Origin of the sequence: Massilia sp. LC238 (assembly GCF_000735635.1) — a bacterium.
Lineage (GTDB): Bacteria > Pseudomonadota > Gammaproteobacteria > Burkholderiales > Burkholderiaceae_D > Telluria > Telluria varians.
On sequence record NZ_JNNN01000051.1, the window covers coordinates 56,781 to 112,573 of the forward strand.

The 55,793-nt window shown below is 67.1% G+C and carries 53 protein-coding genes and 2 pseudogenes (1 of these 55 only partly in view); 25 read left to right on the top strand and 30 right to left on the bottom strand.

What is annotated here, in order from left to right; all coding sequences use genetic code 11:
* Positions 1–48: 48 nt before the first annotated feature.
* Together FG94_RS13850 and FG94_RS13855 are read right to left on the bottom strand one after the other, a co-directional pair.
* Entirely contained in the window at positions 49–1,353 is a 1,305-nt protein-coding gene (locus FG94_RS13850) for an MFS transporter (RefSeq protein ID WP_036212591.1), read from the bottom strand.
* Positions 1,350–1,673: a thioredoxin family protein gene (locus FG94_RS13855; protein WP_027864045.1), complete on the bottom strand. Its 324-nt coding sequence runs from the start codon at positions 1,671–1,673 to the stop codon at positions 1,350–1,352. Before FG94_RS13855 ends, FG94_RS13850 begins: the two co-directional genes overlap by 4 nt.
* A gap of 182 nt (positions 1,674–1,855) precedes the next feature.
* On the opposite strand from FG94_RS13855, the gene FG94_RS13860 reads away from it, so the two are divergent.
* From FG94_RS13860 to FG94_RS13870, 3 genes are all read left to right on the top strand, one after another.
* On the top strand, positions 1,856–2,035 hold the full coding sequence (locus FG94_RS13860; RefSeq protein ID WP_027864044.1) for a DUF3606 domain-containing protein: 180 nt from the start codon (positions 1,856–1,858) through the stop codon (positions 2,033–2,035).
* A 189-nt stretch (positions 2,036–2,224) separates the two neighbouring features.
* Entirely contained in the window at positions 2,225–3,382 is a 1,158-nt protein-coding gene (locus FG94_RS13865) for a mechanosensitive ion channel family protein (protein WP_051996663.1), read from the top strand.
* Between the two features lie 15 nt (positions 3,383–3,397).
* The gene (locus tag FG94_RS13870) at positions 3,398–4,246 is read left to right on the top strand and encodes an SDR family oxidoreductase (protein WP_036212594.1); all 849 of its coding nucleotides are present in this window, start codon (positions 3,398–3,400) and stop codon (positions 4,244–4,246) included.
* A 3-nt stretch (positions 4,247–4,249) separates the two neighbouring features.
* Here the strand turns inward: FG94_RS13870 and FG94_RS28460 are convergent, their stop codons facing one another.
* Positions 4,250–5,074, bottom strand: a complete 825-nt coding sequence (locus FG94_RS28460; protein WP_036212597.1) for a hypothetical protein — start codon at positions 5,072–5,074, stop codon at positions 4,250–4,252.
* Between the two features lie 184 nt (positions 5,075–5,258).
* On the opposite strand from FG94_RS28460, the gene FG94_RS27315 reads away from it, so the two are divergent.
* On the top strand, positions 5,259–5,423 hold the full coding sequence (locus FG94_RS27315) for a hypothetical protein (protein ID WP_200879977.1): 165 nt from the start codon (positions 5,259–5,261) through the stop codon (positions 5,421–5,423).
* 13 nt (positions 5,424–5,436) lie between these two features.
* Here the strand turns inward: FG94_RS27315 and FG94_RS13880 are convergent, their stop codons facing one another.
* Positions 5,437–6,741, bottom strand: coding sequence for a S8 family serine peptidase (locus tag FG94_RS13880; protein ID WP_081925989.1), 1,305 nt, complete (start codon positions 6,739–6,741; stop codon positions 5,437–5,439).
* Positions 6,742–6,852: 111 nt separating this feature from the next.
* Between FG94_RS13880 and FG94_RS13885 the strand changes: the two genes are divergently transcribed.
* The 4 genes from FG94_RS13885 to FG94_RS13900 all read left to right on the top strand — a co-directional run bounded on the left by FG94_RS13885 (position 6,853) and on the right by FG94_RS13900 (position 10,684).
* A complete protein-coding gene (locus FG94_RS13885; protein WP_036212600.1) occupies positions 6,853–7,341 on the top strand; it encodes an RNA polymerase sigma factor in 489 nt (162 codons plus the stop codon).
* On the top strand, positions 7,338–8,105 hold the full coding sequence (locus tag FG94_RS13890) for a hypothetical protein (protein WP_036212603.1): 768 nt from the start codon (positions 7,338–7,340) through the stop codon (positions 8,103–8,105). The genes FG94_RS13885 and FG94_RS13890 overlap by 4 nt, the downstream gene beginning before the upstream one ends.
* 97 nt (positions 8,106–8,202) lie before the next feature.
* Entirely contained in the window at positions 8,203–10,068 is a 1,866-nt protein-coding gene (locus FG94_RS26050) for a sensor histidine kinase (RefSeq protein ID WP_081925990.1), read from the top strand.
* 64 nt (positions 10,069–10,132) lie between these two features.
* Positions 10,133–10,684, top strand: coding sequence for a M23 family metallopeptidase (locus FG94_RS13900; RefSeq protein WP_051996689.1), 552 nt, complete (start codon positions 10,133–10,135; stop codon positions 10,682–10,684).
* On the opposite strand, the gene FG94_RS13905 is transcribed toward FG94_RS13900, so the two are convergent.
* A complete protein-coding gene (locus FG94_RS13905) occupies positions 10,681–13,203 on the bottom strand; it encodes a penicillin-binding protein 1A (RefSeq protein WP_307188120.1) in 2,523 nt (840 codons plus the stop codon). The genes FG94_RS13900 and FG94_RS13905 overlap by 4 nt on opposite strands.
* A 132-nt stretch (positions 13,204–13,335) precedes the next feature.
* Entirely contained in the window at positions 13,336–16,146 is a 2,811-nt protein-coding gene (locus tag FG94_RS13910) for an EAL domain-containing protein (RefSeq protein WP_051996669.1), read from the bottom strand.
* A 118-nt stretch (positions 16,147–16,264) separates the two neighbouring features.
* Between FG94_RS13910 and FG94_RS13915 the strand changes: the two genes are divergently transcribed.
* On the top strand, positions 16,265–16,753 hold the full coding sequence (locus FG94_RS13915; protein ID WP_036212605.1) for a MarR family winged helix-turn-helix transcriptional regulator: 489 nt from the start codon (positions 16,265–16,267) through the stop codon (positions 16,751–16,753).
* Between the two features lie 15 nt (positions 16,754–16,768).
* On the opposite strand, the gene FG94_RS13920 is transcribed toward FG94_RS13915, so the two are convergent.
* The 4 genes from FG94_RS13920 to FG94_RS13935 all read right to left on the bottom strand — a co-directional run bounded on the left by FG94_RS13920 (position 16,769) and on the right by FG94_RS13935 (position 21,052).
* The gene (locus FG94_RS13920) at positions 16,769–17,980 is read right to left on the bottom strand and encodes a YbdK family carboxylate-amine ligase (RefSeq protein WP_036212608.1); all 1,212 of its coding nucleotides are present in this window, start codon (positions 17,978–17,980) and stop codon (positions 16,769–16,771) included.
* The gene (locus FG94_RS13925; protein WP_036212611.1) at positions 17,977–19,251 is read right to left on the bottom strand and encodes a cation:proton antiporter; all 1,275 of its coding nucleotides are present in this window, start codon (positions 19,249–19,251) and stop codon (positions 17,977–17,979) included. The genes FG94_RS13920 and FG94_RS13925 overlap by 4 nt, the downstream gene beginning before the upstream one ends.
* The gene (locus FG94_RS13930) at positions 19,244–20,338 is read right to left on the bottom strand and encodes a hypothetical protein (RefSeq protein ID WP_152570981.1); all 1,095 of its coding nucleotides are present in this window, start codon (positions 20,336–20,338) and stop codon (positions 19,244–19,246) included. The genes FG94_RS13925 and FG94_RS13930 overlap by 8 nt, the downstream gene beginning before the upstream one ends.
* 279 nt (positions 20,339–20,617) lie before the next feature.
* A complete protein-coding gene (locus tag FG94_RS13935; RefSeq protein ID WP_036212618.1) occupies positions 20,618–21,052 on the bottom strand; it encodes an acetyltransferase in 435 nt (144 codons plus the stop codon).
* Positions 21,053–21,135: 83 nt separating this feature from the next.
* On the opposite strand from FG94_RS13935, the gene FG94_RS13940 reads away from it, so the two are divergent.
* On the top strand, positions 21,136–21,894 hold the full coding sequence (locus FG94_RS13940; RefSeq protein WP_036212621.1) for a ZIP family metal transporter: 759 nt from the start codon (positions 21,136–21,138) through the stop codon (positions 21,892–21,894).
* Here the strand turns inward: FG94_RS13940 and FG94_RS13945 are convergent.
* The 9 genes from FG94_RS13945 to cyoA are packed head-to-tail and all read right to left on the bottom strand — an operon-like array spanning position 21,891 to position 29,801.
* Positions 21,891–22,574, bottom strand: coding sequence for an MOSC domain-containing protein (locus FG94_RS13945; RefSeq protein WP_036212624.1), 684 nt, complete (start codon positions 22,572–22,574; stop codon positions 21,891–21,893). The two genes, FG94_RS13940 and FG94_RS13945, sit on opposite strands and share 4 nt — an antisense overlap.
* 6 nt (positions 22,575–22,580) lie before the next feature.
* Entirely contained in the window at positions 22,581–22,973 is a 393-nt protein-coding gene (locus FG94_RS13950) for a cytochrome c family protein (protein ID WP_051996671.1), read from the bottom strand.
* Between the two features lie 11 nt (positions 22,974–22,984).
* Positions 22,985–23,527, bottom strand: a complete 543-nt coding sequence (locus FG94_RS13955; RefSeq protein WP_036212627.1) for a response regulator transcription factor — start codon at positions 23,525–23,527, stop codon at positions 22,985–22,987.
* Positions 23,524–24,864 (bottom strand): ATP-binding protein, encoded by a 1,341-nt coding sequence (locus tag FG94_RS13960; protein ID WP_081925992.1) that lies wholly within the window; start codon positions 24,862–24,864, stop codon positions 23,524–23,526. The genes FG94_RS13955 and FG94_RS13960 overlap by 4 nt, the downstream gene beginning before the upstream one ends.
* A 15-nt stretch (positions 24,865–24,879) precedes the next feature.
* On the bottom strand, positions 24,880–25,707 hold the full coding sequence (locus FG94_RS13965) for an SURF1 family protein (protein WP_036212630.1): 828 nt from the start codon (positions 25,705–25,707) through the stop codon (positions 24,880–24,882).
* On the bottom strand, positions 25,708–26,109 hold the full coding sequence (cyoD, locus tag FG94_RS13970; RefSeq protein ID WP_036212632.1) for a cytochrome o ubiquinol oxidase subunit IV: 402 nt from the start codon (positions 26,107–26,109) through the stop codon (positions 25,708–25,710).
* Entirely contained in the window at positions 26,106–26,741 is a 636-nt protein-coding gene (cyoC, locus tag FG94_RS13975) for a cytochrome o ubiquinol oxidase subunit III (RefSeq protein WP_051996673.1), read from the bottom strand. Before cyoC ends, cyoD begins: the two co-directional genes overlap by 4 nt.
* Positions 26,742–26,748: 7 nt before the next feature.
* Positions 26,749–28,752, bottom strand: coding sequence for a cytochrome o ubiquinol oxidase subunit I (gene cyoB / locus FG94_RS13980; RefSeq protein ID WP_036212639.1), 2,004 nt, complete (start codon positions 28,750–28,752; stop codon positions 26,749–26,751).
* A 2-nt stretch (positions 28,753–28,754) separates the two neighbouring features.
* Positions 28,755–29,801 carry a ubiquinol oxidase subunit II gene (gene cyoA / locus FG94_RS13985; RefSeq protein ID WP_051996676.1) on the bottom strand — a complete coding sequence of 349 codons (1,047 nt, stop codon included), beginning with the start codon at positions 29,799–29,801 and terminating at the stop codon, positions 28,755–28,757.
* Between the two features lie 195 nt (positions 29,802–29,996).
* Here cyoA and FG94_RS13990 point away from each other — a divergent pair, with 195 nt between their 5' ends.
* Complete coding sequence (locus FG94_RS13990; RefSeq protein ID WP_036212642.1) at positions 29,997–31,340, top strand: MFS transporter; 1,344 nt, start codon at positions 29,997–29,999, stop codon at positions 31,338–31,340.
* Between the two features lie 74 nt (positions 31,341–31,414).
* Here the strand turns inward: FG94_RS13990 and FG94_RS13995 are convergent, their stop codons facing one another.
* Together FG94_RS13995 and FG94_RS14000 are read right to left on the bottom strand one after the other, a co-directional pair.
* Positions 31,415–31,690 (bottom strand): hypothetical protein, encoded by a 276-nt coding sequence (locus tag FG94_RS13995; RefSeq protein WP_152570982.1) that lies wholly within the window; start codon positions 31,688–31,690, stop codon positions 31,415–31,417.
* A 199-nt stretch (positions 31,691–31,889) separates the two neighbouring features.
* Positions 31,890–32,483 (bottom strand): TetR/AcrR family transcriptional regulator, encoded by a 594-nt coding sequence (locus FG94_RS14000; protein WP_036212646.1) that lies wholly within the window; start codon positions 32,481–32,483, stop codon positions 31,890–31,892.
* Positions 32,484–32,613: 130 nt separating this feature from the next.
* On the opposite strand from FG94_RS14000, the pseudogene FG94_RS14005 reads away from it, so the two are divergent.
* Positions 32,614–33,238 (top strand): annotated as a pseudogene (locus FG94_RS14005) (dienelactone hydrolase family protein).
* Between the two features lie 22 nt (positions 33,239–33,260).
* Here FG94_RS14005 and FG94_RS14010 read toward each other — a convergent pair.
* Complete coding sequence (locus tag FG94_RS14010; RefSeq protein ID WP_051996680.1) at positions 33,261–34,184, bottom strand: ZIP family metal transporter; 924 nt, start codon at positions 34,182–34,184, stop codon at positions 33,261–33,263.
* Between the two features lie 55 nt (positions 34,185–34,239).
* Positions 34,240–35,262: a manganese catalase family protein gene (locus FG94_RS14015; protein ID WP_036212647.1), complete on the bottom strand. Its 1,023-nt coding sequence runs from the start codon at positions 35,260–35,262 to the stop codon at positions 34,240–34,242.
* A 352-nt stretch (positions 35,263–35,614) separates the two neighbouring features.
* Between FG94_RS14015 and FG94_RS14020 the strand changes: the two genes are divergently transcribed.
* Positions 35,615–36,211: a hemerythrin domain-containing protein gene (locus FG94_RS14020; protein WP_027864022.1), complete on the top strand. Its 597-nt coding sequence runs from the start codon at positions 35,615–35,617 to the stop codon at positions 36,209–36,211.
* Between the two features lie 58 nt (positions 36,212–36,269).
* Here the strand turns inward: FG94_RS14020 and FG94_RS14025 are convergent, their stop codons facing one another.
* The 5 genes from FG94_RS14025 to FG94_RS14045 all read right to left on the bottom strand — a co-directional run bounded on the left by FG94_RS14025 (position 36,270) and on the right by FG94_RS14045 (position 40,706).
* Entirely contained in the window at positions 36,270–37,292 is a 1,023-nt protein-coding gene (locus tag FG94_RS14025; protein ID WP_036212650.1) for a patatin-like phospholipase family protein, read from the bottom strand.
* A gap of 79 nt (positions 37,293–37,371) precedes the next feature.
* Positions 37,372–38,109, bottom strand: a complete 738-nt coding sequence (locus tag FG94_RS14030; RefSeq protein WP_036212653.1) for an LrgB family protein — start codon at positions 38,107–38,109, stop codon at positions 37,372–37,374.
* The gene (locus tag FG94_RS14035; RefSeq protein ID WP_036212656.1) at positions 38,102–38,449 is read right to left on the bottom strand and encodes a CidA/LrgA family protein; all 348 of its coding nucleotides are present in this window, start codon (positions 38,447–38,449) and stop codon (positions 38,102–38,104) included. The genes FG94_RS14030 and FG94_RS14035 overlap by 8 nt, the downstream gene beginning before the upstream one ends.
* 218 nt (positions 38,450–38,667) lie before the next feature.
* Positions 38,668–39,756 (bottom strand): 4-hydroxyphenylpyruvate dioxygenase, encoded by a 1,089-nt coding sequence (gene hppD, locus FG94_RS14040; RefSeq protein ID WP_036212659.1) that lies wholly within the window; start codon positions 39,754–39,756, stop codon positions 38,668–38,670.
* 44 nt (positions 39,757–39,800) lie between these two features.
* Positions 39,801–40,706, bottom strand: a complete 906-nt coding sequence (locus FG94_RS14045) for a LysR family transcriptional regulator (RefSeq protein WP_036212662.1) — start codon at positions 40,704–40,706, stop codon at positions 39,801–39,803.
* A gap of 149 nt (positions 40,707–40,855) precedes the next feature.
* Here FG94_RS14045 and hmgA point away from each other — a divergent pair, with 149 nt between their 5' ends.
* The 5 genes from hmgA to FG94_RS14070 all read left to right on the top strand — a co-directional run bounded on the left by hmgA (position 40,856) and on the right by FG94_RS14070 (position 47,666).
* Entirely contained in the window at positions 40,856–42,163 is a 1,308-nt protein-coding gene (gene hmgA / locus FG94_RS14050) for a homogentisate 1,2-dioxygenase (protein WP_036212664.1), read from the top strand.
* A gap of 119 nt (positions 42,164–42,282) precedes the next feature.
* Positions 42,283–43,611: a hemolysin family protein gene (locus FG94_RS14055; protein ID WP_036212667.1), complete on the top strand. Its 1,329-nt coding sequence runs from the start codon at positions 42,283–42,285 to the stop codon at positions 43,609–43,611.
* Positions 43,612–43,668: 57 nt separating this feature from the next.
* Positions 43,669–44,475: a TlpA disulfide reductase family protein gene (locus FG94_RS14060; protein WP_036212670.1), complete on the top strand. Its 807-nt coding sequence runs from the start codon at positions 43,669–43,671 to the stop codon at positions 44,473–44,475.
* Positions 44,476–44,532: 57 nt separating this feature from the next.
* Entirely contained in the window at positions 44,533–45,234 is a 702-nt protein-coding gene (locus FG94_RS14065; protein ID WP_036212672.1) for an MBL fold metallo-hydrolase, read from the top strand.
* 125 nt (positions 45,235–45,359) lie between these two features.
* The gene (locus FG94_RS14070; protein WP_036212674.1) at positions 45,360–47,666 is read left to right on the top strand and encodes a bifunctional diguanylate cyclase/phosphodiesterase; all 2,307 of its coding nucleotides are present in this window, start codon (positions 45,360–45,362) and stop codon (positions 47,664–47,666) included.
* 15 nt (positions 47,667–47,681) lie between these two features.
* Here FG94_RS14070 and FG94_RS26650 read toward each other — a convergent pair.
* Positions 47,682–48,411, bottom strand: a pseudogene (locus FG94_RS26650) (IS1595 family transposase).
* A gap of 126 nt (positions 48,412–48,537) precedes the next feature.
* Between FG94_RS26650 and FG94_RS14080 the strand changes: the two are divergent.
* The 3 genes from FG94_RS14080 to FG94_RS14090 all read left to right on the top strand — a co-directional run bounded on the left by FG94_RS14080 (position 48,538) and on the right by FG94_RS14090 (position 51,221).
* Positions 48,538–48,948 carry a secondary thiamine-phosphate synthase enzyme YjbQ gene (locus FG94_RS14080; RefSeq protein WP_036212677.1) on the top strand — a complete coding sequence of 137 codons (411 nt, stop codon included), beginning with the start codon at positions 48,538–48,540 and terminating at the stop codon, positions 48,946–48,948.
* A 194-nt stretch (positions 48,949–49,142) separates the two neighbouring features.
* On the top strand, positions 49,143–50,156 hold the full coding sequence (locus tag FG94_RS14085; protein WP_229445948.1) for an amidohydrolase family protein: 1,014 nt from the start codon (positions 49,143–49,145) through the stop codon (positions 50,154–50,156).
* A gap of 78 nt (positions 50,157–50,234) precedes the next feature.
* Positions 50,235–51,221, top strand: a complete 987-nt coding sequence (locus tag FG94_RS14090; protein WP_051996682.1) for a DMT family transporter — start codon at positions 50,235–50,237, stop codon at positions 51,219–51,221.
* Positions 51,222–51,241: 20 nt separating this feature from the next.
* Here the strand turns inward: FG94_RS14090 and FG94_RS14095 are convergent, their stop codons facing one another.
* Positions 51,242–51,691, bottom strand: a complete 450-nt coding sequence (locus FG94_RS14095; protein WP_036212755.1) for a carboxymuconolactone decarboxylase family protein — start codon at positions 51,689–51,691, stop codon at positions 51,242–51,244.
* Between the two features lie 208 nt (positions 51,692–51,899).
* Between FG94_RS14095 and FG94_RS14100 the strand changes: the two genes are divergently transcribed.
* The 4 genes from FG94_RS14100 to FG94_RS14115 all read left to right on the top strand — a co-directional run.
* Positions 51,900–52,787, top strand: a complete 888-nt coding sequence (locus FG94_RS14100) for an RNA polymerase sigma-70 factor (RefSeq protein ID WP_036212680.1) — start codon at positions 51,900–51,902, stop codon at positions 52,785–52,787.
* 92 nt (positions 52,788–52,879) lie between these two features.
* Positions 52,880–54,040 carry a DUF3616 domain-containing protein gene (locus tag FG94_RS14105; protein WP_036212683.1) on the top strand — a complete coding sequence of 387 codons (1,161 nt, stop codon included), beginning with the start codon at positions 52,880–52,882 and terminating at the stop codon, positions 54,038–54,040.
* Between the two features lie 99 nt (positions 54,041–54,139).
* A complete protein-coding gene (locus tag FG94_RS14110; RefSeq protein ID WP_036212685.1) occupies positions 54,140–54,505 on the top strand; it encodes a hypothetical protein in 366 nt (121 codons plus the stop codon).
* 326 nt (positions 54,506–54,831) lie between these two features.
* Positions 54,832–55,793 carry the 5' portion of an amino acid permease gene (locus FG94_RS14115; RefSeq protein ID WP_036212687.1) on the top strand. Its footprint extends 412 nt past the window's final position, so 962 of the gene's 1,374 nt are visible here — the first part of the coding sequence; its start codon is at positions 54,832–54,834; the stop codon falls past the right edge of the window.

Below are 55,793 nucleotides of genomic sequence, written 5' to 3' on the forward strand. Positions count from 1 at the left end.
GCGGCCGGGACGAACGTCAAAAGGGCCCCGTTCGGGGCCCTTCGTCATTTAGCGGGACGCCGGCTGCGGCGCAGCCCCGGTGTGCCCGTCCCCGACCGCCAGCAAGGCAAACAAGCTCAGCAGTGCCGCGGCCGTCAGGTAGTAGCCGACCCAGGCCAGCCCGTAGTTGGTGGCCAGCCAGGTGGCGATGTAGGGCGCCAGCGAAGCGCCCAGGATGCCGGCGAAATTGAAGGTCAGCGAGGCCCCGGTGTAGCGCACCTCGGCCGGGAACAGCTCGGCCAGCAAGGTGCCGAGCGGCCCGTAGGTAAAGCCGATCAGGCACATGCCGAGCACCATGAAGGCAGCCACCGCGACCAGACTGCCGGAACCGAACAGCGGCCCGAACAGCAGCCCGAACACGGCAATCGCCGCGCTCACCAGGATCATCGCCATGCGCCGTCCGTGGCGGTCGGCCAGCAGCGCCGACGGCGGGATCGTCAGCGCGAAGAACACCACCGCGACCAGCTGCATGGTGAGGAAGGCCTGGCGCGAAAAGCCCAGCCTGGTCGTGCCCCAGCTCAGCGCGAACACCGTCATCAGGTAAAACACCACGAAGGTCACCAGCGCGACGACGGTGCCCAGCACCAGCGCGCGGGTATGGTCCTTGAGCACCGCCAGCGCCGGCACCTTGACCCGCTCGTTACGATCCAGCACCTTCTGGAAATCCGGGGTCTCGGTGATTTTCAAGCGCACGTACAGGCCGACCAGGACCAGCAGCGCGCTGGCCAGGAAGGGAATCCGCCAGCCCCAGCGGAAGAATTCCTCGTCCGCCATCAGGGTGCCCAGCAGCAGGAAGGTGCCGCCCGACAGGAAGAAGCCGATCGGCGCCCCCAGCTGCGGGAACATCCCGTACCAGGCGCGTTTTCCCGGCGGCGCATTCTCGGTCGCCAGCAGCACCGCCCCGCCCCACTCGCCGCCCAGGCCCAGGCCCTGGCCGAAGCGGCACAGGGCTAGCAGCAACGGCGCCAGCGTGCCGATCGAATCATAGGTGGGCAGCAGGCCGATCAGCACGGTGGAGATGCCCATGGTGAGCAGCGCCGCCACCAGGGTCGCCTTGCGGCCGATGCGGTCGCCGAAGTGGCCGAAGACGGCCGAACCCACCGGCCGGGCGAAGAAGGCGATGGCGAAGGTGGCCAGCGACTGCAGGGTCGCCGCGGCCGGGTCGGCGGCCGGGAAGAACAGCCGCGGGAAGACCAGCACCGCCGCGGTGGCGTAGATGTAAAAGTCGTAGAACTCGATGGTGGTGCCGATCAGGCTCGCGAACAGGACCGTGCGCGGCTTGTTGGCAGGGGCGGCGGCGGCGGCCTCGCTCATGCTGCACCGGCCTGGGCCAGTGCGACGCGGACTTCGTCGGCGGACACCGGACGCACCACGCGCGCCACCTCTTGCCCATCCTTGAGCACGACCACGGTCGGCCACAGCTTGATGCGGAACGAGCGCCCCAGCGGGCGACCGGGACCATCCTCCACTTTCACGTGGCGCACACCCTGGCTGCCCGCCAGGGCCTCGTCGATCAGGGGCTCGGCGGCGCGGCAGTAGCCGCACCAGTTGGCGCCGAAGTCGAGCATCACGGTGCCGGGCATGGCGTCGACGGCGCTGCGTTCGGGCTGGGCGGTTTCGTAGGGTGCGGACATGCGGGTCTCCTCCTTGTGGTGCGATTGGTATCGATATGGTAAGCGTACCTCAAAAAGTTGCCATTGGCACGGCCCGCGGGTCGATGCCGGGTCGAGAATGGCGCGCAAGGTGAAACAGCGTACGGAATGCATCGGTTGTGGCTGGCACTCTGGCGGCAAGCAAAGTGAACAAGGAGGCCATCATGTCCGACAACCTGCAGAACCGTGGCGCGCAGGACCGTGCCCGCATCAACGTCAACGAGGAATGGGAAGTGCGCCACTGGACCGAAGCGCTCGGCGTGAGCAAGGAAGAGCTCGAACGCGCGGTGAAACAGGTCGGCCCGAGCGCCGAAGCCGTGCGCGAGCACCTGAAGCGCCACTGATCCCACGGTGCGGGCAAGGGGCCCGCTCCCTGCCCGCGCCGGCTTCACGGCGCCCATCCGGCGCGCCTGCGCCTGGCCCTGGCCGGCCATCGCGCGGCGCGCTGCCAACCGTGCGCCGCTGCCGCATGCCCTTCCCCGCCTATTCCGGCACGCGCGGCCGGCGCCGGCCCTCCCGATAAGGAGTCCGGTTTGAACAATCTTTCCCAATTATTTGCATCTCTTGACATAACTCTGCCGAACGCCCTGTTCGCCGTCGCCGCCACCGTCGCCAGCTACGCGCTAATGCACGGCGCCCTGATCCTGTTCCGCCGCCGGCTCGGCCAGCTGAGCGAGGAGCACCAGCACCGTACCATCGCCCAGGTACTGGGCAAGACCCTGGCCCACACCGGCGTGTTCGCCATCGTCGCCACCTCGATCCTGATCGGCCTGTCGGTGCTGGACCTGCCCGAACCCTGGAACACGCGCCTGGGCCACCTGTGGTTCTTCACGCTCGGCATCCAGATCGCCGCCTTCCTGCACCGCGCCGTCAAGATCGGCGCGCGCCGCTATTTCCTGAGCCACGGACGCGGCGCGGTCGACGACCAGGTCACGGTCGCCCACACGGTCGTGATCTGGCTGCTGCAGACCACGGTCTGGGTGGTGTTCGTGCTGGCCATGCTGTCCAACCTGGGCATCAACGTCACCACCTTCGTCGCCAGCCTCGGTATCGGCGGCGTGGCCATCGCGCTGGCGGTTCAGAACATCCTGGGCGACCTGTTCGCCTCGATGTCGATCGCGGTGGACAAGCCCTTCGAGGTCGGCGACTTCATTACGGTCAACAATTTCAGCGGCACGGTCGAGCATGTGGGATTGAAGACGACACGGGTACGCGCCCTTGGCGGCGAGCAGATCATCGTTGCAAACGCCGAACTGCTGCGCAACACGGTCTACAACTACCGGCGCATGAGCACGCGCAGGATCGTGTTCACGCTGCGCGCCAGCCCGACCACGCCGCGCGAGCTGGCGGCGCGGGTGCCGGAGATGCTGCGCGAGATCGTCGCGAAACACGACAAGCTGCGCTTTGACCGCGCCCACCTCAAGACGCTCGACCAGAACTGGATCGAGTACGAGATTGTCTACACCATGCTCGACGCCAGCTTCGACCTCTACATGGACACCCAGCAGGCCATCAACCTCGACGCCATGCAAATGTTCGAAGAGCTGGGCATCTCGACCGCGCCGCGTCCCCAGCACGTCTTGCTGCAGGAAGCGCCCGAGGCGCGCGACCTGCGCGGCGAGGAAAAGCCGGCCGCCAACGAAGACACGCCGGGCGCAGCTTCCGCGCGCCCGCGCTACCTCAATCACTGACCGAAAGGAAACGCGATGACCCAAACGCAACAGCCAGCACAGCAGCAGGAACCGCCGGGCACCGAGGCGCAGCTCACGCCGAAGGCCGACCACGGCGAGTCGAGCTACCAGGGCTCCGGCAAGCTGAAGGACAAGGCCACCCTCATCACCGGCGGCGACAGCGGCATCGGCCGCGCCGTCGCCCTGGCCTTCGCGCGCGAGGGAGCGGATGTCCTGATTGCTTACCTGAACGAACACGAGGATGCGCAGGAGACCGCGCGCCTGGTCGAGGAAGCCGGCCGCAAGGCGGTGCTGGTGCCGGGCGACCTGGCCGAACCGAGTCACTGCCGCGCGATCGTCGACAAGGCGGTGCAGGAATTCGGGCGCATCGACGTGCTGGTCAACAATGCCGCCTTCCAGATGACTCACGACTCGCTGGAAGAGATCCCTGACGACGAATGGGAGTATACCTTCAAGGTCAACATCACCGCGATGTTCCATATCTGCAAGGCGGCGGTGCGGCACATGCAGCCGGGCTCATCGATCATCAACACCACCTCGATCAATTCCGACAACCCGAAACCGACCCTGCTGGCCTATGCCGCCACCAAGGGCGCCATCGCCAACTTCACTGCCGGCCTGGCCCAGTTGCTGGCCGAGAAAGGCATCCGCGTGAACTCGGTGGCGCCGGGTCCGATCTGGACGCCGCTGATTCCCGCCACCATGCCGCCCGACCAGGTCGAAAGCTTCGGCCAGCAGGTGCCGATGAAGCGGCCCGGCCAGCCGGCCGAGGTGGCGCCGGTCTACGTGCTGCTGGCTTCCAACCAGGCCAGCTACATCTCCGGGGCGCGCATCGCGGTGACGGGCGGGACCCCGATCCTGTAGGAGCTAGTTTGCGCCGTTCGCACGGCCCCGGGCCGAGGCGTTTGCGCTCAGCGAGAGGGAGGCCGCAGCGCCGCCCTTAGCCGAGGTGGACTTCCTGGCGCTGCCGGAATCGGCGTCCGAGCCTGCACGTACCGCACGGCCTGCACTGCCGGCCATGCTCGCTGCGCCGGATGCATCCAGGCCGAGGTTTGCAGCGTTTTCGCCCGCAGCAGACGCGCTGCTTCCATCCTGTGCCCCGGCACCGGCAGGCTGCGACAGCGCGCCGGTGCCCGACACCGATCCCGTCGCAGCTGCCAGCATGGACCTTGCGCCCTGGCCGCCGCCGCGTACACCTTCGCCTGCTGCCCGCACGCCGCTATGTACGGCCGCGCTGCCGCTGCCTGCGGCGTCCCGGCCGGCGGAACGCAGTTGCGCCACCCTGTCGGCGGCCACATCCGCCGCGCCGCGCAAGCCGCCGGCGGCCTGGCCAGGGCCGAGTGCACCGGTCGCGGCGCCATCGCCCGACACCGTGCCCGCCAGGGCGCCGTTCACGCCGCCGAGTCCGCGGCCGGCGCCCGGCGCATCCGGCTGCGGGCGTGCTTCCCGTACGCGCTCGACGGCCTGGCCGGCCATGCTCCTTGTCGGGCGTGCGACTTCGGCATCCAGGCGGCCGGCGCCGCGCACCATGCTTGACGCGTCGATGCCGCCCATCCGGCCCATGCCCCCTCCGATCATGCCGCCAACCGAGCCGCCAAGGGACCCGCCACCCAGCAACTGGGCATGGGAGGATGCGGCGACACCCAGGGACAGGGCGATGACGATGTGCTGGACGATCTTCTTGGCTTTCATGGTGTTCTCCTTGTGAGTGGCGCGACTGATTTCGCTGCCGATACAAGGAAAACGATGCCGCGTGGCGATTTATTCCATCAACGCAAAAAAAAAGTTCGGCGCTGTCACCGTTACGTGTTGGAGATCTTGAACCGTTGAGCTGGGCCGATGTCGAACCACTGTCCGATCGACAGTGGAGGTGGCAATGCAGGCGGCAAGCCTCAAACCTTGGCTTTCCCGCTTCAATGGCGTGGCCTCGCGCTATCTGCCCAATTATCTCGGCTGGCAGTGGGCGATCGACGGACGTCGTGTCGGATCGGCGGAAGCGATGCTGCGAATAGCGCTGGGTAGGTCCAACATCGAACGGTGACAGCGCCAAAAGTTCAGCGCAGGCGCGCGGGGTCGATACGGACCTCGGTTCCGACCACACCATGACCGGTCGCATTGCTGATGCTGCCATCCGTGGCTTTCGCTTCACGTACCAATGCGGCCAGCGCACGCCGGGCTGCCTCGGGATCGGGACGCGCCAGGTCGCGCGCCAGAAGCCCCGCCACGATAGGCGCGGCATACGAGGTACCCCGCACCTGCCGGTAGGGCGGACTGCCGGGTACCGCGCTGACCATGTGATTCCCCGGGGCTGCGAACATCACCTGCGGTCCGCGCCCGGCCTCGGGCAAGGGCTGGCCGCGCCGGTCGACACCGCTCACGCCGACCACGCCCGGATAGCTGGCCGGGTACAACGGCGCCGCCGCCGGGCCGTCGTTGCCGACCGCCGCCACCAGCAGGTGTCCACGTCCCACCAGTGCCGCTACCGCGCGCTCCAGCGCCGCATTGCGCGGACCCACCAGGCTGATGTTCACCACACCGACCCGTTCGCGCGCCAGCCAGCCGAGCGCGGCCATGATTCGGTCGACCGATCCGCCGGCCGGTTCGTCGCAATAGACGTCCGCCGCATACAGGCTGGCGCCGGGCGCCGCGCCGCTGAAATGGGGCGAACGGCCGACCATCAGGGCGGCCACGGCCGTCCCGTGCGGCGCCGGATGCTGCGCGCCGCCGCATCCCCATTGGCGGACCTCGACCTTGTCGAACACGACGTGGGAACGGTCGACGCCGCTGTCCACCAGGCCAACACGTACCGCAGCGCCCGCACCCGGTCCGGACGCGAGGCCGGCGCCGTCCCCGGTCTGCGCTCCGCTGCCGCTGAACAGGTGGTTGAAGTCGTAGACACCCTCCGGATCGGCCGAGCGCAGCGCCTCCAGCAGGCTGGCCACGGATGGCCCGCTCGCTAGCTGCGCCCGGAACACCACCAGGCGCTGGCCGAGGTCCGGATAGGCCTCCTCCCGCACAATGGACAGGCCGGCTGCGGCGGCGGCCTGCATGCCGGCCGGGCCCGGCGACCAGGCCAGGATCTCGCCGCGCACGATGACGTTCCCGTCGGGATCCTGTGCCAGGCGCTGCGGATGGCGCGCCAGCAGGCCGGCGAGCCGGTCGACGCGCAGGCGTCCCAAGTCAGGCAGCGGCGTCCGGTCCAGCAGGCGCTCGAGCGGCCGCCGCAGTTCCCCGGTCCCGAGCGGGCCGATACGCTCGGGCAAGGACAAGGAAGGCAGCGTCGGCAAACCGAGCTGGGCACGGGCCGGCGAGGCGGCGGCAAGCAACATGCAAACGAGCAAGAGTCGACCTGTTTTCATGCGAGGATCATATATGATTGCAACTGAGGATTGCACCTGAGATATGTATGAACGAATCGACGATGGAATAAAATCCCTGCGCCGCACGTTATCCTTGAAAGACCGCCGAACATGCTAGCCAGCGAGATTGCCGCCCTGCTGCCGCGGATGCGCCGTTTCGCGCGTTCGCTCACCTACCATCGCGAAGACGCGGACGACCTGGTCCAGATCGCGATGGAGCGCGCGCTCGGCCGCAGCGAGCAGTACACGCCGGGGACACGCCTCGACAGCTGGTTGTTCCGCATCATCAAGAACGCCTGGATCGACGAGGTGCGCAGCCGTGCCCGGCGCGACGAGCTGTTCGCTCCCGAAGAAGCGGGCGAGCAGGTCGGAGACGACTTCGCGCAGGCGCACCAGCAGCGCCTGGCGATCCAGAAGGCGGTGAGCCTGCTGTCCGAAGAGCACCGGCTGGTGGTCGGCCTGGTGCTGGTGGACGGCCTGGGTTACAAGGAAGCCGCCGAGGTGCTCGAGATTCCCGTGGGTACCCTAACCAGCCGCCTGGCCAGGGCCCGTGACGCCTTGCAGCAGGTCCTGTCCGACCACACGAAAGCACGCGCATGAATTACGACGACGACACCCTGATGGCCTATGCCGACGGCGAACTCGATCCGGCACAACGCGCCGCCATCGCCCAGGCGATGCGCGACGACCCCGCCGTGGCGGCGGCCGTTGCACGCCACCAGGCCTTGCGCCAGGATGTCTTTGCCGCTTTTGCAGGGGCCCTCGACGAACCGGTACCCGAACGCCTGCAGCCGCCGGCTGCGGCCCGGGTTCTCGATCTGGGCGCAGCGCGCGCCGCACGCGACGCGACGGCGCCGGAGGATCGTGCACGCCTCCGGCGCCGCGTGTCGTGGCCCCAATGGGGCGCCCTCGCCGCCTCGCTGGCGGTCGGCGTGCTGGCCGGCAGCCTTGGCACGGGATGGCTGGGTGGCGGCAGCGCGCCGGCCCTGGCCCAGGGGCCAGGCGGCGAGCTGGCCGCCGGGGGCCGCCTCGCCGAGGCGCTCGACCGCCAGCTGGCCCGGGACAGCGGCACGGGGGAAGTGCGCGTCGGCCTGAGCTTCCAGTCGGCCTCCGGCGGGTATTGCCGCACTTTCCAGCTGGGCGGTTCGAGCGGACTGGCCTGCCGCGAAGGCGGCCGCTGGCGCATTCCGGTGCTGGCTGACAGCCCGGCGCAGCAAGCCGATTATCGCCAGGCGTCTGCGCAGTTGCCGCCGGCCGTACTCGATGCCGTGGATGCCCGGATCAAGGGCAGCACACTCGACGCCGCGGCCGAACGGGCGGCACGCGAGCGCGGCTGGGAATCCGGGGCCGGCAAGGGGCGCTGAAAAAGCTCCCAGCCCGACAATCAAACCTGTTAAGCTTGCCATATTGCCATGACACAATCATGGCGCGTCCACCATCCCACACCGACGCCATGCCCGCATGAAAACGCGCACTTATCTGTACTTGATGGCGGCCGCCATCCTGATCCCGGTCGCCCTGGCGTTCTGGATCGGCGTGTCCATGCTGCTGGACTGGGAGCGTGAATCGCGCATCCATCGCGTGCAGGAAACGGCGCGTTCCACCGCACTGCTGGTGGACCGCGAGATCGCGGTCAAGGAGGCCCTGCTGCGCGTGATCGCCAATTCGGAAGCGCTCGGCGAGCAGAACTTTGAGCGCGTGTACCGGCTTGCGACGCGCTTGAACGGGGACGATCGCATGTCCTGGACCACCCTGGTGGATGAGCGCTACCAACCGGTCTTCAACACCCTCACGCCCTTCGGCACGGAGCTGAAGGGCGCAACGCGCCATTACGTCGACGAGGTGCTGCGCACCGAGAAAACCCGGGTGTCCGGATATTTCTACGGGCCCACGTCGAAACGGGCAGTGGTGTCGGTCGACGTCGCGTCGCCGCCAGGCCAGGGGCCGCGCTTTGTCGTGAGCCAGATTTTCGATGCCCGCTACTTCGAACGGGTATTCGCCAACAGCACGCTCGAACCCACCTGGCTGGTCGGCATCTTCGACGCCAAGGGCGTGACCATCGCCCGCAACCGCCACGGGGCGGCGTCCGCCGGCAAGCCAATGCACCCCGACATGCGCACTGCCGCCCTGCCTGCCGGCAGCGGGGTGCTGCGCCACGTGACCCATGAAGGAACCGAGGTCTACGGCATCTTCACGCGTGCGGCGGCCAGCGGCTGGACCATCGTCATCGGGGTGCCGGTGGCCGAAATCGAGGCGGCCGCCCGCACCGCCGCCACCTATGCCACGCTGGCGCTGATCCTGCTGATGGGCATGGCGCTCCTGACTGCCGTGTTCTTCGGCAACAAGCTGTCGAACGCCCTGCAGCAGGCCGGCAGCGTCGCCAATGCGCTGGCGCGCGGCGCGGTCGCCCGGCCGCGCCCGACCAAGGTGGACGAGGTCGACGCCCTGCTCGACGGCCTGCACTACACCAGCGAGGCCTTGTCGCGCGAGAGCGCGGCGCGCCAGGCGCTGCAGTACGAGCGCGAGCAGCTCCTGGTGAGCGAACAGCGCGCGCGCCGGGTCGCCGAAGCCCAGAGCCAGGCCAAGGACAGCTTCCTGGCCATGCTGGGACACGAATTGCGCAACCCGCTGGCGGCGATCTCGGGCGCCATGAGCGTGCTCGACATGCCGGGCGTGAAGCCGGAGCTGGCGGCGAATGCCCGTGAGATCAGCCGGCGCCAGATGCGCCACCTGGTCCGCATCGTCGACGACCTGCTCGACGTGCAGCGCATCCTGTCGGGCAAGATCGTCCTGCAGCGCACGCCGATCAACCTGTCCGAGGTGCTGCGTTCCTGCGTCGAGGCCAAGCGCCTGGTCGACGCCGGCAACCATCACTGGGAAGCCGAGCTCGTACCCTGCTGGGTCGACGGCGACCGCACCCGCCTCGAGCAGATCGTCGACAACCTGTTGCACAACGCCATCAAGTACACGCCGTCCGGCGGCAGCATCACGGTGCGCTGCAAGACCAGCGGCAAGGAAGTGCTGGTGGAAGTCTGCGATACCGGAGTCGGCCTGGCGCCGGAACTCCTGCCCCTGATCTTCGACGTGCTGGTGCAAGGCCCGACCAGCATCGACCGCGCCCAGGGCGGCCTCGGGCTCGGCCTGGCCCTGGTCAAGGAACTCAGCGCGCTGCATGGCGGCAAGGTGTCGGTACACAGCGCAGGCCATGGCCAGGGCTGCACCTTCACCCTGGTATTGCCGCTGCGCCAGGATCCGGCGCTCGACACGCCGCCGGCCCAGGACGCAAACGGTGCCGCATCGGCGCGTCCCACACTCGACCCGGCCTGAGTCTGTAAATCCGGCGCTTCGCCCATACGTGTTCACTGTCGAACGCTTCATGGACCATGCCGCCATGCGAATTTTCCTGCGCAGCCTGCTACTTGCCGTACTCCTGATTGCCGCCTGGGGCCTGCTCGAGCCCTGGGTGCGCCATGCCGTGTATGCGATGCGGCTCGCGGCGATGCCGGTGCCGGGCGCCCTCGCCATGCCGGTCAGCGGCGTGCGCCCCAAGGCGCTGCGCGATACCTGGCATGCAAGCCGCAGCGAGGGCCGCAGGCACGAGGGCATCGACATCTTCGCCAAACGCGGCACGGCGGTGCGCGCCGCCACCGAAGGCATCGTGCTGCGGGTCGGGACCAACCGCCTCGGCGGCCAGGTGGTGTGGGTGCTGGGACCGGGCGGCCAGCGTCATTACTACGCCCACCTCGACCGTTTTTCGGACGTGGCGCCGGGCATGCGGGTCGAGGAAGGCCGGGTGCTGGGCTACGTCGGCAATACCGGCAACGCCCGCACCACGCCGCCCCACCTGCACTACGGGGTGTACGGCAAGGCCGGGCCGGTCAACCCGTATCCGCTCCTGCGCGGTGGCGCGCCGGAGCGGACGGCACAGGCCGACCAGCCTTAGATGATCTCTTCCTCGCCCGAGCTTGGCGGCGGGGGCGCCACGTCCGGCAACTGCATCGGCGGCGCCGTCTGCACCGGCGCCGGTTGGCTTGGTGCCGGCTGGATCGGCGCCTCGACCGGCTCGTCCTCATCCTCGATCGGCGCCGGGTCGGGCACCTCTCCGCCTTCCATCCCTTCCTCGATCTCGAGTTCGCCCGGACCTTCCTCGACGTATTCCGGCTCCTGGTACCGGCGCGGCGTCGGCGTGCGCCCGCCCGGCAGCAGTGCGTTCGGATCGATCTTGCCGCCGTCGACGGCGCTGCGCATGAAGTCGCCCACCAGCAGCAGCGCGTTGTGCCCGCCCTGCCCCCAGTAGCTGCTGCGCATCGTCACGCGGTTGTCGTTGAAGCCGACCCAGGCGCCCGCCACCAGGTTCGGGTGCATCAGGATGAACCAGCCGTCGGTATTGTTCTGGGTGGTGCCGGTCTTGCCGGCCAGGTCGCCGTTCACCCCGAAGCGGTAGCGCACGCCGCCGCCGGTGCCGCGGTCGACCACGCCGCGCAGCATGTCGATCAGGTTCAGCGCGGCATCCTGCGACAGGGCCCGTTCCGGGGCGTCCGGCGCGAAATCGGCAATGGTCTTGCCGTCGCGGTCGGTGATGCGGCGCACGAACACCGGCTTGCGGTATTCGCCCTGGGCGGCAATGGTGCTATAGGTGCTGACCATTTCGAGCAGGGTCACCGGGCTGGTGCCCAGTGCCAGCGACGGCACCGCCGCCAGCTTGCTCTGGCGGATGCCCATGCCCTGGGCCAGGCGCACGATCGGGTTGACCCCGACCTGCTGCATCACCTGCGCGGTGATGGTGTTCTTGGAATACACCAGGCCGTCGCGCATGCTCATCATGGCCCCGCTGTTGCCGGACATGTCGGTCGGGCGCCAGACCGTGCCGCCCACCTTGATGTCCTGCACCACGTCGCGGTAGGTCTGGTCGGGCGAAATGCCGCTCTCCAGGGCGGCGGCATAGACGATCGGCTTGAAGGTCGAGCCGGGCTGGCGCGCGGCCTGGGCCACATGGTCGAACTGGTCGCGCTCGAAGCTGCGGCTGCCGACCCAGGCGCGCACCTCGCCGGTGTGCGGGTCCATCGCCACGAAGCCGGCTTCCAGGCGCGACTTGCTCGTCTTGAGCTCGCGCATGAACTCGCGGTCGGCCTTCAGGCGCTTGAGCGCCGCGGCCGGCGCTTCGCCATCCTCCACGGCCTGGCGGTATTCGCCGCTTTCGCGCACGAAGGCGTCGAGTTCGCGCGGATGCGAACGCCAATACCAGGCGAAAGGATCGACCTCGCGCCGCATCGACGTGTACATGCCGGCCGAGGTCGAGCGCGGCATGCCCTGGTAGGCCCATTCGACGTCGGCGATCGCCTGCAGCGTATTGGCCTGGCGCTCGACCGCGCGCACCGCGGCCGCCTGCAGGTCCATGTCGAGGGTGGTATGCACCACCAGGCCGTCGAGCTGCAGGTCGTAGTCGTTTTCCTCGGCCCAGTCGAGCAGCCACTTGCGCACGAAGGCGGTGAAGTGATCGTCCTTGCCGCTGCGGTCGTTCAGGCGCGCGAAACGTACCCGCAGCGGGCGCTTGGCCAAGGCGCGGTAGCGCTCCTCGCTGAACGCGCCGTGCTTGGACATCTGCGCCAGCACCACGTTGCGGCGCGCCTTCGAGCGTTCCGGGTTGGCCACCGGGTTGTAGTAGTGGGTGCCCTTGAGCATGCCAACCAGGGTGGCGGCTTCCAGCACGTCCAGCTTGGCGGCCGACTTGCCGAAATAGGTGCGCGCCGCCATCTCGATGCCGTAGGCGTTGTACAGGAAGGGCACCGTGTTCAGGTAGGCCTCGAGGATCTCGGTCTTGCTGTAGGTGTTCTCGATCTTGATCGCGGTGATCAGTTCCTTCATCTTGCGGTTGATGCTGCGCGCCCGGCCGATCTCTTCCGGGAACATGTTGCGCGCCAGCTGCTGGGTAATGGTCGAGCCGCCCTGCGGGTCGCCCTTCACGGTGGCGACGAAAGCGCCGGCTACGCGCCGGAAATCCACGCCGTGGTGGTCATAGAAGCGGTGGTCCTCGGTCGAGATCAGGGCCTTGATCACGTGCGGCGAGATCTGCGACAGCTTGACGCGCTCCTGCAGGCCCTTCTCGAAGCTGCCGAGCTCCTTGCCGTCGCTCGACAGGATCACGCTCGGGCGCGCGGTGCTGGCCTGGCGCAGGTCGTCGATGCCGGGCGTGAGCGGAATCAGGATTACCAGGTAGAGGAAGAAGGCCATCAGGCCGGCGGCGAGGCTCCCCAGCCCGATCAGTACCGCCTGTTCCCAGCGCGGGCGGTCGCGCAGCCGCGCCTGCGCCATCGAGTACCCCGCTTGAGCGCGTCCGCGCGCGCCCTCGAACAGGCGCTTGCCGTGCTGGCCGAGCGCGGCGCGGCGCGAGGCGCCGGGGGCGCCGTTTCCAGTCTTGTCGTCCGAGCCGCCGCGGGTGCCGCTCTTTTCTTCCTGATCCACTATAGAAATCCTTGCTGCGATTGCCGGTGAAGCGCACATGCCTGTGCGCGTTGCGTATGCGACAAGTATAGCTGACCGGCGCGACAACCCCGGTCCGGGTCGCCAGCGATACGGGCAGCGCCTGAAATCGCGTCAAGCATGCACCGGAGTGGGCTCCACCCTGCCCTTGCGCAGCAGCGCTTCGACCGTCTGCACCGGCTCCGGGCGGCCGTAGATGTGGCCCTGCACCTCGTCGCAGCCGTAGGCGCGCAGGTTGTCGAGCTGTTCGATGGTCTCGACGCCTTCGGCGATGACCTGCATGCGCAAGCCGTGCGCCAGCGAAATGATGGCGTCGACCATGGCCGCGCCGTCCGGGCTGACCATGTCGCGCACAAACGAGCGGTCGATCTTGAGCACGTCGACCGGGAAGCGCTTCAGGTAGGCCAGGCTGGAATAGCCGGTGCCGAAATCGTCGATCAACAGCTTCACCCCCATCGCTTTCAGGCAGCGCATGGTATCGATCGCCGCTTCGACGTCGGCCATCATCATGCTCTCGGTAAGCTCGATCTCGAGCGAATCGGCTTTCAATCCGGTCTCGTCGAGCACCGTGCGTACGGTCTGCACCAGGTCGGGTTCGGAGAACTGGCGCGCCGACAGGTTGACGCCGATCCGGAGGTTGCCCAGGCCGGCGCGCTGCCAGTCGCGGTTCTGGCGGCAGGCGGCCCGTAGGACCCAGGCGCCGATCGGCACGATCAGGCCGGTTTCCTCGGCCAGCGCGATGAAGCGCTCCGGCCGCACGGTGCCGAAGTGCGGATGGCGCCAGCGGATCAGTGCTTCGGTGCCCACCACGCATCCGCTGCCGAGCTCCACCTGCGGCTGGAAGTAGAGCTCGAACTGGTCTTCGCGCAAGGCGCTGCGCAGCGCGCCTTCCAGGGCCAGCCGGTCAATTGCGTGCGCATTCATGTGCGGGGCGTAGAACTGCACCGCGTTGCGGCCGGTCTGCTTGGCGCGGTACATGGCGACCTCGGCGTGCTTGACCAGGGTTTCCGGATCGAGGCCGTCGACCGGATAGCCGGCCACTCCGGCGCTGGAGCCGAACACCAGGGTGTGGCCGTCGACGTCGAGCGGTTCGGCGAGCGCCTCGCGCACCGCCTGCAGCCGCGCCGCGGCCTGGCGCTCGTCGCGGCAATCGGTGAGCACCAGCATGAAATCGTCGCCGCCCGAGCGCGCGGCGGTGTCTGCCTGGCGGATCGCGCCGGCAATACGTGCGGCCAGGGCGCGCAGCGCCTCGTCGCCGAGGCGGCGCCCGAGCGTGTCGTTGACCAGCTTGAAGTGGTCGATGTCGAGCGCCACCGCCCACACCGGCGTGCCATTGGCGCTGGCGATGGCGCGCTCGATGCGGTCGGCCAGCAGCGCGCGGTTGGCCAGTCCGGTGAGCGTGTCGTAGCGGGCCCGGTGCGCCAGCTCGGCCTCGTAGCGCTTGGCCACCGTGACGTCGTAGGTGGTGACCACGAAATGCTCGGTCTTGCCGCGCGCGCCCTTGACCGGGGCGATATAGACTTCGCTGACCAGCTCGCGGCCGTCGCGCGTGGCCTGGCGCACCAGGGCGTGGCCCTTGCGGCACTCGTACAGGGCCTGGCGCAGCTCTTCCAGTCCGGGCTCGTCGGCGTCCTGGCGCGCCAGGCTGGCCAGCGGCTTGCCCACCAGCTCTCCCGGCCCGTAGCCGAGCGTGCGTTCGCAGGCCGGGTTGGCGTAGTCGATCGGGTAGCCGTGGCGGGTGGCGTTGATCAGGAGGATCGGGTTGGCCGCAGCTTCGATGGCGCGCTGGTGCAGGCGCAGCGCGCCGGTGGTCAGGGCCAGGTCGGCGGTACGGCGCTCGACCAGCGACTCGATGCGCCGGGTGCGGGCGCTGCGCTGCTGGACCAGGACCGCGGCGGCCACGCTCAACACGCAGCCGTAGCCAAGGATCGACAGCGAGCCCACCTGGCTGTCGAGGCCGCGCGCCAGGCGCACCGCCGTCAGTTCCCAGCGGGTCCCTGCGACCGTGAAACCCCGGGTGAGCGCACTTGGCCCGCCGCCGAGCCAGCGCTCCCAGGGCTCCTGCAGGGGCGGCGCGCCTGGGTGGCTGAACACGGCCACGCGCTCGCCGCGGGCAGTATGGCCATACACCTTGAGCGCGGCGTCGCTGTCGGACAACAGGCGCCCCGCGTACAGGCTGCCACCGACCAGCAGGCCGATATCGATCACGACCGCCGTGATTCCGAGGGCCGCCGTGCGCCGTGCCGCCACGCTTGCTAGCTCCGTGCCGGTGCGGTAAACCGGCATCGCCACCACCATGCCGCGCAGCGAACCGTCGCCCTGCACCAGGCGCAGCACCGGGCTGGCGGTGGCTTCACCGGAGTCGATCGCGCGCTCGATCGTGGCACGCTCGACGGGATGGGACAGGACGTCGTAGCCGAACACCCCGGCATTGCTGGCGATCGGGACCACGTAGTCGTTGACGAGGTAACGCTCGCGAGGCCGCGCAGGCAGCAGTTCACCGCGCGGACCGCGCTCGGTGATGGTGAAGCCGGGCCAGAAGCGGCGCCGCGCCGCTTCAAAAGCGGGACGCTCGGCGCGGCTGACGAAGCCCTGGTACTCGAGGGCTTTCAGGTAGCCGTCGCCGGCCGATAGCGGCTGGGCGAAGGCATCGAAGGCGTCGCGCGAAACCGCGCCGCCAGAGGCGGTGAACAGCAGGTTGAGCGCGCGCAGGTCGTGCACGGCATCGGCAAAGGCGCGCGTGACCGCGGCCGTGCGCACGGCGGTGCGCTGCTCGAAATCGGCGCGCGCATTCTCCGCCTCCAGCTCGCGTGCCACGCCGAACAGGGTTGCCGTCAGCGCGAGCCCGGCCAGGAGGGTCGCCACGGCAGCGCGCGACACGAGGCGCCGCCGCTGTGTCAGCGGATGGGCGAGCAGCCGATTCATGCCGCCTATGCTAGCAAATGCGGGCTGGGGCCGCGCCACGTTTCGGCCGGGCCACGTTGGCAGCGCAAAGGCAGCGACCGTCCGTGCCGGCGCACCGAATTTCCGCTATGATCGCCCCATGCCAGAGAATCCCGCCCCCCCAGTCGAGGACGAGCAGCCACAGCGCGTCCTGCGGCAGTTCCGTATCGTTTTCAACGCAGTCAAGAGCCATTTCCGCCAGGTCGAGCGCGAGGCCGGCCTTGGCGGCGCCCAACTGTGGGCGCTGTCGGTCATCGATCGCCATCCCGGCATCGGGGCCACCGGCCTGGCGCGCGAACTCGACATCCACCAATCGACCGCCAGCAACCTGGTGCGCGGGCTGGTCGAACGCGGCTTCGTCACCGGCAGCCGCGAAGGCGCCGACCGGCGCAACGTCGCGCTGCACCTGCAGGACGCCGGGCGCGAGGTGCTCAAACGTGCGCCCTTGCCCTTCGCCGGGGTGCTGCCCGATGCGCTGGCCAGCCTGGACGAGGCAACCCTGGAGCAGCTGGAGCAGAACCTCGCGCGCCTGATCGCCCGGCTGGACGTGGACGAGGCGGCTGGACGCACGCCCTTGTCCCAGCTCTGACCCGGCAGCTTTGACTCAGCTGTGGGCCGGCTGGCGCGCCTCGAAGATCTCGCTGGCCACCCGCGCCAGGTCGTTCATCCCGCCGCCGCCCGCCAGGTGGCGGCGCAACAGGCCGGCCTGTCCGCCATCCTTCATCAGGGCCTCGATCACCGCGCGCGCCTTGGCGAAATCGGGGTCTGTCGAGCGGCGTCCCAGGCGTTCAAGGTCGTCGCGGATGACTTCCGCCACCGGCAGCGAGACGGCGGTTTCCGGGTCGATCCAGCTGGCATCGACGCCGTCGCGGGCGGCGTTGAAGCGGTTCCAGGTGTACAGCTCGCGGCTGCCGTTGGACGGCCAGCGCCCCGGCTGGTCGGCGAATTCGAGGCAGAGTTCGCGCGCATAGCAGGCCAGCGCGGCCGCGTATTCCGGCCGCAGCGGGGTATCGAGCACGCGCAGCTCGATGGTGCCGTACTCCGGCTTGGGTCGCACGTCCCAGTAGAAATCCTTGATGCTGTTGACGATCCCGAAACCGGCCAGGCGCTCGAAATAATCGCGGAAGTCCTGCCAGCTGCGGAACTCGTGCGGCTGGATGCCGCTCATCGGGAAGGCGCCGACCACGTTGCTGCGCGAACTGCAGAAGCCCGACACCTCGCCCTGCCAGCACACCGAATTGGCCGACAGCGCAATGAACAGCGGCGCACGCTGGGTCAGCCAGGCGCACAGGCGCACCGCCTCGTCGGCCGTGCCGGCGCCGATGTGCACGTGCATGCCGAACACGGTAAACAGCTTGGCCAGGTAGCCGTACTTGCGCTCGGATTCGAAATAACGCTCCTTCGGGAAGATGCGCTGCTCGTTCCAGCGCTGGAACGGATGAGCGCCGCCGCCCGACACCGAGGCGCCGACCTCGAACGCGGCGCGCTGGACCGTGCTGCGGATATGCTCGAGCTGCTCGCTGGCCTCGCCGTAGGACTGCAGGATCGAGGTCGCCACTTCCAGCATCGAAGTCGTGATCTCCGGCGTGTGCACCCAGGGCTTGTCGTGCTGGTCGAGGATGCGCAGGATGTCGGGCGCGGCCGGGAACAGGTCATAGGTCAGGCGGTCGAGCACCATCAGCTCGAGCTCGATGCCCATCGTGCCCACGGTCGAGGACTTGAAGTCCGGCAGGAAGGCCGGGCCCTTGCCCGACACCGCCTGTGCCTGGGCCTGCGCCAGGCGCGCCGCTTCGTCATTGTTCAGGGGTGCGCTCATGCCTTCATCTCCTCCTTGTAGCCAACGCTGCGTTCCTCGTGGGGCGCGCCCTGGCGCGCTTCCTGCCGATACGTTTCACCCGCCATGCGCAGCCCGAGCCAGGTCAGGCCCGGCGCCAGCAGCACGTTCAGGGCCAGCAGCGCGCCCATCATCTCGCTGGAAGCGGGATCCAGGCCGGTATAGGCGTTGAGCGTGGTGTCGACCACCAGCCCGCCATAGCTGACCAGCGAGCACATCTGCAGGGCCATCGCGTGCTTCTTGTTGCGGTCCCAGGCCGTGGCCGGCGCCAGCGCGGCGCGGGTGGCCAGGATGCGCACCGCGAACACGGCCAGCGCGCCCAGCATCGTCCAGCCCTGGGCCAGCCCCTGCAGGTCCACCAGTGCCGCCGACATCAGGAACAGCAGCACGTAGCCGATGTCCTGGGCGGTCTTGAGCTGGGCCTGGAACACGTTGTCGCGCCGCTCGACGTTGCGCAGCAGCAGGCCCATCAAGAGCAGGGACAGCAGCGAACTGGCCGCCGACACCGAGCACAGGCCCAGGTCGATCAGCAGCGCGGCCAGCAGCATGCCGGGGCGCATGGTGGCCGGCACCTTGCACAGCCGCGTCGCGGCCGCGTACAGGCCGTAGGACAGCAAGGCGATCGCCGCGCCGAGCACCAGCTTGCCGCCCTGGCGCATCAGTTCCTCGCCGAAGCCGGCGCCTTGGCCGGTACCTGCATCGACGCCCTGGCTGCGCGTCCACGCCATGGTCAGCGCCAGCATCAGGAGCGCGACCAGGCTGCTCAGGCCGACCATGTTGGCGGTGGCGAAGGTGCTGGTGCCGCTGGCGTTCTCGTCGGCCGCCATCGAATTGACGATCACCGGGTTCACCGCGATCAGGATCGAGGCGATGAAGATCGATGCGCCCCACGGCAGCCCGAGCAGGCGCAGGGTCACGGCCACCGCCACGAAGCGCGCCAGCGTGGCCAGCAGCAGGCTGCCGCCCTGGCGGCCGCTCTTGAGCAGCCAGGCCAGGTCCATCTTGCGGCCGACCTCGAACAGCACCAGGGCCGAGGCGGCGTTGAGCAGTTCCTGGAATTGCGCCAGCAGCGGACGGTCGATCAGGTTGCCGCCGGTCGCGCCCAGCAGCAGCCCGGCGAGCACGGCCCCATACAGCTTGGGCACCTTGAAGCGCTGCAGCAGCATGCCGAGCACCAGTGCCAGCATCAGGCCGGCGCCCAGAACGGCCAGTGGCGACAACAGCCACAGGGGCGTCGAGAAATCTTCATTCATGGCGGGCCTCCCAGGCGTGGGCAAGCGTGCTCAATTCGCGCTCGAGCACGGCGGCGCGCGCCTTGGCCGCCTCTTGCAGGGCGGGTGCGGGGGCGGCCGGCAGCTCGCTCGAGATGCGCGCGCGCACGATGCCGCCGGCGTCGCGCAGCGGAATCCACAACTGGCCCGATACCGTCGTGTTCTCGCGCCAGACGGCGAGGAACTTGGCGCCGGTACGGTCGCCAGAGATGGAGGGTTCGATCAGGCTGAAATTGCGCAGCCACTCGGCCGCCGGGAAGCGCCGCGCCAGCAGTACCTGCATCGCGCTGCGCTGCTCCAGGCGGGCGTCGTCGCGCGAGTAAGGCAGGTGCATCTGGGCCTGGCCCAGGCTGGCCGTGCGCAGGTCCAGGCAGCTTGCCTCGCTGACCCAGCGCCAGGAATCGGCCGCCTGCAGGCGCGGCTTGCCGTTGGTGGCGTCCAGCCAGGCCGTCATCAAGGGCGTGCGTTGCGGCGCCGGATTGGCGGCGTCGATCGCGCGCACCGCCTCGGCGACCTTCTTCCAGTGGCCGGCCTGCCAGTTGCGGGTCGGAAGCCGGTCGGACGGACGCCAGCGCCACAGCACCGCCGACCACTGCCCGCCCTCGCCTTGCCAGACCATGCCGGCCTGCACCCTGCCGCCGGTCTGGACCAGCATCGACTGGCCGTTCCAGGCCGCGCTCCATGGGCGCAATACCGCACCGACCCCGGCGCCGAGGCGGTGCCAGGCAATCGCCGGCGCCGGCAGGCAGGTGTTGGGGCTGGCGGAGATGTCCTGCCAGTAGAGCATTTCGAGGTGCTGGCTCCAAGCGCAATGGCGCAGCGTCGGCGCGCCCAGGGTGGCCAGGCCGGGTTCCACGGGCGCCGTGCAGCTGCCGGCGCGGGTGCCGGTCAGCTGGGTGAAATCGGCAACCGGCGGCGGCGCGGACTTGCGCCCTGCCGCGGCGGCATCGGGAACATGGAATGCGCACAGCGCCAGCATGGCGGCCAGCATGGCTGCCGGAGGGCGGCGCTTGGACATGGGCGTGACGATCCGGGCTGCATGGGTCGTCGGGGAAAACGGTGCGTTCAAGTTTCCTCCGGTGGGGCGCACAGGGGAAGCTCCAGCTTCGGCCTGGCGGTGGGGCCGGCAGGCGCCGCGATCGCGCCAGCCGCGGCAGGATGGGCCGCGGCACCGAAAAAAGTCCCCCGGCACGATGCGGGGGACGAAAAGAAACGGACTCAACCGCCTCATCGCTGATCGGGTGCCGGGCCGTTGCTGGCTGGCACCACCCACCTATGATGGACTAAAAATAGTGCGAAGGCAACCCAATTTGTCCAAATGTATTTATATGCATGGGGCGCGAGCGGTTCATTCCTGACGCATGTGCAGCAGCGGATAAGGACGCCCGGCGTCATCCGTCGGCGAGCGTCCGGTCGCCGCGAATCCCATGTGACGGTAGAAACCGAGCGCCTGCAGGTTCTGCTCGTTGACGTCGACCGTGAGGCGCCCGGCGATGCTTTCGGCATGCGCCAGCAAGCGGCGCCCTGCTCCCTGGCCGCGGCTGGCCGGGTCGATGAACAAGGCGTCCACGTGAGCGCCGCTCAGTCCCAGGAAGCCGCAGGCGCGGCCCGCTGCGTCCAGCGCCACCCACACGCGGGTGGCCGGCAGGTAGTGTTCGGAGACCAGGGTGTCGATCTCGCGGAAGTCGGCATCGAGCAGGAAGTCATGGGTGGCGCGCACGCTGGCGCGCCAGATGTCCGCCAAGACGGCGGTGTCGGATGGGGTCGAGAGCCGGATGCGCATGGCGTTTTTCTTATAAAGAGCGCAATTGTGCCTCAAAGCAGGCTTACTGTGCGTAAAATCGCGGCAACAGGGCGGGAGGGCCTATGACGTTGCCAACATGGCTGCAGGCAGGATTATGGGGATTGCTGGCAGGCGGCGCATTGCTGGTGGGCGCCGCGCTCGGTTACCGGCTCGCGGTGCCGCAGCGCCTGATCGCCGCCGTCATGGCCTTCGGCAGCGGCGTCCTGATTTCTGCCCTCTCCTTCGAACTGATGGAGCACGCCTTCCACACCGGCGGCTTCCCCGCCACGGCGCTGGGCTTCCTGGGCGGCGCCGCGGTGTACACGCTGGCCAACTGGTGGCTGTCGCACCGCGGCGCGCGCCACCGCAAGCGCTCCGGTTGCCAGCCCCCGGCCAGCGAGAACGGAGGCAGCGGTACGGCGATCGCGGTCGGCGCCCTGCTCGACGGGATCCCGGAATCGATCGTCATCGGCCTGTCGATGCTGGGCGGGCGCGGTGTCAGCGTGGTCGCGGTGGCGGCCATCTTTTTGTCCAACATTCCGGAAGGCCTGTCGAGTGCCGCTGGAATGAAGCGCGCCGGGCGCTCCGCGCGCTTCATCTTCGGGATCTGGGGCGGGATCGCCATGGTCTCCGGCATCGCCGCCCTGCTCGGCTACGCGGTGTTCCGCCATTTTCCGCCGCAGGTGGTGGCGGCGACCACCGCGGTGGCGGCAGGCGCGATCCTGGCCATGCTGGTCGACACCATGATTCCCGAGGCCTTCGAGGAGACCCACGATTTCGCCGGCCTGATCACGGTGGCCGGCTTCCTGGCCGCGTTTTCCCTCAGCAAGCTGGGGGGCTAGACTTCAGCCTGCGCATGATAGTCGGCGCCATCCCAGCGCGGCAGGTGCGCCTCGGCGCGGGCCGGCACCGCCCTGGCCGCATATGCAGGCCCGAGCCGGGAGAGCAGGCGCGGAAAGGCCCGGCAATAGCTCGACTGGACGCCCGCCACATGGGCCAGGTCGGCATAGCCGATCACCTGTCCCGGCGGCACCGCCTCGATGACGCGGGCCACGCGCTCGCGCCAGTCTTCCGGCATCGCGGACAGGCGCTCTTCCAGCACGATGACCGGATCGCCAAGCTTGATCTCGCCGCCGGTGAGCACCCGTGCCAGGATGCCGCGTCTAGCGCCGATGGCGCGCGCAAGGCCAGGCGCGTGCCGGTCCAGGCTGCCGCAGGCTTCGCACTGGAAGCTCAGGCGCAGCCGTACTTGCGCGCCGATGCACAGTACCGTGCCGGAGGCCATGGCGGCGGTGTCGACGTCGAGCAGCAGATTCTCGCGCAAGGTATGCGGGGGCAGCCCGAGCGACCGGTAGGCGGGCGCGCCGGCGAGCAGCACCTGCCTGGGCGAGCGTGCATCGGCGTGCATGTCGCCGGCGAGGCCGCAGCGGGTCACGGCCAGGACACGCTCCATGCTTGCCGGCGCCGTCGTGCCGGGCGCGCGCACGGCGATCGCGCGCACCGTCCCAAGCTCCCGGCCCATCTCAGCCTACCGGGCGCCGGCGGGCGCCGCCGGATGCGCGCGCAGGTAGGCCAGCAGCTCGGCAATCTGGCGCTCGCTGCGCAAGCCCCAGAAGCGCATCTTGTTGCCTGGGACGACCTCGTCCGGGTCGCGCAGGAAGGCGGCCAGGTTCTTTTCGTTCCAGACAAAGCCGGCCTTCTTGAGCGCGGGCGAATAGTCGAAATCGGCGGCGGAGCCGGCGCGTCGGCCGAGGATGCCGTTGAGTTGCGGACCGAAATTGCTGCGCGCGCCGGGCCCGACCTGGTGGCAGTTGGCGCAGCGCTGGAAGGCGGCCTTCCCGGCAGCGACAGGATCGGCGGCCTGCAGCGCCGGAGCGGCAAGCGACAGGGCCAGGCAGGCCGGCAGCAGACGCGATTTCATGGCTTGATCTCCTACTTCACCCGCTGCTTCTCGAGCTTGCGCGCGAGCGTGCGCCGGTGCAGCCCGAGGCGGCGCGCAGCTTCCGAGATGTTGAAGTCGGTCTCGGCCAGCACCGCATGGATGCGCTCCCACTCCAGCGTCTTGATGGAGGTGGAACGGTTACTGACCTCGACGTCGGTGTTGCCGGCGACGTGCCCGAAGGCGGCCTCGATGTCGTCGGTGTTGGACGGCTTTGCCAGGTATTGCACCGCGCCCAGCTTGATCGCCTCCACCGCGGTGGCGATGCTGGCGAAGCCGGTCAGCACCACGATCAGCATGTCCGGGTCGTGCTCGTGCAGCAGCTGCACGCAGGCCAGGCCCGAGCTGTTGCCCTTGAGCTTCAGGTCGACCACCGCGTAGCCGGGCGTATGCGCCGCCAGCAGCGCCGCCGCTTCCTCGTGGCCCGGAGCGACCAGCACCCGGTAGCCGCGCCGCTCGAACGAGCGGCTCAGGGTGCGCGCGAACGCCTCGTCGTCTTCGATGATGAGCAGCAGGCGCTCAGTAGTGTCTGTCAAATGCCTTCCTCTTCCAGTTCGATGCTTGCCAGCGGCAGCCGCAGGCTGACCTGCGCCCCGCCCTCCGCCCGGTTGGCGGCGACCACCGAACCGCCCAGCTTGCGCACCACGTTCACGGCCAGGAACAGGCCCAGGCCGCGTCCCGAATTGGCCTTGGTCGACTGGTAGGGCTTGCCGATCTGGCCGAGCATGCTCGGCGCGAAACCCGGTCCGCGGTCGGTGACCATCACGTGCAGGATCCCGTCCTCGATCATGGCGTCCAGGCCGACCCAGTCGGGCGAGGCCTCGAGCGCATTGTCGAGCAGGTTGTCGATGGTCTGCTTGAGCGCCGAATCGGACGCGACCGGCCTGTCTTCCAGGATACGGTTATTGTACTGGAAGCTCGCTACCTGGCGGCTCCCGCGCCAGCTGCTCACCACGCCGTCGAGGAAGCTGCGCACGGTGGTGCGCACAGCCGACTCGCCGCGCGCCTCGCCCGCCGACAACAGGATGCCGCTGACGATGGTCTTGCAGCGCTGGAGCTGGGTCTGCATCTCGGTGATTTCCCCGAGCAGGTCGGGGTCGTTGCGGAACTGCGGCATGCGCTTCCAGTCGCCCAGGATCACCGAGACCGTGGCCAGCGGCGTGCCCAGTTCGTGGGCGGCCCCGGAAGCCAGCAGGCCCATGCGCACGATATGTTCTTCCTCGACGGCCTGCTGGCGCAGCGCCGCCAGTTGGGCGGCCTTGTCGCGCAGGGTGTCGGAAATGCGCGAGATGAACATCACCAGCAGCGCCGCGTTGAGCGCGAAGCACACCAGCAGGCCCTGGATGTAGAGGCTGGAGATACCGCGCGCATGGTCGAACGGCAGCGCCAGCGGCTGGGCATACATGGCCAGGCCGGCCATGCAGGCGATGGTGATCAGGACGATGGTCCAGGTCCACAGCGCTTCCAGCAGCACCGCCGACAGGATCACCTGCAGCAGGTAGAGGAAGGCGAAGGGATTGGTGATGCCGCCCGACAGGTAGAGCAGCACGGTCAGGCTGGCCACGTCCACCAGCAGGGCCATGAACATCTCGCTGTTCGAGACCGGCCGGCGTTCGTGCCAGCGCAGGTGGCTGGCCACGTTGAAGGCGATCAGGCAGGCGAGTACCTGCAGCATGGGCAGCAGCGGCAACTCGATCCCGAAGATCAGGATCGCCGAGGCGATGGTCGTGACCTGGCCGATCACCGCGATCCAGCGCAGCTCGATCAGCTGCAGCATGTTCTTGTGGCCGGCTGCGAATTCGACGTTCGCGGCGGCCGCCTGGGGCGAGCTGCGGGCCGCCTTGGCGAAGAAATCGAGGGGGTTCTGGATCATGCCCGTGGGGTAGCGTCAGTCATCGTCGCGCATTGTAGCGCCGTGACGGCCGATCCACCACCAGGCAGCGCCGACCATCAGGGCCAGCGCGTACCAGGTCAGGGCATAGACGAGGTGATTGTTGGTGAAAGAGACGACGGTCAGGCCGCCGACGGCGCGCTCGGGCGCACCCTCCGGATCCTGGTTCTTGCCAGCATCGATGAAGAACGGCGCGACCACAGGAGCGCCGTTCGGTGCGCCCCCCTGCAGCCCGCGTGCAGCGGCCAGCGCCTGCACGTCGCGCGAGAACCAGCGGTTGTTCGCCGGGTCGTTCTCGCGCAGGAAGCCGCCGCCCGGCTCGCTGATGCGCAGCAGGCCGGTGACCTCGACCCGTTCGCCACCGTGCGCGCAGGGATCGGCGGCGGCACGGCGGGCGGGATAGGTCCCGGGTTTGTTGCTTGCTGCGGGAATGAAGCCGCGGTTGACGAAGACGATCTGGCCCTCGGTCGTACAGAGCGGCGTGAGCAGCCAGAAGCCCGCGCCCAGTTCGGACAAAGCCTGGACGGGAGCGGTGAGTTCGTAGAGGTAGTGCCCGGCAAGGCGTACGCGCCGGTATTCGTCGGACTCGCGGGTCACTTGCGCCCAGCGGTCCGGAGGAGGCAGCGCCACAGGCGCCGCATGCACGCGCGATTGAACGCGCTCGATCAGGTCCAGCTTCCATTGCAGGCGAACCACCTGCCAGGTGCCGAGAGCAAAAAAAAGCGCGAGCAGCAGGAGGGCCGCCACCGCCAGCATCCGCCGCGCGAAAGCGCTGCGTGGCGGATGGGCGGCAGGACCTGCCTGCTGGTCGCGCGGGTGCTGCATTTACTGCATGTCGTGCATGCCGTGGGTGGTGTCGCTTGCACCACCCATGGCCGGCATCATGTTGGCGTTCATGTGGGACATGACCCAGATCGAACCGGCCAGCACGATCACCAGCAGGACCACGGTCAGGATCAGCGCCATCATGTTCCAGCCGCCTTCCGACTTCGAGTTCATGTGCAGGAAGTAGATCATCTGCACGACGAACTGGACGGCGGCGAAGCCCATGATCACGTACTTCGTCGTCTCCGGCGGCAGCACGTTGCCCATGACGAGCCAGAACGGGATCGCGGTCAGGATCAGCGACAGCACGAAGCCGATCGCGTAATCCTTCATCGAGTAATGGGTCACGAAGCTGGTATGGCCGTCGTGATCGACCTCGTGGTGGTGGATGTGGTCGCTCATGGCAGCACTCCCATCAGGTAGACAAAGGTGAACACGCCGATCCAGACGACGTCCAGGAAGTGCCAGAACAGCGACAGGCACTGCAGGCGGCGGAAGTTCTCGGTGTTGATGCCGTGCTTGGCCAGCTGGACCATCAGCGTCACCAGCCAGATCGCGCCGAACAGCACGTGCAGGCCGTGGGTGCCGACCAGTGCGAAGAACGCGGTCAGGAAGCCGCTGCGCTGCGGACCGGCGCCCTGGTGGATCAGGTGCAGGAACTCATAGATTTCCAGCGACAGGAAGGCCACGCCCAGCAGGCCGGTCACGCCCATCCACAGCAGGGTCGCGCCCAGCTTCTTGGCTTGCGCCGAGATCATCGCGACGCCGAAGGTGATCGACGACAGCAGCAGGAAGCCGGTGTTAATGGCGATCAGCGTCAGGTCGAACAGCTCGGCGCCGGTCGGACCGCCGGCGTAGTTACGGCCCAGCACCGCGTAGGTGGCGAACAGGGACGCGAAGATGAGGCAGTCGCTCATCAGGTAGATCCAGAAGCCCAGCAGCGTGCCCTGCTCCGGATGGTGCTCGCGCACCATGTAGCGCGCGGTCACCTCGTCGGCGGTCAGGCCGCCGTTCATGGTTACATTATTTGCCATAATCGTTTCAGACGTAGCTCTTCATCAGACGGGTATGCGCTTCCTCGGTGCGGGCCACTTCTTCCGCCGGGATGTAGAAATCGCGCTTGTAGTTGAAGGTGTGGACGATGATCGCGGCCATCATGGCGACGAAGGACACGGCGACCAGCAGCAACATGTGCCAGATGATGCCGAAGCCCACCACCGCTGCCAGTGCCGAGATGACGAAGCCGGCCCAGGTGTTCTTGGGCATGTGGATCGCCACGAAGTCCTTCAGCGGACGCTGGTAGCCGTTCTTCTTCATGTCGGCGAAGGTGTCGTTGTCATGCACGACCGGGGTGAACGCGAAGTTGTAGTCCGGCGGCGGCGACGAGGTCGCCCATTCCAGCGTACGGCCATCCCACGGGTCGCCGGTGACGTCACGCAGCTTGGCGCGGTTTTTCCAGGTGAAGAAGCACTGCAGCAGCAGGGCACCGATACCGCCGGCGATCATCAGGGTGCCGACCAGCGAAATCTGGAACAGCCACTGGATCGACGGATCTTCGAAGTGGCTCATGCGGCGGGTGACGCCCATGAAGCCCAGGATGTACGGCGGGGTGAACGCGACCCAGAAGCCGATCGACCACAGCCAGAAGGACACGTGGCCCCAGAACTGGTTGAGCTTGACGCCGAACATCTTCGGAGCCCAGTAGTTGAAGCCGGCGAACAGGCCGAACACGACGCCGCCGATGATCACGTTGTGGAAGTGAGCGATCAGGAACAGCGAATTATGCAGCACGAAGTCGGCCGCCGGGATGGCCAGCATCACGCCGGTCATGCCGCCGATGACGAAGGTCAGCATGAACGACACGGTCCACATCATCGGCAGTTCGAAGCGGATACGGCCGCGGTACATCGTGAACAGCCAGTTGAAGATCTTCGCGCCGGTCGGGATCGAGATGATCATCGTCGTGATCCCGAAGAACGAGTTGACGCTCGCGCCGGAACCCATGGTGAAGAAGTGGTGCAGCCACACCAGGTAGGACAGGACCATGATCACGCAGGTCGCATAGACCATGGAGGTATAGCCGAACAGGCGCTTGCCGCAGAAGGTCGAGACGACTTCCGAGAAGATGCCGAAGGCCGGCAGGATCAGGATGTAGACCTCGGGGTGGCCCCAGATCCAGATCAGGTTCACGTACATCATCGCGTTGCCGCCACGGTCGTTCGTGAAGAACGCGGTGTCGAACAGGCGGTCCATGCCCAGCATGGCCAGCACGGCGGTCAGGATCGGGAAGGTGATCACAATCAGGATGTTGGTGCACAGCGAGGTCCAGACGAACACCGGCATCTTCATCAGGCCCATGCCCGGAGCGCGCATCTTGACGATGGTGACGATCAGGTTGACCCCGGAAAGCAAGGTACCTACCCCCGCGATCTGCAATGACCAGATGTAGTAGTCGACCCCGACCCCCGGACTTGCCAGGATGCCCGACAGCGGCGGATAGGCCAGCCAGCCGGTACGTGCGAATTCACCCACGAACAGCGAGGCCATGACCAGCACGGCGCCCATGGTAGTCATCCAGAAGGAGAAGTTGTTCAGGAACGGGAAAGCCACGTCGCGGGCGCCGATCTGCAGCGGCACGACGTAGTTCATCAGGCCCGTCACGAACGGCATCGCCACGAAGAAGATCATGATCACGCCGTGGGCGGTGAAGATCTGGTCGTAGTGGTCCGGCGGCAGGAAGCCCTTGTTGGCGCCGAAGGCGAAGGCCTGCTGGGCGCGCATCATCAGTGCGTCGGCAAAGCCGCGCAGGAACATGATGATGCCGAGGATCATGTACATGATACCGATTTTCTTGTGGTCGATACTGGTGAACCAGTTGTTCCACAAGTTGCCCCACTGGCGGAAGTGGGTGATCAGGGCCACCAGGGCCAGGCCACCGACGATCACGCCGGCGAAGGTCGCGATCAGGATCGGTTCGTGGAACGGAATCGCGTCCCAGTTGAGCCGACCGAAGAGTAGCTTCGTCAGGTCGAGAGAGTCTTGCATGATTACTTCTTCACAGAATTGTTAGGAATGCCGACGGCCGGGCCACCGGCTTCCGGCGTGATGCACATTTCCGCTTCCGCCAGCTGGGCCATCTGCTCCAGCTGGGCCTTGCTCGGCAGGCGCTTGGCCGCGGCCGCGATCGCGTTGCGCTTGTGGTCCTGGGACATCTGCTCGTTCATGCAGACGTTGCCTTCGGCCACGCAGCGGTTCAGGATGCGGTTGAACAGCGCGGTTTCCACTTGGCCGTAGTAGCGCACCGGCTCACGCACGGACGGCTTTTCCAGGGTCAGGTAGTCGGCGCGGTCCAGCAGGCCCGGCCTGGACTTCATGTTCTGCACCCAGGCGTCGAATTCGCCGCCGGTCACGCCCTTGTAGGCGAAGTGCATGTGCGAGAAGCCCTCGCCGCTGAAGTTGGCGGACAGGCCCTTGTAGTCGCCCGGCTTGTTCAGCACGGCGTTCAGGGTCGTCTCCATGCCCGGCATCGCATAGATCATGCCGGCCAGCGTCGGGATGTAGAAGGTGTTCATCACGGTCGACGAGGTGATCTTGAAGCGGATCGGCACGTCCACAGGGGTGACCAGTTCGTTCACCGAAGCGATGCCCTGCTCCGGATAGATGAACAGCCACTTCCAGTCGAGCGCCACGACCTGCACTTCGAGCGGCTTGGTCGAAGCCGGAATCGGGCGGTTCTCGTCGAGGCGGTCGAGCGGACGATAGGGATCCAGCTTGTGGGTCGAGACCCAGGTGATCAGGCCGAGGACGATGATGATGAGCAGGGGTGCGCCCCAGATCACGAGCTCGAGCTTGGTCGAGTGGTCCCAGTCCGGTTCGTATTTCGCGTTCGCGCCCTTGCGATAGCGCCATGCGAACAGGACCGTCAGGATCATCACCGGGACGATGATGATCAACATGAGCAGGACAGAAATGGTAATCAGGTCTGCCTGCTGTTTTGCAATATCGCCGGTGGGATTCATGACGACCGTGTTGCAGCCGGCGAGCGCTGCAAGCGGAAGTAATGGGAGTCCGCGGCGGACAATTTTAGGAATCATGCTAGGTATCTAACGTTACATGGGAATAAGAACATGCTACTGTAACGCCAACGGCCTACGGCAACCATTGGACACTTTGTCCCACCCTTGCTATATTGCAATTACGACATCGCTGGGATTGTCGAGAAATACAATAGAAACAGGGTGCAGCGCTCAAACTGCTGCAGGCCGTGTTGACCCCAAGGAGACGAAGATATGCAAAGCACGACGACGTACGGCGGCGCAGGTGCCGCTCCCATCACCCACCCTACCAGCGGGGCTCGCAACATCAACGCCCGGGACGGCGAGATCCACCCGGGAGAAATTGCCGTCGGCGTGGTCATTGGCCGCGCCTCGGAATATTTCGAGTTCTTCGTCTACGCAATTGCTTCAGTTCTCGTGTTCCCAGCGGTTTTTTTCCCGTGGGCCGACCGGCTTGAAGCGACACTCTACTCGTTTATCGTTTTCTCGTTCGCATTCATCGCACGCCCCCTCGGCACCGTGGTGTTCATGTGGCTGCAGACCCGCTTCAGCCGCGAAATCAAGCTCACGGTTGCCCTGTTCCTGATGGGCACCAGTACCTGCGTGATCGCCTTCCTGCCCTCGTATGACCGGATCGGCGCGGCGGCGATCGTCATCCTGTCCCTGATGCGCATCGGCCAGGGCGTCGCCCAGGGCGGCTCCTGGGACGGCCTGCCCTCGCTGCTGGCATTGAGCGCGCCGGAAAACAAGCGCGGCTTCTACGCCATGCTGGGCCAGCTGGCGGCCCCGGTCGGCTTCCTGATCGCCGCAGGCCTGTTCGCCTACCTGCTCGCCAACCTGTCGCAGGACGACTTCCTGGTGTGGGGCTGGCGCTTCCCGTTCTTCTGCGCCTTCGCGATCAACATCGTGGCCCTGTTCGCCCGCTTGCGCCTGGTGTCGACCAGCGAGTATTCGCGCCTGCTCGATGCCCACGAGCTCGACCCGGCCCCGGTCGGCGAACTGGTGAAATCGCAGGGCAGCAACATCGCCATCGGCGCCCTGGCCGCCCTGGCCAGCTACGCCCTGTTCCACCTGGTGACGGTGTTCCCGCTGTCCTGGATCCAGCTCTACGACACCCGCCCGATGGACGAGTTCCTGGTCGTCCAGATGTGGGGCGCCGGCCTGGCCGTGCTGGCAATCTTTGCCTCCGGCTTCATCGCCGACCGGGTTGGCCGCCGCACCACCCTCGGCACCCTGGCCGTGCTGATCGGCCTGTTCTCGCTCGCCGTGCCTTCGCTGATGGACGGCGGCGTCACCGGGCAGAACACCTTCATCCTGGTCGGCTTCGCGCTGCTGGGCCTCTCCTACGGCCAGGCTGCCGGCGCGGTGACCGCGAACTTCAAGCAGCAGTACCGTTACACCGGCGCGGCCCTGACGTCGGACCTGGCCTGGCTGGTCGGCGCGGCCTTCGCCCCGCTGGTCGCACTGGGACTGTCGGCGCACTTCGGCCTGGGCTATGTGTCGCTGTACCTGTTGTCGGGTGCGGTCGGCTCGCTGGCGGCGCTCAGCCTGAACCGCGCACTGGAGATCCGCGACTGAGGTTTTCAAGCCTGACGTGAAAACGCCCCGCGGCGCCTGGCGCCCGGGGCGTTTTTTCTTGGCTCCTTACTGCTTCAGTCCAGTGTGCAGAGCGGCTGCGCGGCCGCAAGTCCCTGCCTGACGGCGCGCGTGGCGACGTCGCTCGGCATCGGCTTGGTCAGGTCGAAACCGCGGGTCAGACCGGTGTCGATCATTCCCACGTGCGCGCCTGGCACTTGCGCGCCCTGCTCGCGCAGCGTCACAGCGTAGCCCGCCAGCACCGGATTGCTTTTCCAGCCCGCGCCCGGCAGCACGTTCACGAAGGAGCCTCCGCCATTGCGCTGCAATCTCGGCGCGGAGTGCCGGCTCATCCGCGGTTGGCGCCGGTGGCGAGGACGGTCGCTCTGGATGTGCATGGCATTCCGTTCGTATCAGAGCATGAGCAGGGAAATATGATGACTTTCATATGATCTTCATCATATTATGATTCAGAAAAATGATGCTCATCATATGATTTGAATCATATTCTAGCGTCGAGCTTGGCCACCCCTTCACCGGTGGCTGACGAAATCAGGCAGGACGAGAGGCGAACAAGGCCACCAGCGACCGGCGGGCAGCAGCCAGCGCCGCCCTGCCCTCGGCATTATCGCCCTGGATGCGAGCCAGTTGCAGGTTACCTACCAGGGCGCCGGCAATCACGCCTGCGAGGGATGGGTCGGCGCCTTCCGGCAAGGCCGACGCCACCCGGCGCACCAGGCGGTCGACGCGCTGCGCCGAGGCGATCCGCACCGGCTCCTCCTGGCGCGGCATTTCGCTTGCCAGTGCGCCGACCACACAGCCATGCTCCGGATGCGCAAGGTACTCGTCGGACAGGTAGAGCTCGATCAGCGCCTGCAGGACATTGCCGGTCTCCGGCATGCGCGCGGCGATGCGCTCGTCCAGCATGGCACTGCTGATGGCGCCGGCGTGCTCGATCGCCTCGACCAGCAAGGCATCGCGCGACTCGAAATGGGCGTAGAAGCCGCCATGGGTCAGGCCAGCCTCCTTCATCACCTCGGCCACGCCGACCCCGGCGTAACCGTGGCGCCGCACGGCCCGGCTGGCCGCCTCGACGATACGATGATGGGACTGCTCGCGCTTGCTGGCCTTGGCCGATGTGCTCATGGCGCCTCCAAAATATGATGAAAGTCATATTACGCCCATCATATTTACCGAGTCAAGCGCCGCATACAAGATCCTCGGTGAATCTTCGCCATAGGAGGAGGTCAAAGTTTCCAGTCACACGGAGAGCGCCATGACACGCAGGCAACTGGTTACGATTGCAGCCCGCGCGACGCGGATGGAGGGCATGTTCGAGCTTCCGGCAACACCGATCGGCATGGTTCTGTTCGCGCACGGCAGCGGCAGCAGCCGCCATAGTCCGCGCAATGGCGGCCGCGCGCCTGCGCGAAGCCGGGATCGGCACCCTGCTGCTCGACCTGCTCAGCGCACATGAGGACCGCAGCCACGAAAGCCGCTTCGACATCGCCCTGCTGACCGAACGTCTCGGGCAGGCCGCCTCCTGGCTCGGCACCGAGCCGCTCACCGCGCCCCTGCCGCTCGGCCTGTTCGGCGCCAGCACCGGTGCGGCCGCGGCATTGCAGCTGGCGGCGCGGGACGGCTCGGGGATCGCGGCGGTCGTGTCGCGCGGCGGGCGTCCCGACCTGGCCGTCGTCGTCGCCCCCACGCTCCTGATCGTCGGCGGCCACGATGGCGTGGCGGTCGACCTGAACCGCCAGGCGCTTTCCGAACTGCGCTGCGACAAGCGCCTGCTGGTCATTCCCGGCGCCACCCATCTGTTCGAGGAGCCGGGCAAGCTCGAAAAAGTCGCCCAGGCCGCGACCGACTGGTTCGTCCGGCACCTGGACCCGCGATCGTAGCCCGTGACCCCGCCTCAAGCCCTCAGGCCAGCGCCGTATCGAGCACCGTCATCAGGATGAAGCCGAACACCAGGGCGATGCTGGCGAAGGTGCCGTTGCCGTTCTGGCGGTATTCGGGAATCACGTCGTTGACGATCACGAGCAGCATCGCCCCGCCCGCCGCCGCCAGGGCAAAGGGCAGCAAGCCGCCGGCGATGCCGATCAGCGCGACGCCGAAGGCGGCCGCCACCGGCTCGATCAGGCCGGAGACGACGCCCAGGCCGACCGCGGTCAGGCGGCTGTAGCCGACCGTGCGCAGGGCCAGCGCCACCACTAGGCCTTCCGGGACGTCCTGGATCGAGATCCCGGTGGCCAGCGCGTTGGCCTTTTCGATGTCGATGCCGGCGTAGCCGACGCCGATCGCCATCCCTTCGGGCAGGTTGTGCAGGGCCACGGCCCAGACGAACAGCCAGGCGCGGCGGATCGACACCCCGGCATCGCCCCGGTCGAGGATGCCGTCGGACTGTACGGCGCGGCCGAGCAGCAGGATCGCGCCCGCCCCCGCCATGATCCCGGCGCCGGTCATCAGGCTCGCTTCCCAGCTGCCGGCGCCGGCGGCCTTGGCCGCGGCAATGGATGGGATCACGAGCGAAAACGCGGTCGCGCCGAGCATCACGCCGGCGCCGAAACCGAGGAAGCAGTCGTAGCTGCGTTTCGAGAAATTCTGTGCGAACAGGACCGGCAAGGTGCCCAGCGCGGTGGCCGCCGCGGCGGTGCCGCCGCCCAGCAGGGCAAGGCGCATCTTGGGATTCGCGTTCATGATCTGTTCGGCCAGGCTGCCGAGCAGGAGGATACAGCCGACGCCACAGATGAGGAAGCCGACGACGCGGCGGAAAGTCAGCGCGCGCAGCAGGGCGCGCACTGCGATGAGCCGGTTGTCATGCGCTTTGTCAGCATTCGTATCCATGCAAACCCTAAGGAAATACCGCGCGGCCGCCTGGCGCGGGCCGCGCAGCGCGTGCTTACTTCTTCATTGCCTTCATGCCCTTGGCGGTACCCTTGTCCTGGGGCTTGCTCATGCCGGTGTCGTCGAGCTGGCCGCCTTTCGAGCCGAGTTCGGCGCTACCCATGGCGCTGACGGACTGTCCTGCCATCGTACCACCGCCGGCCGACTGCATGCTCATACCGAGTTCGGCGCCGGTGCGCGGCGAGGACATCGGGTCGGACATGGTGCGCATCGCCATCTGCTTGAGGATGTCGATGTCGCCGCTTGGCAGGGCCACTTCGGCCTCGCCCGAGCCGCCGTCGACCGCCATCTGCTTCTCGCGGTCGGTGACGAAGTCCCAGTCGGCGCCCTGGTTCCAGGGGCCGCGCATCTCGCCCGGGCCCTGCGACATGTTGTAGTACACGCTGGCGAAGCGCGGGTCGGCCGGCATTTTGCCTGCCGGGAAGTTCGGCTCGATGGCGTACAGCGCCTTCTCGAAGGACTTCTGGTGCGCCACTTCACGCGTCATCAGGAAGCCCAGCGCTTCCTTCACGCCCGGGTCGTCGGTGAGCGCGATCAGGCGCTCGTAGACGATCTTGGCGCGCGCCTCGGCTGCGATGTTGGAACGCAGGTCGGCGGTCGGCTCGGTGATCGAGTCGATGTAGGCGGCGGTCCAGGGCACGCCGGCCGAATTCACCAGCGGGGTGCCGGCGCCGTACAGCACCTGGGTGATGTGGCTGTCGTTGCCCGGGCCGGTGATGGCCTTGAACATGTCGGCTTCGCTGTCCACGGCCTCGGCCAGGCGGCCCTTGGCGCCCTTGTTCAGCATGGCGACGATGTGGCCGATCACCTCGAGGTGGCTGAGCTCCTCGGTGGCAATGTCGAACAGCATGTCCTTGCGGCCCGGATCGTCTTCCGAAACGGCCTGGGTGAAGTAGCGCATGGCCGCGGCGAGTTCGCCCTGGGGGCCGCCGAACTGTTCCAGCATCAGGTTCGCCAGGGCTGGATTCGGTTCGCTGACGCGGACCGTGTACTGCAAGCGTTTGTTGTGCGCAAACATGGACAATTCCTCCGATGATGAGTCATTGGGCGCGCCAGGGCGTCGCCGTCCAATGGCACCGGCCGTGGCCGGTAACCGTATATCTCATGTTGGCAGCTTGACCCGGCAGTGAGGATCAGGTGTTCGCGCGTGGCCTTGTAGGACTAGAGCGACACACATGAACTTGATGGAAATGTTGAAATTGATAAATAAGAGTATTGATCCGGCAGGTTTTGCCGGTCGATCGAGGATGCGGGCCTGGACGCGCGCCGGGATGCGGTCTGGACCGACAGGGGCGCGGCGCGCGCTCCTACAGTAAAGACGAGCGGCGGCACACTACCATGTTAAATATATGACTACAAAGGGGGTAACGATGTTTAATCTGAATAAGCTGAGCCCGACGATTACCAACATGATCCGCTTCGACCATTCGCACGTAATGGTCACCTTCCACCAGTACGAAAAGGACAAGCCGCCGCGCGTCAAGAAGGCGCTGGCCGACACCATCTGCGACGCGCTGGAAATCCACGCGACCCTCGAGGAAGAAATTTTCTACCCGGTGATGCGCCAGCGCGATAGCGGCGAGCCCTTCATGCACAAGGCCGAGCCCGAGCACATGGAAATGCGCCGCCTGATCGCCGAACTGCGCCGCACCAGCGGCTCCGACCCGCGCCACGACAAGCTGGTGATGGAACTGATGCGCGACGTGATGCACCACGTGGCCGACGAGGAAACCACCCTGCTGCCGCACGCCGAGGCCAAGCTGAGCCGCGAGGCCCTGTCCGAGCTGGGCGCCCAGATGACCCGCCGCCGCATGCAGCTGGTGGGGCCGAAGGCCGGCAAGCTGGCCAAGGAACACGCGGTCGGCTTCGGCGGCAGCGGCGCCGCCCTGGTGGTAGGCCTGGCCAGCGCGCTGTTCGCCGTCAAGGCCTTCGGACCGAAGAAGACCTGGAAGTCGAACCCGGCCTGATTGCCCAGGCAGGCTCCGCAGACCGAACCGGCCTTCTGGCCGGTTTTTTATGCTCCGCTCAGGGGCGGAACACCAGCGCCGGGTCGAGCGTCGTGCGCCGGCCGATATCGTCGAAATGCTTGTCCAGACAGGCATCGGCGGCGGCCGCGCCGCGGTCGTGCAGCATCTGCAGGAAGCGCGGCTCGGCATTGAACTTGCTCGAGATGCTCAGTTCCTTGAGTGCCTGCGCGGCGCTGATCAGATGCAGGCGCACCGGCGCGAGCACGGTCGAGTCGCCGTATTCCTCGTCGGGCACCGCGCCGCTGTGCAGCAGCGCGTTCACCTGGCGCAGGAAGCTGATGTTGAAGGCGATCTCGTTGGCGCGGTTGCTGATGTCGGCCATGTTGTGCGGAGCCTCCATGCGCGCGACCGGGTTGATCTGCACCACCAGCAGGTCTTCGGCGCCGGCTTCCACCAGCGGCGCCAGCGGCGGATTGGCCACGTAGCTGCCGTCCCAGTACAGCTCGCCGTCGACCTCGGCGGCGGCGAACACGGTCGGCAGGCAGGCCGATGCCATCAATCTCTGCGCGTCCAGTTCCTCGCGCCGGAACAGCTTGCCGCTGCCGGTCCTGATGTTGGTCGCGCTGGCGAACACCTGCAGTTCCTCGCAGGCTCGAACCCGCTCGAAATCGATCATCACGCTCAGGAACTGGCGCAGCGGATTGACCGTCAGCGGCATTTCCCGCACCGGCCCCGCCAGCGCGCCCGCCATTTCCAGCATCTGGTAGGCCGGCGAATGGCGCATCGTGAAGCCGCCGGCCAGGTGGTCGGCCGGGGTGCGCTGCAGCGGGCTGAACATGGCCGTGCCCGCCAGCGCATGCCAGAAGCGATCCAGCGCCCGGCGCGCCCCTGCCCGTCCGCCGCCGCGCGCCATGCCGTCCGCGACCACCGCCGCGTTGATCGCGCCCGCGCTGGCCCCGCTCAGGGCGACGATCTCGAGCCGCTCTTCCTGCAGCAGCCGGTCGAGCACGCCCCATGTGTAGGCGCCGTACGTGCCGCCGCCCTGCAGCCCGAGGCTGATCTTCTTGCTTGCCGTCGTCACGCCACACTCCTTCGCATACAAATAGCCGAAGTCTAGTGATTTGAGTGAATTAACCGCGCGACGCTGCCGCTAGGCATTATTAATCCAGCCAGCGCATGACCGCCGGCACCAGCCAAGGCGCAATCACGGCCGTCAAGGCGCCGTTCAGGCCCATGCCGAGCCCGGCAAAGGCGCCCATCTCGGCGCACGACTGGAAGGCGCGGGCAGTTCCGATGCCGTGCGAGGCCAGACCGAGGGCGAAGCCGCGCGCCGCCGGCGAGGCGATGCGCAGGCGGTCGAACAGCCAGGGGCCGGCGATCGCCCCGAAGATGCCGGTGCCGATCACCAGCGCCGCCGTCAGGGCCGGAATGCCGCCCAGGCGCTCCGACACCGCCATCGCGATCGGCGAGGTGGCCGATTTCGGGCCCAGGGTGGCGGCCAGCTGCGGGCTGGCGTCCAGCAGCAGCGCGATGGCCACGCTGGAGACGATCGCCGTCACCGATCCCAGCACCAGGGCGAAGGCCAGCGGCAGGAAAGCCTTGCGCAGGCGCGGCAGCTGGCGCACCAGCGGCAAGGCCAGCGCCACCGTGGCGGGACCGAGCAGGAAGTGCACGAACTGGGCGCCGGCGAAGTAGCGCTGGTAGGACATGCCGGACAGCCACAGCACGAAGGCCACCAGGGCGATCGAAATCGCCACCGGATTGGCCAGCGGCGCGCCCTTGAAGAAGGCGGTGATGCGGTGCGCCGCCAGGTAGGCACACAGGGTCATGGTCAGGCCCAGCAGCGGCGAGGCGGACAGGTAGACCCAGAATTGGGAGAACTGGTTCAGCTCAAGCATCGCCGCCCTTCTTCCCGAGTCCACGCAGCAGCAAGCCGGTCACCGCCAGCGTCAGGGCGGTGCTGGCGACGAGCGAGGCGAGGATGGCGAACCAGTGGCCGCTGCCGCTGGCCGCGGTGGCCACGATGCCGACGCCGGCCGGCACGAACAGCAGCGACAGGTGCGACAACAGCGTGTTGGCGGCTTCCTCGATGCGTTTCTCGAGCGGCGGCCAGGCCAGCAAGGCGGCCATCAGGAGCAGCATCCCGGCGACCGGGCCGGGCAGCGGAAGCTTTAACAGGAAGACGATGCCTTCGCCGAGGCACTGGAACAGCAGAAGGATGGTGAAGGCGGCGAGCATGAGGCTTCTGATCAAGGCAAAGCGCTCAGGATAGCAAAACGGGACGGGCGGCGTGCTGCGTTAGTGGTACGCGGCGAAACTTGGGTCCCGGCCTGCGCCGGGACGACGGTCTTTAGTGCGGCTCAGGATCGCGCAACAGGAAGCTCACGCTAAGCCCATCAACGTCGTCCCGGCGAAGGCCGGGACCCAATTTGACTTTTGCTCGATTAAGCAAATGATCAAGCTTCGGCTGTCGCCCCCGCAATCGCCCCGCGGCGCAGCTGATCACGCTCGATCGACTCGAACAGCGCCTTGAAGTTGCCTTCGCCGAAGCCGTCGTCGCCCTTGCGCTGGATGAACTCGAAGAACACCGGGCCGAGCTGGGCTTCGCCGAAGATCTGCAGCAGCAGGCGCGGCTTGCCGTCCTTGACCGCGCCGTCCAGCAGCAGGCCGCGCGCCTTCAGTTCTTCCGGGTTCTCGCCGTGGCCCGGCACGCGGCCGTCCAGCATTTCGTAATAGGTGTCGGGCGGCGCCTTCATCAGCGGCACGCCGGCCTCGCGCAGGCTGTCCACGGTCTTGATCAGGTCGTCGGTCAGCAGCGCGATGTGCTGGATGCCTTCGCCGTTGAACTGCATCAGGAATTCCTCGATCTGGCCGCCGCCGGCCTTGCCCTCTTCGTTCAGCGGGATGCGGATCATGCCGTCCGGGGCAGTCATGGCCTTCGAGGTCAGGCCGGTGTACTCGCCCTTGATGTCGAAGTAGCGGATCTCGCGGAAGTTGAAGAGCTTCTCGTAGAAGCCGGCCCAGAAGGCCATGCGGCCGCGGTAGACGTTGTGGGTCAGGTGGTCGATGATCTTCAAGCCGTGGCCGACCGGGTTGCGCTCGACACCCTCGATGAATTCGAAGTCGATGTCATAGATCGATTTGCCGTCTTCGAAGCGGTCGATCAGGTACAGCGGCGCGCCGCCGATGCCCTTGATGGCCGGCAGGCGCAGCTCCATCGGGCCGGTCGGGATCTCGACCGCCTGGGCACCCAGCTCCAGCGCGCGCGCATAGGCCTTGTGCGAATCCCTGACGCGGAAGGCCATGCCGCAGGCCGACGGGCCATGCTCGGCGGCGAAGTAGGCGGCGTAGCTCTTCGGCTCGTTGTTGATGATGAAGTTGATGCCGCCCTGGCGATACAAGGCCACTTGCTTCGAGCGGTGCATCGCCACCTTGGTGAAGCCCAGCTTCTCGAACACTTCTTCCAGTACGCCCGGGGTCGGCGACGCGAACTCGACGAACTCGAAGCCCATCAGGCCCATGGGATTCTCAAACAGGTCTGCCATTTCTTCTCTTCCTTGTGTCTCGTTGGTCAGGTTCAAAATACTTCCTACTCCGCAAATACTTCCGCCAGCAATCCGCGCAGCCACTGGTTGCCCGGATCCTGGTTGTAACGCCGGTGCCAGAACACGTTGGTCTGCAGCGTGGGCAGTTCCAGGGGCGGCACGATCCACTCCAGGCCGAAGGGCAGCGCCGCGCGTTCGGCCAGCTTCTGCGGCACGGTGACCACCAGGTCGGACGTAGCCACCATATAGGGCACCGCCGTGAAATGCGGCACCCGGAAGCGCACCGATGGCCCGACCCCAACGCGCGCCAGCAGCGCGTTGATGCGGTCGTACGGACTCTCGTTCGCATCGACCAGCATGTGCTCGGCCTTCACGAAGCGCGCCAGGCTCACTTCTCCCTTCCCCAACGGATGGCCCTTGCGCATCATCGTCACATAGGGCTGGCGGAACAGCTGGCGCTGGTACAGCGCTTCCGATATGTCCTCGAAGGGCCCGACCGCCAGGTCCACCCGTCCCCCTTCCATTTCCTCCTTCAGCGCCAGGCTGCCTGCGCGCATCGAGCTGATCTCGACCAGCGGCGCCAGCAGCTTGCAGCGCTCGATCAGAGTGGGCATGAAGTAGATCTCGCCCACGTCCGTCATCGCCAGCACGAAGCGCCTGCTGCTGGTGGCCGGGTCGAAGCGGCTGCGCTGGTTCAGCGCCAGTGCGACCTGGGCCATCGCCACGCCAATCGGTTCGGCCATCTGCGTCGCCAGCGGCGTCGGCTGCATGCCGCTCGCGGTACGCACGAACAGCTCGTCCCCAAAGCTGCGCCGCAACCGCGCCAGCGCATTGCTCACCGCCGACTGGCTCAGCCCGAGCTTGCGGGCGGCCGAGGAGATCTGGCGTTCCCGGTAGACTTCCTGGAATACCGAGAGCAAGTTCAGGTCGATATTGTGCGGTTCGATCATGGGCGTTCTGTCTGGCCTGCATTGTGGGCGCGCCGTAACCGCGCGACCAGTAGTATTTAGATGGTGAATAGTCTACATTTTTCTATTCATCTCGTAAAACATGCGAGATTCTTCTAGAGTAGCGGCATCCAACCACCATGAGAGTGAGCATGAGCGAGTCCACCGCCACCATGAGCGGATACATGAGCGGATTCGGCAACGAGTTCGCCACCGAAGCCCTGCCCGGCGCCCTGCCCCTGCACCGCAACTCGCCGCAGCGCGTGGCCTACGGCCTGTATGCCGAACAGATCTCGGGCACCGCCTTCACCGCCCCGCGCAGCCACAATCGCCGTTCCTGGCTGTACCGGATCCGCCCGGCCGCCGTGCACGGCAGCTTCACCCCGATCGACGCAGGCCGCATCGTCTCGCGCTTCGACACCCCGGCGCCGCCCAACCAGCTGCGCTGGAGCCCCCTGCCGATGCCCGACGCGCACACCGACTTCATCGACGGCTGGGTCACCATGGCCGGCAACGGCTCGCCCGAAGCCATGAGCGGCTGCGCGATCCACCTGTACGCCGCCAACAAGGACATGGAAGGGCGCTACTTCTACAGCGCCGACGGCGAATTGCTGGTGGTGCCGCAACAGGGACGCCTGGCGATCGCCACCGAGCTCGGTCTCCTGGCGGTGGAGCCGCAGGAGATCGCCGTGATCCCGCGCGGGGTGCGCTTTTGCGTCAGCCTGCCGGATGGCCAGGCGCGCGGCTACATCTGCGAGAACTTCGGCGCCCTGCTGCAGCTCCCCGACATGGGCCCGATCGGCTCGAACGGCCTGGCCAACCCGCGCGACTTCCTCACGCCGATTGCCCGCTACGAAGACCTGGAAGGCGACTTCGAGCTGGTGGCGAAGTTCTGCGGCGGCCTGTGGCGCGCCTCCATCGGCCACTCGCCGCTCGACGTGGTCGCCTGGCACGGCAACTACGCCCCCTATAAATACGACCTACGCCACTTCAACACCATCGGCTCGATCAGCTACGACCATCCGGACCCGTCGATCTTCCTGGTGCTGCAGGCGCCCAGCGACACCCCGGGCGTGGACACGCTGGACTTCGTGATCTTCCCGCCGCGCTGGCTGGTCGCCGAAGACAGCTTCCGCCCGCCCTGGTTCCACCGCAACGTGGCCAGCGAATTCATGGGCCTGATCCACGGCGCCTACGACGCCAAGGCCGAAGGCTTCGTGCCGGGCGGCGCCAGCCTGCACAACTGCATGAGCGGGCACGGACCGGACGCCGCCACCTTCGACAAGGCCAGCAGCGCGGATACCGCCAAGCCGCACAAGGTGGCGGACACGATGGCCTTCATGTTCGAGACCCGCCACGTGATAGTGCCGACCCCGTACGCGCTGTCCTCGCCCCAGCTGCAGCCGGACTACCAGCAGTGCTGGGCGGGCATCGGCAAGCATTTCCGCTCGGCGCCGTAATGATGCCAAGTTGGCAATTCGTGTGGCGGAAACCCCTTCCGGCATGCGATGATGTGGCGTACGCCATTTTCGCGCGTGACCGGTCGCGGCCCGGATAGTCCGACGGAGGCCCCGCGCCAGTGTTAACCGACATATTGATCATCTCCTTCCTCATCCTGATGAACGGAGTGTTCGCCATGAGCGAGTTGGCACTGGTCTCGGCCAAGCGGATGCGCCTCGAGCGGCGCGCCGAAGAAGGAAACCGCGGGGCGCGCGCCGCCCTCAAGCTGGCCGACGACCCCAGTCACTTCCTCTCGACCGTGCAGGTCGGGATCACCCTGATCGGCATTTTCAACGGTGCGTTCGGCGAAGCCTCGCTGGTCAGCCACCTCACGCCTGAACTGGCGACGCTGCCGGTGATCGGCCCCTATGCGCGCGAAGTCGCGCTCGGCGTGGTCGTGATCGCGATCACGGTCGCCTCGATCATCTTCGGCGAACTGGTCCCCAAGCGCATCGCCATGGCCTTCCCGGAGACGGTGGCCACCCTGATCTCGCAGCCGCTGCGCACGCTCTCGGTGATCATGTCGCCGTTCGTGAAGTTCCTGTCCCTGGCCACCAATGCCATCGTGCGCGTGCTGGGCATCCGCGCAGCCAAGGAGGAAGCGCCGACCGAGGAAGACATCATCGGCAGCATCAAGGAAGGCGCCGACACCGGCGTGTTCGAAAAGACCGAATACGACATCGTGCAGCGCGCCCTGCGCCTGGACGACCAGCACCTGAAATCCCTGATGACGCCGCGCGTCGACCTGGTGATCCTCGACCTCGAGGACGACCGCCAGCAGAACCTCGAGGCCATCGCCACCAATCCCTATAGCCGCTACCCCGTCTGCCGCGGCGACCGTTCGCATATCCTCGGCTACGTGATGGCGCGCGACCTGTTCGCCCAGGCAGTGCGCATCGGTTCGCTCGACGCGGTCGACCTCGACGGCGCGGTGCAGGAGCTGCTGTACGTGCCCGAGACCGTGAGCGCCATGGCCCTGCTCGAGATGTTCAAGAAGAACCGCGCCGAACTGGCCCTGATTGTCGACGAGTACGGCGACATCCAGGGCATGGTCACGCTCAGCGACGTGATGAGCGCCCTGGTGGGCGACGTCACCGTGGCCGGCGAGGAGCACGACGCCGACGCCGTGCGGCGCCCGGACGGCAGCTGGCTGGTGGACGGCGGCATCTCGCTGGACCGCTTCCGCGACCTGCTCGAGACCACCCTCGAGTTCCCCGGCGAGGACGAAGGCGCCTACCACACCCTGGCCGGCTTCCTGCTCTACCAGCTCGGCTACATCCCGAAGCCGGCCGACATCGTCGACCACGAAGGCTTCCGCTTCGAGGTCATGGACATGGACGGCAACCGCATCGACCGCATCATGATCTCGCGCTACGTGCCGATCGACCCGGAACCGGAGCGGGATTAATCTTCTGCTAAGCCTGATGCGGTATCGTCGCGCTATCTCAACCAGGGAAAGCGCGCGATGGATGTTGTCACACTAGGCCCCCTTGTCCTGCCCACCGGCGTGCTGCTGGTCGTGGGCGGCATCCTGCTGGCCAACCTGCTGGCCGAGTGGTTCCGCCGGCGCCGCGGCGCCGACCCGGGCCCGATCCTGTGGAAGATGCTGCTCGCCGGCTTTGTCGCCGCGCGCGCCGTGTTCGTGCTGCGCCACCACGACCTGTTCCTCGATACACCCTGGGCCGCGCTGGACTTCCGCGACGGCGGCTTCGACGCCACCGCGGGACTGGTGGTCGCCTGCGTGGTGGGCGCCGAGCTGACCCGCCGCGCCCCAGGCCTGCGCCGCCCCCTGCTGGTATCGAGCCTGGCCGGGATCGCGCTCTGGATGGGCGGCAGTCTGTTGCTGCCGGCGTTCGCCCCGCCGCATGCGCCCATGCCCGAGCTCAGCGTGCGCCGGCTCGACGGCAGCGAGGTGCCGCTGCGCGCCTACCAGGGCAAGCCGCTGGTCGTGAACCTGTGGGCCACCTGGTGCCCGCCCTGCCGGCGCGAGATGCCGGCCCTGGCGGCGATGCAGCGCAAGCGGCCGGACGTCGGCTTCGTGTTCGTCAACCAGCGCGAGTCCGCAAGCGCGGTCCAGGCTTTCCTGACGGCGCAGGGCCTGCGCATGGAGAACGTGGTGATCGACCCGGCCGGCCAGCTGGGCGCGCGTACCGGGGCGGTGGGTTTTCCGACCACCCTGTTCTATGACGCGCAAGGCAGACTGCGCTTCCGTCATGTGGGAGAGCTGTCGGAGGCAAGCTTGAGGGAGAAGCTGGGGGCGTTGGAACGCTAGCCGCCTTCCCCCGCGAGCAATCCTGTGGTACAACTCACGCCGCACCAAGGAGAGCCCATGCAAGTGAACCCGATCCAGCTGTTCGACGCCGAATCCTCGACCTATACCTACATCCTGTCCGCACCTGGCAGCCTTGAAGCGGTGATCATCGACCCGGTCGACCGCCACTGGCAGCGCGACCTCGCGCACATCGAGCGCCTCGGATTGAGGCTGACCCACGTGCTGGAGACCCACGCCCATGCCGACCACGTCACCTCGGCCGGCAAGCTGCGCGCCCTGACCGGCGCCAAGGCCTGCGTGCCCAGCGGCTGCGGCATCCCGCCGGCCGAAGTGCAGCTGCAGGACGGCGACCTCATTGCCTTCGGCGGGCGCGAGCACATCGCCGTCATCCACACTCCCGGCCACACCGCGGGCAGCATGTGCTACCTGTGGCGCGGCAACCTGTTCACCGGCGACACCCTGCTGGTGGACGGCTGCGGGCGCACCGACTTCCAGGGCGGCTCTGCGTCCGCGCTGTACGACAGCGTCACCCGCAAGCTGTTCGCGCTGGACGAGGCCACCCGGGTCTGGCCCGGCCACGACTATCGTGGCCAGTCGGTCTCCACCATTGGCTGGGAAAAGCGTCACAACGCGCGCCTGGCCGGCCGCTCGCGCGAAGATTTCGTGGCGCTGATGGCCGCGCTGGACCTGCCGCGCCCGAAATTGATGGACGTGGCAGTGCCCGCCAACCGCAACCTGGGCCTGGCGCACAGCGTCTGAGCGGAGCCTGCTGCATTTTTCCAACAAGCAACAAGCGAATTCGTCAGTTCCGGGTATAATCTTGCATCCGTAGAAATTTGATTGCACTTAAAGAAACTCTCTGGCCGGTGCACGAAGGCTGATGCATGAAACAGTTTGACGACCTGGCCCAGTGGCGCGCGCGCATTTTCTCGACTTTGATGTCGGCCGTCCTGCTGCTCGGCGTAGTCGCGGCCGTGCCCAGCGCGCTCCTGGCCATGGTCGACGGCCTCTGGCAGATCGCCGCGATGGACGTGGTGGCGCTGGCCTGGATCTTCGCGATCTGGTGGTTCGACCGCCTTCCCTACACGCTGCGCGTCCTGAACTTCCTGGCGATGCTGTTCCTGGTCGGCGTCGGCCTGATGCTCGGCGTCGGCGCGGTCAGCCAGATCTTCCTGATGGCGCCGCCGGTACTGGCCGTGGTCCTGCTCGGCACCCGCCAGGCCCTCGGGGCGCTGGTCGTGAGCGCCCTCACCATCCTGGGCCTGGGCCTGTCCGGCCACGCCAAGCTCTACGTCGCCGGCCTCGGCCACGATGAATTGCTGTCCTCGCTGATCGTCACACTCAACTACCTGTGCGTCGGCGCCCTGATCACGATCACCTGCGGCGCCCTGGTCAAGGGCCTGGCTGACACGCTCCGCGAGGTGCACGGCTTCGCCGAAACCCTGGAGTCCAAGCAGGACAAGCTGCACGAACTGAACGCCGAACTGCGCCTGACCTCGGCCGCGGTGGCGCGCCTGAACGACATGGTGCTGATCGCCCACGCCATCGATGCGCCGGGCGCGCAGCAGCCGATCATTTCCGCCAACGAAGCTTTCGAGCGCCGCACCGGCTACCGGCGCGACGAGATCATCGGCCACAGCATGCGCCTGCTGCACGGCCAGGACACCGATCCCGACGAGGTCGAGCGCATCCTGCGCGCCGTCGCGCGGGGCGAAGCGATCAAGGCCGAACTGCAGCTCTACACCAAGGCCGGCGAGCCCTTCTGGGCCGAGATGGAAATGGTGCCCTTCGCCAGCGACGGTGGACGCAGCACCCACTGGGTGGTGGTCGGGCGCGACATCACCGAGCGCCGCAACTCGGCCAAGGCGATCCATCACCTGGCCTTCTACGACGTGCTGACCGGCCTGCCCAACCGGCGCCTGTTCACCGAGCGCCTCGACGCCCTGGTGGCCGCCCGCAATGCCGGCGGCGCGCTCGGCGCCGTGCTGTTCATCGACCTCGACAACTTCAAGTACGTCAACGACGCCCGTGGCCACGCCACCGGCGACGCCCTGCTGCGCAGCGCGGCCGGGCGCCTGGTCGCGACCGTGCGCGCGCGCGACACCGTGGCGCGCCTGGGCGGCGACGAGTTCGTCATCCTGCTCAATGACCTGGGCGACGACCCCGACACCGCCGCTGCCGCCGCGCTCAAGGTGGCGCACAAGGTGCTGGCCGCACTGGGCGAGGAAGTCACCATCGACGAACACGTGTACCGCTCGACGGGCAGCATCGGCGTGGCCCTGCCGCTGCGTGCCGGCCAGACCGCCCACGACCTGCTGCGCGAAGCAGACACCGCGATGTACCAGGCCAAGGCAAGCGGCCGCAATGGCGTGGCCCTGTTCGAGACCACCATGCTGGTCGAGGCCGAGCAAAAGCTCACGCTCGAGCGCGACCTCGCCAATGCCCTCGAGCGGGGCGAACTGGCCATGCACCTGCAACTGCAGGTCGACCGCGAACAGCAGCCGGTCGGCGCCGAGCTCCTGATGCGCTGGCGCCGCGCCGACGGCATCCTGGTGCCGCCGGACGTGTTCATCCCGATCGCGGAAACCACCGGCCTGATCGTCCCGCTGGGGACTTGGGTGCTGCGCCAGGCCTGCGAAGCATGGCTGCGACTGAGCGCGGCCGGCCATCCGCTGCCGCTCTCGATCAACGTCAGCCCGGCGCAGTTCCGCCAGCCGGACTTCGTGGAGACGGTCGCCCGGGTGCTGGAGGAGACCGGCGCACCGGCCGGCCAGCTGATCTTCGAAGTCACCGAGGGCCTGCTGGTGTCGGACCTGGACCAGACCATCGCCCGCATGCACGAACTGGCGGCCCTGGGCATCCGCTTCTCGGTCGACGACTTCGGCACCGGCTACTCGAACCTGGCCTATCTCAAGCGCATGCCGCTCTACGAACTCAAGATCGACAAGAGCTTCATCCGCGACACCCCGAACGACGTCAACGGCACCGCGATCGTGCAGTCGATCCTGGCGATGGCCGAGCACCTCGGCCTGCGCGTGGTGGCCGAGGGCATCGAGACCGCGCAACAGGCCGATTACCTCAGCGGGAACGGCAGTCCGCTGATGCAGGGCTACCTGTTCTCGCGCCCGGCGCCGCTCGAGGACCTGCTCGCCGTGCTGGACGGACTGGCATCCGCGCGCAGCGCCGCCTGATTCTGCTAGGCGCTGTCAGCGCTGGCTACGGATGTGTCTGATTGCGACGCGCAGCAATTGCTCCACCGTCGTGATCCGTCCACCATCGAGCGCCCGGCGCCAGCCCAGGTAGTTTGGCAGGTAGCGCGACGCGACCCCGCGGAAGCGGCTCAACCATTGCCAGAAACGCTGGTGATAGGCGCTCACATTCTGCACATGAATGACACCGGCAAGGCCGCAGCGTATCCGTACGCCCGCACGCAGGTTCACCGCCTCGTGCGCAATGCCATGCTTGCGGGCGAAACGGCGATACGCCGCATGGGCGTCGCTGACCAAGAGCACCTGCCGGTCGAGCCGGGGCAGCAGGTGGCGCTCCAGCTGCGCCGTCGTCAAGGCGCCACGGCCGACCACGGCATCGACGGTCTGGCCGCTGCGGTCGCGCGCGACCAGAATGCAGTCGTGCTCGCGTGAAATGCCGCGCTTGCTGGCCCGGCCGCCGCGCCAGCGGCGTGCCGCTCAGGTCGTTATAGGTGCGGCCGCAGGCGCGGCAGCGGTAGCGCTGCAAGCCGTTCGCTTGCCCATGCCGGTAGTAACGTTCACATGCGCAGCTGGGGCAGCGACGCACCGCTCCGCCGATCTGGCCGATAAGGGCGATCACCGGGTCCAGCCCGGCAGCGGGAAGCAGGGCGGCCAGCGTTTGCAGGCGCTGGGGCAGGTTCAGTGCAGGGAGTCTGGCAAACCACTTCTTGAAATGCGGTGCGCGCATGGTTGTTCCCGTCTGTGGTAACAGGCATTCGACCATGGAGCAGCTCAGCAGTTCTGCGCTCATCCATAGTTAAGGTTGACAGCGCTTTCTGCTAAGCTGTGCCCCGAACCAGACCCGGAGCACAGCGTGGCGCACCAGAGCATCCTCGACATCCCTACCCCAGGACGCGGCACCCGCGACATCACCGAGGCGGTCGCCGACGTGGTGCGCGCCTCGCATATCCAATGCGGCCTGGCCCACGTTTTCGTGCAGCACACCAGCTGCTCGCTCCTCGTCACCGAGAATGCCGACCCCGACGTGCGGCGCGACCTCGAAACCGTATTGCAACGACTCGCCCCCGACGGCGATCCGGCCTACCGCCACGATGCCGAAGGCCCGGACGACATGGCGGCCCATGTGCGCAACATGCTGACGGGTTCCGGCCTGAGCGTGCCGGTCGGTGGCGGCCGCCTGCTGCTCGGCACCTGGCAAGGCATCTACCTGTACGAGCACCGCAGCGCGCCGCAGCGGCGGCGGGTCGTCGTCACCGTCCTCTGAGTGGATTTCCCCCAGCCGTGGGGGAAGACCCGGACCGGTCGATTATCTACACTGCATGCAGGCCGTGACGCTGCACCCGCGAAGGCGCAGGGAGAACGGCCACAGATTTCCGGACCATATGTATCCATTTTCCGTGGACAGCGCGATCCGGCGCGACTAGTCTGGAGTCTCGCTCTCCTGCCAGAGGTCTCGCCATGCCGCTCCTGTTCGCCATGCTGCGCCTGGGCGCCACCCTGCTGCTCGCCCTGCCTGCGCTCGCATTCGCAAGTCAAGCGACGGCCCCGACCGCACCAGCCGCGATCGTCGCCGCCGCCGACCACCACCAGCACCTGTTCAGCCCCGGCATCATCGCCTTCATCGCCCCGAAACCGGGATCCGACGCGCTGCGCGAGATCCCGGTGACCGAACTGATCGCCCTACTGGACGAAGCCGGCATCCGCCGCGCCGCCGTGATGTCGACGGCCTATATGTATGGCCGACCCTCGCGCGTGGTCGAGGACGAGTACGCCAGGGTGAAGGCGGAGAACGACTGGACCGCTGCCCAGGTCGCAAAGTATCCGCAGCGCCTGCGCACCTTCTGCGGCTTCAATCCGCTCAAGGACTATGCGCTGGCCGAACTGGAGCGCTGCGCGGCGCACCCGCAGCTGCGCACCGGGATCAAGATGCACTTCGGGAATTCCGACGTCCAGCTGGACAAGCCCGAGCACGTCGCGCGCCTGAAGGAAGTGTTCCGCGCCGCCAACCGGCACCGCATGGCGATCGCGGTTCACATGCGCGCCTCGATTTCGCTGGAGCGCCCCTATGGCGAAGCGCAGGCGCGCGCCTTCCTCGAGCAGCTCATGCCCGAGGCCACCCGAACCATGGTGCAGGTGGCGCACTTCGCGGGCAGCGGTCCCGGTTACGAGGATCCACCGGCCAACGAGGTGATGCGCGTGTTGGCCGAGGCGGCTGCGCGCAAGGACCCCAACACCTGCAACCTGTACTTCGACGTGGCCTCGATCGCCACGCCCGACATGAGCCAGGCGCATGCGCGCGAGATGGTCGAGCGCATCCGCCAGGTAGGGGCCGACAAGATCCTGTACGGCTCGGATGCGGCCACGCCCACCAACATGAAGCCGCGCGAAGCCTGGGCGGCCTTCCGCGCGCTGCCGCTCACCGAGGCGGAACGCAAACGGATCGCGGGAAACGTGGCAGCCTACCTTCGCTGATCGCTTGTCGTCCTTCCAACATGGCGCGGCCATATGTTGTATGATGTCCGATGACATTCAGACAGGACAGATCATCGCATGTTCCCCGCTTCATCCGTCGGCCGCGCAGCGCAGCCCGAGACCCCGTTCTTTGCCCGTCCCCTGGTCGTCGTCGCGCTGGCGACCCTGTGCTGCCTGTTGTGGGGCAGCTCCTACCCGGCCATCAAGACCGGCTATGCCCTGCTGGGCATCACGCAGCAGGACATCCCGTCCAAGCTGGTCTACGCCGGCTACCGCTTCCTGCTGGCCGGAATCGGCGTGGCGCTGGCCGCCTGGCTGCTGCAAAAGAAGTTCCCGGTTCCACCCCGTGGCCAATTGCGCCAGGTCTTCCTGCTTGGAATAGCCCAGACCAGCCTGCAGTATGTGTTCTTCTACATCGGGCTGGCCTACACCACCGGTGTGCGGGCCTCGATCCTGAACGCCACCACCACCTTCTTCAGCGTCCTGCTCGCGCACTTCCTCTATAAGGACGATCGCCTGTCGGCGCGCAAGGCCGTCGGTTGCGCGCTGGGCCTGGCCGGCGTGCTGGCCGTGAATGCCGACGCCAGCCTGCTGGGCAGCGGCGTCAGCCTGCAGGGCGAAGGCTTCATCGTGCTCGCCGCCTTCGTGCTGTCGGCCGCATCGATCTATGGCAAGCGCGTCTCGCAGCGCATGGATGCGATGACGATGACGGCCTGGCAGCTGGCGATCGGCGGCCTGGTCCTGCTGGCGGCCGGTTACCTGACAGGCGGCAGCCTCGGACAGCTGGACCTGGCTTCGAGCCTGCTGCTGGTCTACCTGGCCGCGCTGTCGGCCGTCGCCTTTACCCTGTGGAGCCTGCTGCTCAAGCACAATCCGGTCGGGCTGGTCAGCATGTTCGCCTTCCTGGTGCCCCTGTTCGGCGCCGCCCTGTCCGGCATCTGGCTGGACGAGGACGTCCTGACCTGGACCAATCTTGCGGCGCTGGTGCTGGTGTGCGGCGGCGTGCTGCTGGTGACGCGGGGTGCGCCGGCTGGGCGGCCGGCTCCCCGGCAGCACCAAGGCTAGACCGCCGGAGCGACCTGGCATCACGCTTTCGCAAGCGGTTTCATCCGGAAGCTGATTCCCATCCGGTTAATCGCATTCATTGCCGCAATCGCGAGTGTCAGGTCGACGAGATCCTTCTCTCCAAATACGGACAGCGCCGCGCAATACGCATCGTCGGAAGCATGGGTTTCGCTCACACGCGTCACCTCTTCCGTCCATGCCAGCGCGGCCCGTTCCCGATCCGAGAAGAGATATTCCGCCTCCTCCCATACCGGCACCAGCACGATCTTGTCGATCGTCATGCCGGTCTTGATGAGGTCGCGGGTATGGATATCGATGCAGTGGGCACAGCCATTCAGTTGCGAGGCTCTCAGGAATACCAGATGGATGAGATCCGGCGGCAGCTCCGTACCAGTCGTGACGTAATGGTGAAGTGCGCCGACGGCCTTCGCGCCTTCCGCGGACACCTGGAACCAGTTTGGGCGTTTCATGAGATCTTCTCCTTGTGTGATGTCGACGACGCCGATATGCGTCATCCTTGCCGGTAAGACGGCTGCCATGGCCCGTTCGTGACAGGCCATGCCGGTTCACAAAAAAATCCCGGAGCCTGTCACAAGGAGCGAATCCAGTTCGTCTAAGAGCAAAGAGGTGTCGCTTCCCGATACCCGCACGCCCGAATGAAAAGGACGCGAGGATGCTATGACCGATGGCGCAAGCACACATACGCAAACAATATTCAACGCGCTTCGCCCGCGCCTGTTTTCGATTGCATACCGTATGCTCGGTATCCGCGCGGACGCCGAGGACGTCGTGCAGGATGCATGGCTGCGCTGGCACGACGCGCCGAAAGAGCACATCGTGTCGCAGGAAGCATGGCTGGTGACCGTGACGACCCGTCTCGCGATCGATCGCCTGCGCAGGGCAAAGGTCGATCGTGAGGCCTATGTCGGCTGGTGGCTGCCGGAGCCCCTGGTCGAACTCGACGAAAACACGCCCGAGAGTGCGCTCGAGCAGGACAACGACGTCTCGGTGGCGCTCATGTGGGTCCTGGAACGCCTGTCCGCCGAAGAGCGGGCGGCTTTCCTGATGAGGCAAGTATTCGATGCCGATTATGCCGAGATCGCCGAGGTCGTCAAGAAATCGGAACCGGCTTGCCGGCAGCTTGTCCATCGTGCATCGGTGCGCGTCCAGCAGGAACGCCCGCGCTTCGACGTCCCCAAGGATACACATCGCGCATTGCTTGGCCGCTTCATTGAAGCCGCAAGGCAGGGAAATCGCGCGGACATGCGTGCCCTGATGTCCGACGACGTGCAGCTGGTGTCTGACGGCGGGGGAAAGGTCAAGTCCTTCATGCATATCCTCAAGGGTGCAGGACGGGTCGCGGGCGTATTCTGGACACTCGAACACCAGTTTCCCATGCAGGTTTCGTATAAAACCGCCCTCGTGAATGGCGAGCCGGGTGTGCTGCGCTATGTGCAGGGAAAGCTGGAATCCGTGCAGTCATTCATCGTCGATGAAGAACGGATCGTGGCGGTCTTCGTCATGCGCAATCCGGACAAGCTGGCAGCCGTCCCGCAGGAGCTGTGAAACCGGCCGGCGCCGCACTGCTGAGCGCCGGTCCGTTCAGGCCCATGCTATCTTTCCCCGGCAATGTCGCACACGTCCGCCAGGAAGCCCGCATGCACCCGTCCAACATCGTCCTCCTCGAATTCCATCCCGAGCGCGACGAGCTTTGCTACGGCAAGGAACTGCGCGACGGCCTGTCCGTGGCCCTGCGCATGGGCAGCTCGCTCTGGCTCGCCAACGACGAATCGGTCAGCATCGAGCGCCTGACCGTGTGCGAGGTCGACAGCACCGGCCGCAGCAGCTTCACGCGCGACCATCGCCAGTACGCGCTGCACGACTACCTCGACCTGCCGGTGCCGGCGCACGGCGCCACCGAGGACGACATCAACGAGGCCGACATCGAGGGCCTGGCCTGCGACGGCAAGTACCTGTGGCTGGCCGGCTCGCACAGCCTGCGGCGCAAGCAGCCGAAGGACGGCGACGGCGTCAGGAAGGCGCACAAGCGCCTCGCCAGCGTCAGCCTGGATGCCAACCGCTACCTGCTGGCGCGCATCCCGGTGTGCCGGGACGGCGACGGCTACACCCTGGAGAAGGAAAGCACCCGCAAAGGCAAGCTGCGCACTGCCGCGATGCTGCGCGGCGACCATCAGGGCAACGAACTGACCGCCCTGCTACGCCAGGACGAGCACCTCGGTCCTTTCCTGTCCATTCCCGGCAAGGACAACGGTTTCGACATCGAGGGCCTGGCCGTGGCCGGCAAGCATCTGCTGCTCGGCCTGCGCGGGCCCGTGCTGCGCGGCTGGGCGCTGGTGGTGGAAGTGGCGCTCGTCGAGGACGAGCAGCCGGGCCGCTTGCGCCTGGCGCCGGTGGACGACGATGGTTGCCTGTACCGCAAGCACTTCCTCGACCTGGGCGGGCTCGGCATCCGTGACCTGTGCGTGCACGGCAAGGACATCCTGGTGCTGGCCGGGCCGACCATGGACCTGGACGGGCCGGTCACGCTGTTCCGCTGGCGCGGCGCAACCCAGCCAGGCAAGGAATGCGTGGTGGCGGCGGACCAGCTCGAACGGGTGCTGGAGCTGCCCTTCGGCCATGGGGTCGATCACCCCGAGGGCATTGCGCTGTTCGCGGTCGACAAGGATGGGCGCGACACCCTGCTGGTGGTGCACGACTCGGCCTCGCCCAGCCGGCAGATCGGTGACAGTACCCTGGTGGCGGACGTGTTTACGCTGCCGCGGCGCGAGCGCCCCCTTGCGAGCAAGCCTGCAAAATAGATCATGAAGGGTGCATATTTCCGCGCGCCCGTGATTTTTGTTGAATTTCGCGGCCAGTCGCCGGTGGTATTCTCGCCGCCTCGCTCCTGAATCAACGCAATGACTCCCAAGAATACCCTGTGGGCGCTGCTGGCGCTCATGTTTGCCTGCGGCATGTCCGACGCCCTGTACGCCGCCTCCCACGTACACATGCCCATGTGGTGGATATTGCTCTCAGCCTTCCTGCTGAGCTTCCTGCCCTATTACTGGTATCGCCTGGACAGCGAGGCGCGGCTGTACCGGCGCCCACGCTGGATGAGCACGGCCGTGGTGGCGATGGCGCCGATCGGCATTCCCCTCTACCTGCTGCGCAGCCGTCCCCAGGGCGGCCGCCTGGGGTCGCTGGCCCGCATGTCGGGCTTTTTGCTGATGATGCTCGGCGCCAGCCTGGCAGGTGTCGTCGCCTTTTTCCTGATGCCGGGTTAAGCGCCTACCCCAGTTACCGAGGCTCGCGCCGCCTGAACCGTGCTTTTGCTAAGCTGTTTCCGTCGCCACGCCACACCGTGGCCGGTCCACTTTCATTGATTGGAGAATCGCCATGCGCAAAATGATCATGATGGCCATTGCAGGCCTGCTCTGGAAAAAATTCGGCGGCAAGATGGCGCAACGCTATCCGATGGGACGCCGCGGCTACCGCCGCTTCTGATCCGCCCGGGCGGCCGCCAACCAGCTTTCGGGAGGCGCGCCGTCCATGGCGGCCCTGCTTGCAGTAAAATCGCTGGCTTTAAGGCAACTTTCGCTGAAGGCCGACGATGGATACCGCCAAGCATGAACTCAAACGTGGCTTAAAGAACCGCCACATCCAGCTGATCGCCCTCGGCGGCGCCATCGGCACCGGCCTGTTCCTGGGCGTGGCCCAGACCATCCAGCAAGCCGGCCCCTCCGCCCTGCTCGGCTACGCCATCGCCGGGCTGGTCGCCTTCCTCATCATGCGCCAGCTCGGCGAGATGATCGTCGACGAGCCGGTCGCCGGTTCCTTCGGCTATTTCGCCAGCAAATACGGCAACCCGATGGCCGGTTTCGTCTCCGGCTGGAACTACTGGGTGATGTACATCCTCGTCAGCATGGCCGAGCTGTCCGCGCTCGGCATCTACGTCCAGTACTGGTTCCCGGACATCCCGACCTGGGTCTCGGCGCTCGCCTTCTTCGTGCTCGTCAATTCGCTCAGCCTGCTCAACGTGAAAACCTTCGGCGAGCTGGAATTCTGGTTTTCCATCATCAAGGTGGCGGCCGTGGTCGGCATGATCGTGTTCGGCCTGTACCTCCTGATCAGCGACACTGCCGGTCCCCAGGCCGGCGTGGCCAACCTGTGGCAGCACGGCGGCTTCTTCCCGAACGGCTTTGCCGGCCTGGCGCTGTCGATGGCGGTCATCATGTTCTCCTTCGGCGGCCTGGAAATGATCGGCATCACCGCGGCCGAAGCCGACAACCCGGGCCGCACCATCCCGCGCGCGATCAACCAGGCCATCTGGCGCATCGCCATCTTCTACGTCGGCGCGCTGGCCGTGCTGCTGATGCTGTACCCGTGGCAGAAGGTGGTGACCGGCGGCAGCCCCTTCGTGCTGATCTTCGCCGCGCTGGACAGCAATGCGGTGGCCAACATCCTCAACCTGGTGGTGCTGACGGCCGCCCTGTCGGTCTACAACGGCTGCACCTATGCCAACAGCCGCATGCTGTTCGGCCTGGCCGAACAGGGCAACGCGCCGCGCGCCCT

Coding starts and splice junctions, on each gene's coding strand:
- FG94_RS13850 (WP_036212591.1), bottom strand. CDS start 1,353: ATGAGCGAGGCCGCCGCCGCCGCCCCTGCCAACAAGCCGCGCACGGTC.
- FG94_RS13855 (WP_027864045.1), bottom strand. CDS start 1,673: ATGTCCGCACCCTACGAAACCGCCCAGCCCGAACGCAGCGCCGTCGAC.
- FG94_RS13860 (WP_027864044.1), top strand. CDS start 1,856: ATGTCCGACAACCTGCAGAACCGTGGCGCGCAGGACCGTGCCCGCATC.
- FG94_RS13870 (WP_036212594.1), top strand. CDS start 3,398: ATGACCCAAACGCAACAGCCAGCACAGCAGCAGGAACCGCCGGGCACC.
- FG94_RS28460 (WP_036212597.1), bottom strand. CDS start 5,074: ATGAAAGCCAAGAAGATCGTCCAGCACATCGTCATCGCCCTGTCCCTG.
- FG94_RS27315 (WP_200879977.1), top strand. CDS start 5,259: ATGCAGGCGGCAAGCCTCAAACCTTGGCTTTCCCGCTTCAATGGCGTG.
- FG94_RS13880 (WP_081925989.1), bottom strand. CDS start 6,741: ATGAAAACAGGTCGACTCTTGCTCGTTTGCATGTTGCTTGCCGCCGCC.
- FG94_RS13885 (WP_036212600.1), top strand. CDS start 6,853: ATGCTAGCCAGCGAGATTGCCGCCCTGCTGCCGCGGATGCGCCGTTTC.
- FG94_RS13890 (WP_036212603.1), top strand. CDS start 7,338: ATGAATTACGACGACGACACCCTGATGGCCTATGCCGACGGCGAACTC.
- FG94_RS26050 (WP_081925990.1), top strand. CDS start 8,203: ATGAAAACGCGCACTTATCTGTACTTGATGGCGGCCGCCATCCTGATC.
- FG94_RS13900 (WP_051996689.1), top strand. CDS start 10,133: ATGCGAATTTTCCTGCGCAGCCTGCTACTTGCCGTACTCCTGATTGCC.
- FG94_RS13910 (WP_051996669.1), bottom strand. CDS start 16,146: ATGAATCGGCTGCTCGCCCATCCGCTGACACAGCGGCGGCGCCTCGTG.
- FG94_RS13915 (WP_036212605.1), top strand. CDS start 16,265: ATGCCAGAGAATCCCGCCCCCCCAGTCGAGGACGAGCAGCCACAGCGC.
- FG94_RS13920 (WP_036212608.1), bottom strand. CDS start 17,980: ATGAGCGCACCCCTGAACAATGACGAAGCGGCGCGCCTGGCGCAGGCC.
- FG94_RS13925 (WP_036212611.1), bottom strand. CDS start 19,251: ATGAATGAAGATTTCTCGACGCCCCTGTGGCTGTTGTCGCCACTGGCC.
- FG94_RS13935 (WP_036212618.1), bottom strand. CDS start 21,052: ATGCGCATCCGGCTCTCGACCCCATCCGACACCGCCGTCTTGGCGGAC.
- FG94_RS13940 (WP_036212621.1), top strand. CDS start 21,136: ATGACGTTGCCAACATGGCTGCAGGCAGGATTATGGGGATTGCTGGCA.
- FG94_RS13945 (WP_036212624.1), bottom strand. CDS start 22,574: ATGGGCCGGGAGCTTGGGACGGTGCGCGCGATCGCCGTGCGCGCGCCC.
- FG94_RS13950 (WP_051996671.1), bottom strand. CDS start 22,973: ATGAAATCGCGTCTGCTGCCGGCCTGCCTGGCCCTGTCGCTTGCCGCT.
- FG94_RS13960 (WP_081925992.1), bottom strand. CDS start 24,864: ATGATCCAGAACCCCCTCGATTTCTTCGCCAAGGCGGCCCGCAGCTCG.
- FG94_RS13965 (WP_036212630.1), bottom strand. CDS start 25,707: ATGCAGCACCCGCGCGACCAGCAGGCAGGTCCTGCCGCCCATCCGCCA.
- cyoD (WP_036212632.1), bottom strand. CDS start 26,109: ATGAGCGACCACATCCACCACCACGAGGTCGATCACGACGGCCATACC.
- cyoC (WP_051996673.1), bottom strand. CDS start 26,741: ATGGCAAATAATGTAACCATGAACGGCGGCCTGACCGCCGACGAGGTG.
- cyoB (WP_036212639.1), bottom strand. CDS start 28,752: ATGCAAGACTCTCTCGACCTGACGAAGCTACTCTTCGGTCGGCTCAAC.
- cyoA (WP_051996676.1), bottom strand. CDS start 29,801: ATGATTCCTAAAATTGTCCGCCGCGGACTCCCATTACTTCCGCTTGCA.
- FG94_RS13990 (WP_036212642.1), top strand. CDS start 29,997: ATGCAAAGCACGACGACGTACGGCGGCGCAGGTGCCGCTCCCATCACC.
- FG94_RS13995 (WP_152570982.1), bottom strand. CDS start 31,690: ATGAGCCGGCACTCCGCGCCGAGATTGCAGCGCAATGGCGGAGGCTCC.
- FG94_RS14000 (WP_036212646.1), bottom strand. CDS start 32,483: ATGAGCACATCGGCCAAGGCCAGCAAGCGCGAGCAGTCCCATCATCGT.
- FG94_RS14010 (WP_051996680.1), bottom strand. CDS start 34,184: ATGGATACGAATGCTGACAAAGCGCATGACAACCGGCTCATCGCAGTG.
- FG94_RS14015 (WP_036212647.1), bottom strand. CDS start 35,262: ATGTTTGCGCACAACAAACGCTTGCAGTACACGGTCCGCGTCAGCGAA.
- FG94_RS14020 (WP_027864022.1), top strand. CDS start 35,615: ATGTTTAATCTGAATAAGCTGAGCCCGACGATTACCAACATGATCCGC.
- FG94_RS14030 (WP_036212653.1), bottom strand. CDS start 38,109: ATGCTTGAGCTGAACCAGTTCTCCCAATTCTGGGTCTACCTGTCCGCC.
- FG94_RS14035 (WP_036212656.1), bottom strand. CDS start 38,449: ATGCTCGCCGCCTTCACCATCCTTCTGCTGTTCCAGTGCCTCGGCGAA.
- hppD (WP_036212659.1), bottom strand. CDS start 39,756: ATGGCAGACCTGTTTGAGAATCCCATGGGCCTGATGGGCTTCGAGTTC.
- FG94_RS14045 (WP_036212662.1), bottom strand. CDS start 40,706: ATGATCGAACCGCACAATATCGACCTGAACTTGCTCTCGGTATTCCAG.
- hmgA (WP_036212664.1), top strand. CDS start 40,856: ATGAGCGAGTCCACCGCCACCATGAGCGGATACATGAGCGGATTCGGC.
- FG94_RS14060 (WP_036212670.1), top strand. CDS start 43,669: ATGGATGTTGTCACACTAGGCCCCCTTGTCCTGCCCACCGGCGTGCTG.
- FG94_RS14065 (WP_036212672.1), top strand. CDS start 44,533: ATGCAAGTGAACCCGATCCAGCTGTTCGACGCCGAATCCTCGACCTAT.
- FG94_RS14070 (WP_036212674.1), top strand. CDS start 45,360: ATGAAACAGTTTGACGACCTGGCCCAGTGGCGCGCGCGCATTTTCTCG.
- FG94_RS14085 (WP_229445948.1), top strand. CDS start 49,143: ATGCCGCTCCTGTTCGCCATGCTGCGCCTGGGCGCCACCCTGCTGCTC.
- FG94_RS14090 (WP_051996682.1), top strand. CDS start 50,235: ATGTTCCCCGCTTCATCCGTCGGCCGCGCAGCGCAGCCCGAGACCCCG.
- FG94_RS14095 (WP_036212755.1), bottom strand. CDS start 51,691: ATGAAACGCCCAAACTGGTTCCAGGTGTCCGCGGAAGGCGCGAAGGCC.
- FG94_RS14100 (WP_036212680.1), top strand. CDS start 51,900: ATGACCGATGGCGCAAGCACACATACGCAAACAATATTCAACGCGCTT.
- FG94_RS14105 (WP_036212683.1), top strand. CDS start 52,880: ATGCACCCGTCCAACATCGTCCTCCTCGAATTCCATCCCGAGCGCGAC.
- FG94_RS14110 (WP_036212685.1), top strand. CDS start 54,140: ATGACTCCCAAGAATACCCTGTGGGCGCTGCTGGCGCTCATGTTTGCC.